This is a genomic window from Ileibacterium valens, assembly GCF_001945525.1.
Classification (GTDB): domain Bacteria; phylum Bacillota_I; class Bacilli_A; order Erysipelotrichales; family Erysipelotrichaceae; genus Ileibacterium; species Ileibacterium valens.
Genome location: NZ_MPJW01000132.1, coordinates 1 through 43,262 on the forward strand (window position 1 = coordinate 1; position 43,262 = coordinate 43,262).

Annotated in this window: 29 protein-coding genes and 1 other annotated feature; of the genes, 20 read left to right on the forward strand and 9 right to left on the reverse strand. The window is 39.8% G+C overall.

The window, feature by feature from the left end:
• Positions 1–522 precede the first annotated feature (522 nt).
• Complete coding sequence (locus BO222_RS06415) at positions 523–1,758, reverse strand: ComEC/Rec2 family competence protein (RefSeq protein WP_158024569.1); 1,236 nt, start codon at positions 1,756–1,758, stop codon at positions 523–525.
• 157 nt (positions 1,759–1,915) lie between these two features.
• Positions 1,916–2,249 (forward strand) — a binding site (T-box leader).
• A gap of 65 nt (positions 2,250–2,314) precedes the next feature.
• On the opposite strand from BO222_RS06415, the gene BO222_RS06420 reads away from it, so the two are divergent.
• The 4 genes from BO222_RS06420 to BO222_RS06435 all read left to right on the forward strand — a co-directional run bounded on the left by BO222_RS06420 (position 2,315) and on the right by BO222_RS06435 (position 7,147).
• Positions 2,315–4,933, forward strand: coding sequence for a valine--tRNA ligase (locus BO222_RS06420; protein WP_075819422.1), 2,619 nt, complete (start codon positions 2,315–2,317; stop codon positions 4,931–4,933).
• 120 nt (positions 4,934–5,053) lie between these two features.
• Entirely contained in the window at positions 5,054–5,386 is a 333-nt protein-coding gene (locus tag BO222_RS06425) for a hypothetical protein (protein ID WP_075819424.1), read from the forward strand.
• Positions 5,387–5,636: 250 nt separating this feature from the next.
• Positions 5,637–6,440 (forward strand): threonine/serine exporter family protein, encoded by an 804-nt coding sequence (locus BO222_RS06430; protein ID WP_083647709.1) that lies wholly within the window; start codon positions 5,637–5,639, stop codon positions 6,438–6,440.
• A gap of 77 nt (positions 6,441–6,517) precedes the next feature.
• Positions 6,518–7,147, forward strand: a complete 630-nt coding sequence (locus tag BO222_RS06435) for a threonine/serine exporter family protein (protein ID WP_075819426.1) — start codon at positions 6,518–6,520, stop codon at positions 7,145–7,147.
• 81 nt (positions 7,148–7,228) lie between these two features.
• On the opposite strand, the gene BO222_RS06440 is transcribed toward BO222_RS06435, so the two are convergent.
• Positions 7,229–8,545 carry a YkvI family membrane protein gene (locus tag BO222_RS06440; protein ID WP_075819428.1) on the reverse strand — a complete coding sequence of 439 codons (1,317 nt, stop codon included), beginning with the start codon at positions 8,543–8,545 and terminating at the stop codon, positions 7,229–7,231.
• Between the two features lie 484 nt (positions 8,546–9,029).
• Positions 9,030–10,868 (reverse strand): translational GTPase TypA, encoded by a 1,839-nt coding sequence (gene typA, locus BO222_RS06445; RefSeq protein ID WP_075819430.1) that lies wholly within the window; start codon positions 10,866–10,868, stop codon positions 9,030–9,032.
• Positions 10,869–11,420: 552 nt separating this feature from the next.
• Here typA and BO222_RS06450 point away from each other — a divergent pair.
• The 4 genes from BO222_RS06450 to BO222_RS06465 all read left to right on the forward strand — a co-directional run bounded on the left by BO222_RS06450 (position 11,421) and on the right by BO222_RS06465 (position 15,680).
• Positions 11,421–12,164 carry an esterase family protein gene (locus BO222_RS06450; protein ID WP_075819432.1) on the forward strand — a complete coding sequence of 248 codons (744 nt, stop codon included), beginning with the start codon at positions 11,421–11,423 and terminating at the stop codon, positions 12,162–12,164.
• Positions 12,165–12,487: 323 nt separating this feature from the next.
• Positions 12,488–13,966 (forward strand): hypothetical protein, encoded by a 1,479-nt coding sequence (locus BO222_RS06455; RefSeq protein WP_143356960.1) that lies wholly within the window; start codon positions 12,488–12,490, stop codon positions 13,964–13,966.
• A gap of 87 nt (positions 13,967–14,053) precedes the next feature.
• Entirely contained in the window at positions 14,054–14,893 is an 840-nt protein-coding gene (locus tag BO222_RS06460; protein WP_143356961.1) for a hypothetical protein, read from the forward strand.
• Between the two features lie 421 nt (positions 14,894–15,314).
• Complete coding sequence (locus tag BO222_RS06465; protein ID WP_075819438.1) at positions 15,315–15,680, forward strand: PadR family transcriptional regulator; 366 nt, start codon at positions 15,315–15,317, stop codon at positions 15,678–15,680.
• Between the two features lie 323 nt (positions 15,681–16,003).
• Here the strand turns inward: BO222_RS06465 and BO222_RS06470 are convergent, their stop codons facing one another.
• Positions 16,004–16,360 carry a NifU family protein gene (locus BO222_RS06470; protein ID WP_083647710.1) on the reverse strand — a complete coding sequence of 119 codons (357 nt, stop codon included), beginning with the start codon at positions 16,358–16,360 and terminating at the stop codon, positions 16,004–16,006.
• 81 nt (positions 16,361–16,441) lie between these two features.
• Complete coding sequence (locus BO222_RS06475; RefSeq protein WP_075819440.1) at positions 16,442–16,909, reverse strand: divergent PAP2 family protein; 468 nt, start codon at positions 16,907–16,909, stop codon at positions 16,442–16,444.
• Between the two features lie 166 nt (positions 16,910–17,075).
• Here BO222_RS06475 and BO222_RS06480 point away from each other — a divergent pair, with 166 nt between their 5' ends.
• From BO222_RS06480 to deoC, 3 genes are all read left to right on the forward strand, one after another.
• A complete protein-coding gene (locus tag BO222_RS06480) occupies positions 17,076–18,350 on the forward strand; it encodes a glucose-6-phosphate isomerase (protein WP_075819442.1) in 1,275 nt (424 codons plus the stop codon).
• 545 nt (positions 18,351–18,895) lie between these two features.
• Positions 18,896–19,684, forward strand: a complete 789-nt coding sequence (locus BO222_RS06485; RefSeq protein ID WP_075819444.1) for a DeoR/GlpR family DNA-binding transcription regulator — start codon at positions 18,896–18,898, stop codon at positions 19,682–19,684.
• 159 nt (positions 19,685–19,843) lie between these two features.
• Complete coding sequence (deoC, locus tag BO222_RS06490; RefSeq protein ID WP_075819446.1) at positions 19,844–20,560, forward strand: deoxyribose-phosphate aldolase; 717 nt, start codon at positions 19,844–19,846, stop codon at positions 20,558–20,560.
• Between the two features lie 198 nt (positions 20,561–20,758).
• Here the strand turns inward: deoC and BO222_RS06495 are convergent, their stop codons facing one another.
• Complete coding sequence (locus tag BO222_RS06495; RefSeq protein ID WP_075819448.1) at positions 20,759–21,784, reverse strand: YdcF family protein; 1,026 nt, start codon at positions 21,782–21,784, stop codon at positions 20,759–20,761.
• 546 nt (positions 21,785–22,330) lie between these two features.
• Between BO222_RS06495 and BO222_RS06500 the strand changes: the two genes are divergently transcribed.
• Together BO222_RS06500 and nifJ are read left to right on the forward strand one after the other, a co-directional pair.
• Entirely contained in the window at positions 22,331–23,050 is a 720-nt protein-coding gene (locus tag BO222_RS06500) for a zinc metallopeptidase (RefSeq protein ID WP_075819450.1), read from the forward strand.
• Positions 23,051–23,591: 541 nt separating this feature from the next.
• A complete protein-coding gene (gene nifJ, locus BO222_RS06505) occupies positions 23,592–27,125 on the forward strand; it encodes a pyruvate:ferredoxin (flavodoxin) oxidoreductase (RefSeq protein WP_075819452.1) in 3,534 nt (1,177 codons plus the stop codon).
• Positions 27,126–27,547: 422 nt separating this feature from the next.
• On the opposite strand, the gene BO222_RS06510 is transcribed toward nifJ, so the two are convergent.
• Complete coding sequence (locus BO222_RS06510; protein ID WP_075819454.1) at positions 27,548–28,834, reverse strand: serine hydrolase; 1,287 nt, start codon at positions 28,832–28,834, stop codon at positions 27,548–27,550.
• A gap of 788 nt (positions 28,835–29,622) precedes the next feature.
• Between BO222_RS06510 and BO222_RS06515 the strand changes: the two genes are divergently transcribed.
• From BO222_RS06515 to BO222_RS06540, 6 genes are all read left to right on the forward strand, one after another.
• Positions 29,623–32,667: a glycoside hydrolase family 2 gene (locus BO222_RS06515; RefSeq protein ID WP_075819457.1), complete on the forward strand. Its 3,045-nt coding sequence runs from the start codon at positions 29,623–29,625 to the stop codon at positions 32,665–32,667.
• 352 nt (positions 32,668–33,019) lie between these two features.
• Positions 33,020–33,079 (forward strand): helix-turn-helix domain-containing protein, encoded by a 60-nt coding sequence (locus BO222_RS14395; RefSeq protein WP_075819482.1) that lies wholly within the window; start codon positions 33,020–33,022, stop codon positions 33,077–33,079.
• A complete protein-coding gene (locus BO222_RS06525) occupies positions 33,069–33,809 on the forward strand; it encodes a transposase (RefSeq protein ID WP_269843621.1) in 741 nt (246 codons plus the stop codon). Before BO222_RS14395 ends, BO222_RS06525 begins: the two co-directional genes overlap by 11 nt.
• Positions 33,810–34,588: 779 nt before the next feature.
• The gene (locus BO222_RS06530) at positions 34,589–35,506 is read left to right on the forward strand and encodes a peptidase U32 family protein (protein WP_075819461.1); all 918 of its coding nucleotides are present in this window, start codon (positions 34,589–34,591) and stop codon (positions 35,504–35,506) included.
• Positions 35,503–36,810 (forward strand): peptidase U32 family protein, encoded by a 1,308-nt coding sequence (locus BO222_RS06535; protein WP_075819463.1) that lies wholly within the window; start codon positions 35,503–35,505, stop codon positions 36,808–36,810. Before BO222_RS06530 ends, BO222_RS06535 begins: the two co-directional genes overlap by 4 nt.
• 53 nt (positions 36,811–36,863) lie before the next feature.
• Positions 36,864–38,558 carry a proline--tRNA ligase gene (locus tag BO222_RS06540; protein WP_075819466.1) on the forward strand — a complete coding sequence of 565 codons (1,695 nt, stop codon included), beginning with the start codon at positions 36,864–36,866 and terminating at the stop codon, positions 38,556–38,558.
• Between the two features lie 362 nt (positions 38,559–38,920).
• On the opposite strand, the gene BO222_RS06545 is transcribed toward BO222_RS06540, so the two are convergent.
• Positions 38,921–39,163 (reverse strand): hypothetical protein, encoded by a 243-nt coding sequence (locus BO222_RS06545; RefSeq protein WP_075819468.1) that lies wholly within the window; start codon positions 39,161–39,163, stop codon positions 38,921–38,923.
• 785 nt (positions 39,164–39,948) lie between these two features.
• Here BO222_RS06545 and BO222_RS06550 point away from each other — a divergent pair.
• Positions 39,949–41,667 carry a phosphoenolpyruvate carboxykinase (ATP) gene (locus BO222_RS06550; RefSeq protein ID WP_075819471.1) on the forward strand — a complete coding sequence of 573 codons (1,719 nt, stop codon included), beginning with the start codon at positions 39,949–39,951 and terminating at the stop codon, positions 41,665–41,667.
• A gap of 716 nt (positions 41,668–42,383) precedes the next feature.
• Here BO222_RS06550 and BO222_RS06560 read toward each other — a convergent pair.
• Positions 42,384–42,752, reverse strand: coding sequence for a hypothetical protein (locus BO222_RS06560; RefSeq protein WP_143356962.1), 369 nt, complete (start codon positions 42,750–42,752; stop codon positions 42,384–42,386).
• Positions 42,753–43,262: the final 510 nt, after the last annotated feature.

The following is a 43,262-nucleotide window of genomic DNA, read 5'->3' on the forward strand; positions in this document are numbered from 1 at the left end:
TGATGTCTAATGGCCGATATTTTACCGACATCACCTGCGTTTCACCGCCCCCAGCTCTCTTTTAATATGCTCAAAATTGTACATCTTTTAATTACCCAATTTGTACATTTTCTGATTGACATTTACAAAGTTCAGTCGTTGATTACTTGTTTTAAGAAAAATGTTCGAGAACTCCAACGAAGTTTATAGTTTTTTTTGAATTCTGAATCAAAAATATTTGCGCGTTTTTAAACTGCATAATTTTAAAAGGATGTAATAGTTATTTGTTGAAAATAATCAAACTGACTCTGTTGTTCAATTTTCGTACTTCGAGAAAATGAAAAACGATCAGATCCAGACTCTAAAGAAATTCCCCGAAAAAAAACAGCCCGATTCTCTGGAATGTAAGAAATGGGCTGTTTTTGGAGATTATATGGATGTTTAAAAACAAATTGTGAATACTGAATATTATATAAATCCATTCGTTACGCAACCATTGCGAAAATGAGCGGCGGGAATTTGTCACTTTTGTTTCAAAAAAAATTAATAACCTTTCAGACAGTTCTGACAGGGGGAATATCCCTGGTTCTTTAAGGATTCAATCGAATCATTGACGGCCTGTTTGTTTTTCTCTTTCATTTTGGAAACCGATTTACAGTTTGGAACATGGATTTTATGAGAATTTGTATTCAGGATATAGTCAGCTGCAGCTGGCTGGGAATTATTTGTCGTCTGATTATGATGGACTTCATCATGATGATCCTGCTGGTGTTCCTGGTGGTGATTGCCGGTCGATTGACTCGTATTCCCACTTTGATTCTGGTAGATCGACTTGCTTCCAAGAGCATAAGGATCCGGCGCAGTCTGTTCTTTAAAAGTGATTGTATCTTCAGTCATTGTAAAGGTGATTTCACCTTGCTGGTCGGTTCGGTAAATATCCAGGTTTCTGTCTTCAAAAGCCTTCACAGTTTCCATATGCGGATGGCCATAGGAGTTATCTTTACCGCAGCTGATGATTACACTCTCTGGATCAACAGCATCAAGAAAAGCAGCACTCGACGAAGAGGATGATCCGTGATGACCAGCAACATATACATCACTTTTTAACTTGTTTCCAAAGGTTGAGACCATTTCCTGTTCAGAATCATATTCCGCATCTCCACTGATCAGCAAAGAAGAATCCCCGAGTTCAATCCGGATGGCTAGAGAATAATCATTATTTTCAGAATAGGAATGATTTTGCGGAGATAGAAAAGTGACTGTCGCCTCTTTAAATTCAAAGGTATCTTTTGGTTTTGGATGAATCAGTTCAATGTTTTGTTCAACAATTTCATTGTGAAATGAATTGCAGACTCTTGTATCACATGCATAGTCTGGAGCGTAAACCACATCGGTTGTCATCGTGTTCAAAGCACCAACCAGACCATTGAGATGATCGGCATCATAATGACTGACAATCATCTGATCGATTTCGCTGATTCCATTTTTCCTGAGCCAGCTGACAACATAACTTGAATAATCGCGGTCCCCGCCATCATACATAAGAACATCATCACCACTGATGGCTACTATTCCCAGACCCTGACCGACATCAAGAACATGGACTTCAATTTCCTGATCGGAAGATTTTGCGTTCTTCAGGACAGAAGGATCTGATTTAGCATTGACTGCGCTGCATCCCGTGATCATCAAGGCAGCAGAAATGAAGAGGGTTGTTTTAAACCATTTTGATGCAGCAAAAGTAAAATTCTGATGTTTAGAAAGATTTTTTGTTCGCATATTTTTCCCTTCTTTTTCCTTTTTCATCTGCCTCTATCATAATCGACAATGAAACATTATCGATGACAGATTTAATGATTTATGGAAAATGTTCGATAAACCGCTGGATTTAGATGGATAAAGATTTGAAAAGAGGATTTTCATGGCTATAATGGTAAAAAATGCGATGAACGGGAGGAGTATCTGATCTCCGGCACTACAGAGAGCTTTCAAAAGGTGAAAGAAGGCAGAAGGAATCAGAGAAGGTAGCCCGGGAGCTCAAAATGTGAACAAGAAGATTTGATATTTTTCCTGATGGAAAAATAAACTGACTTTATTAGCGTTTTGCGCAGGGACAGCGTTATGTCAAAGAGGCAAAAGCCAGGAAGGATACGGATTCAATTGATATTCATTTTCATTTCGCAATGAATTGAAGAGGAATGGACAAAACTTCCTGAAGAAATGGGGCTTTTGTAACGAAGGTGGTACCGCGAACTCAGTTCGTCCTTTGGACCGCTCTTTTTTTTTGCCTGTTTTTGCTCAAGATTCATCGCATAAATCAGAAAGGAACAGAAACATGAGTGAACTTTCAAAAAAGTATGATCACCATTTAGTTGAAAATCCAGAAACCTACCAGAACTGGATCGAAAAAGGATATTTCACGGCTGGCGATCAGTCAAAAATTCCATATTCAATCGTTATTCCACCTCCAAACGTAACTGGCAAACTGCACCTGGGCCATGCTCTTGATACCGCCATGCAGGATATTTTATCCCGCTATAAAAGAGCCCAGGGATTTGACGTTCTCTGGCTTTCCGGTATGGATCATGCAGGTATTGCGACTCAGGCAAAAGTTGATGCCAGACTGCAGTCAGAAGGAATTTCCCGCTATGATATTGGCCGTGAAAAATTTCTGGAACGCGCCTGGGAGTGGAAAGAAGAATACGCTTCTCATATTCGTGAACAGTGGGCTAAACTTGGACTTTCACTAGATTATTCAAGAGAGCGTTTTACTCTCGATGACGGACTCAATGATGCCGTACTGACTACCTTTGTGAATCTCTACAACGAAGGCTTGATTTATCAGGGAGAGCGAATTATTAACTGGGATCCACAGGCCAGAACCGCGCTTTCAAACATTGAAGTGATTCATGAAGAAACGCCAGGCAAAATGTACTACTTCAAATATCCTGTTCAGGAAACCGGAGATGAGCTGATTATTGCCACAACAAGACCTGAGACTATGTTTGCCGACCAGGCAGTATTTGTTCATCCGGATGATGAACGTTATAAAAAGTATGTTGGTCTGCATGTCCTGAATCCGGTAAACAATGAAGCTCTGCCAATTATGGCCGATGATTACATTGATCTTGATTTTGGAACAGCAGTGATGAAATGTACTCCAGCTCACGATCCAAATGACTTTAATCTGGCTAAAAAATACAATCTGAAGATGCCGGTTTGTATGAATCCAGATGGAACGATGAACGAACTGGCTGGAAAATACAAAGATATGGATCGCTTCGAATGTCGAAAAGCGGTAGTCGCTGATCTCGATGCCAATGGAATGGTTGATCATATCGAAGATCATCCGCATATGGTTGGTCATTCAGAACGAACAGGAGTGATTGTTGAGCCTTATCTTTCCAAGCAGTGGTTCGTTCGAATGAAACCATTAGCAGATGCGGTATTGGAAGCTCAGAAAGGGGATCAGAAGATCGACTTCATCCCACCTCGCTTTTCAAGAACATTTGAACAGTGGCTCGAAAATATTGAAGACTGGTGTATTTCCAGACAGTTATGGTGGGGTCATCGAATTCCAGCCTGGTTCCATAAGGAAACAGGAGAAATTTATGTCGGCAAACTGGCACCAGAAGACATTGAAAACTGGAAGCAGGATGAAGATGTGCTTGATACCTGGTTCTCGAGCGGATTATGGCCTTTTGCCACAATGGGCTGGCCAGAAGAAACAGATGATTATCAGCGTTACTATCCAACCGATGTCTTAGTCACCGGCTATGACATCATCTTCTTCTGGGTGGCACGTATGGCTTTCCAGGCGCGTTTTGATACGAATAACCGTCCGTTCAAGGAAGTCTTAATTCATGGACTGATCCGTGATCCGCAGGGAAGAAAGATGTCCAAGTCGCTAGGAAATGGAATTGATCCGATGGATGTTATTGAAGAAAAAGGGGCGGATGCCCTACGCTTCTTCCTGACGACAAACTCAACTCCGGGTCAGGATTTCCGCTATGATCCTTCAAAAGTTGATGCCGCATGGAACTTTATTAACAAGATCTGGAACGCCTCCCGTTATGTGCAGATGCAGATTGGCGAAGAGCTGCCGCAGCTTGATCTTGATGCCCTGCAGGATGCAGATCTTTGGATCCTCTCCCGTCTGAACGAAACGATTGAAAGTGCAACTCAGAATCTGGATCGTTATGAGTTAGCTATTGCAGCCAATGAAGTTCTTCACTTTGCCTGGGATGATTTCTGCTCCTGGTATATTGAACTTTCTAAAGCGGCATTAAACAGTAAAGATGAAAAGACAGCAGAAAATACGAAAGCGGTTCTGGCTTATGTTTTAAAACAGATTCTGATTCTGCTTTCACCGTACATGCCATTTGTAACCGAGCACATTTATCAGAATCTTCCTTATGAAAAGGAAAGCATTCAGCTAGAAAGCTGGCCTGCTGTTATGGAACTGCCTTCTTCTGAGACAACTGTTGAAAATATGACCATTCTGATCTCAGCAATTGAAGCCATTCGAGAAATAAAACGTCAGTATAATCTGAAGCCAAAAGAAATCATTGAAGTGCGGATTGAGGATGAAAATGGAAGTCCAAGAATCTTCCCGAAGACCATTGCCGACCTTTTGGAAGGAATGGCAAAAGTGCATCTGAATGAAGAACTGAGCGGTGATCTGTTAAGCCGAAACATTCATAAAGGGCTCATTCGAACTGAAATGTCTTCTCTGATCAATCTTGATGAAGAAAAAGCCAAACTTGAAAAACTGATCGAAAAGCTTGAAAAAGAAGTTGCACGTTCTGAAAAGATGCTTTCCAATCCTGGATTTACTTCCAAGGCTCCAGCTGCCAAGATTGAAGCTGAAGAAACAAAACTCAAAAACAACCAGGAACAGTTAGCACTTTCGGTTAAACAACTTGAAGAGCTGATCGCAAAGATGCAAGGTTAATCCTGGTTTGGACCGCAGCTGAGAGATTGATAATCAATAGCATGGATTCAAATTCAAAATGACATTTTACCTAAAGTCTTTGAATCTGACTTTTTAGAAAAAGTGCTTTAAAATGGGCCTATGAAAACAGTCCATATTGATGCGAAACGCATTATGCAAAGCGATCATCCTTTTGAAGCGTTATGTGCTTTGTTCAACCTGAAGAGCCGATCATTTGACGAATTCAAAACTCATCTGATGCTCGATCACGAACCCATTATTGCGGAAGTGGCCAACTGTCCAGTCCGGAACAAAACCTGGGAACAGCTCTCGGACCTTCTTGAAGGCATTCAGCAGCATTCCAATACCTTTTATCTGATCTGGGGTACTCAGGATGATATGGTCAATCCCGATGCGGTTGATCCTGAACATGAACTTGAAAATCCTTCCTGGGCACTTCCAGCTCAGTCATAACAGCAATAAAGCAATAATATATATTCTTAAGCCATTTTGCGGTTAATCGATATTTGCAGAATGGCTTTTTTCGTTCGTCATCTAAAAACCTCAAAAAAACAATATGAATTGGTTGTAATACGCTGAATTTGCATTCAAAAAAAGACTATTCTAAGATTTGAAGAATAACCGGATTCTGTTGGAAATCGCTAAGACATAGATATCCAACCAAAATAATCAATGAATCTGAAACGACCTGGAGGAAAGAGAAATGAAAGAATCGACAACCGGAATTCAACCGGTTTTTGAAGCCAGGAGGCCAATAAAATCAGAGGCAATCAAAATCGCTGAAACCATTATTCAGGCAGGCAGCATGCTTCTGACTGCTGGAGCAGAAGTCTATCGCGTTGAAGAGACGATGCAAAGAATGGGACTATCTATTGAAGGTGTCAAAGAATGCAATCCATATGTTTCGGCAACTGGAATTATGTGTACAGTCTGTACAGAAGATGAAATGGCTACCAAAGTAGCAAGGATTTATTCCTCAGAACGAAATATCAGTATTATTAATGCCATTAACTCGTTAAGCCGAAAGTGTGTTCATGACCATTTGAATGTCCTTGAGATTGATCGTGAATTAAATCAGATTAAGCATATACCGGTTTATCATGCGCAGATGAAGTCTTTGTTTGGCGCGATTGGAGCTGGTGGTTTTGCGGTCTTCTTTTATGGGAGACTGATGGATGTAGCGGCTTCATTTGTGATTGGCTGGGTTATTCGCGAATGTGGATTGTATTTTGAAAAAATTCGGCTCAATCCGTTTTTAATCATTATTGTGCAGTCTTTTGTGGCAGCGATTATAGCTCGCATTTCTCATTATCTTTCCATGGATTGTGATGTGAATACAATTATCATATCTACACTGATGCTCCTGGTTCCAGGGCTTTCCATAACCAATGGAATTCGAGATACAATGATGGGCGATTATTTATCCGGCCTGGTTCGATTTACTGAGTCATTTGTGATTGCCGCTTCGATTGCAATAGGAGCAGGGTTAGGTATCTATGCGTTCTGATTTTTTACTTCAATTTCATCGTGCGAAACTTAACCTGATCGAATTGTCCGCAAGTGGAAATAGAGGAGGCTATACTTATGCTTCTTGAAATCTTTTTAAGGGGTTTTATCGGTGCAGGACTTGCCTCATTAGGGTTTGCGGTATTGTTTAATGTCCGGAATTATTATGTCTGGTATGCCGCATTTGCGGGTGGAGTGGGTGGTTTTGTCTATCTGATCTGCTCAAAGATGTTAAACATGGATGCAGCGGTTTCAAATTTTCTGGGAGCCATCGCGCTGACGATCTGTGCAGAAATCATGGCCCGAAAACTCAAAATCACAGTAACTACGATTTTAGCCTGTGCATTGATTCCACTGGTTCCAGGAGGAGATGCGTATCGCTTTATGACCGCATTTATCGATGGCGATATTTATAAAGGGCTGTCTTATGCGTTATCGACTTTTACTATTGCTGGCATGATCTGTCTGGGAACCTTAATTGTTTCGGCTCTGACCCGTTTTTTCTTCTTTACAAGAGGGAAGATGGAAAAAGCAGTCAGCAGTGCAAAAACCAAAACTGAATCAGTAAAATCTTCAATCTATGCAAAGGCACCTAAGCGGGACAAATCAAAGTCCTGTCTGGATTCGAATTCATTCTCAAATCAAGGAAAAATCACTAAACAGAATCTCACAAAAAAACAGTCAAAAAACAGCTCAGACTCCGATTGAAAAGTCTGAGCATTTTTTGACTTTTTTGAATATTGAACCACCATATTGAATATTCAGTCCAAAAATGAATTTGAATTTGATTTAAGCAGATTCAAAGGATGAAGTTTCTTGAACTGGCAGTTCAGATTTAAGGTAATTCATAATAGCTTTTGGATGCTTGAGCTGCTCTTCAAGCTGTCTGCCATAATCTTTGATATTGCTTACAAGTTTTTCAGAAGGCGAAGCCGACAGTTTCTTCAATTTTTCAAGCTTCTTCTGATCAACGGCTGTGTAATATTCGGGCATATATTTTTTCTTTGCGAAAAGATGAACCATTGAACGTCGAATATATTTTTCCTGGACCACCCGTTTTTGATTGAGTAACCACGCACCTGCGATAATCAGGACCATAATCATTCCTAACCATCCAAGAATTGGATACAGATTTGAGATCAGATCCTTAAATCCGCCAAAACTTGCAGCATAACCTGAGGCAACCAGAATGATCATCCAGATTCTGGTTTTTCTGGTATTGCCCTTTGCAAAACGAGAAGCATCCGCATAGAACAGTGAAAAAGCTGTGTTAAAAATCAAAGCAAATATAACCAGTGCATAGAAACCGGAAAGTACTGGAGATATTTTTGCAACAAGGGATAGCATTGGCATTTCAGCTTCCTTAATTGAAATTATGTTGGCAAACATGGAAAAGGCAGCACCCATAATGACAAGACCAATCATTGAACCGCCAAGTAATCCAGCTTTTTTTGCGGTATCAATCCGGAGAATTGATCCGCCCAGAACAAATGCCATTGATACACCTGTAAGCATACAGAGCGAAAAGTAATTGATCACAGATAGAAAAATGTTTGGCATTGGCGATGCGAGCGTTGATGCAGTGGCTGAAAGAGTTGAGAAATCAAAGTCGAAATGCATCAGGGATACGCAAGAAATCAGTGCGATCATAACGATAACGATTGGAGTGAAGATTCCAAGAATTCCGGTAATTTTTTCGAAATCAAGAAAGGAAACCAGAATGATTAACGCACAACAGATGAGTGCTCCCATCCAGGTTGGAATATGAAACTGCTGCTGCAGATTGCTTCCTGCACCGGCAATCATAACAAAACCGATAATAAAGTTTGCCGCGATCAGAATGGCATCAATGATGCGGGTGATCCACGGGCTGGTGATATGTGAGAAGACTTCCTGGTGACTTTGTGCACCAAAACAGGAGCCTAAGCTAAGAATGATTTTTCCAAAGATAATGTTCAGAACTCCAAGTACTGCTGCACCAATTAATCCAGGCGTTCCGAAACTTAAAAAGTATTGGAGGATATCCTGTCCGCTTGACAGGCCGGCTCCAACAATAACCCCTACATACGCGAATGCGATTTTAAAAATTTCTTTTCTATTACTCAATACGTCTCCTCCTTTACGAAAAACATTTATCTGAGTTAAAAAATACTTCTTTATAATACATTTTGTGTTAGATACAACCAATTTATTTGACTTAGAAATTTCTTTTTCAGTTGTTTTCGGATAAAATAATTGTTCGTTTTTTCGATGTGAATTCAGAAGATTCTGGTCTGCTTTAACGGACGAGTAACTGCAAAACAATCAGTTCTTTCATGGAATGAATTGTAAAAGGAAAGGAAGATAAGAACACAAGCTGTTTTGATTAGACTCACAGATATGAATAACAGCTGTGAACATGGAAAGATTAAAAGGTATTACAGGTATGGTTGTAAGCAATGATGGATGAAGGCTGACTCTCCTGATAAATGAATGGAACAGACTGTATACAAAAAAACCGAAAAAATGAATATTCCATTTTTTCGGTTAAAGATTGTTCTTTGAATCTGATTATTTCAGGTTTCAACTTTATTAAGAATCTGCTGGATAGTTATCCTCTTGATGCAGCTGACATTTTTTCACGGTAGAGGGCGCGACGATCCTGGGCGGTTAAGCCTTTTTTACGGATTCGAATGGAATCCGGAGTGACTTCAACAAGCTCATCGTCGTTGATCCATTCAAGTGCTTCTTCAAGTGAGAACACTCTTGGAGGGGTTAAAAGCATGGCTTCATCACGTCCTGAAGAACGGATAGCAGTCAGCTTTTTGTTTTTTAGCGGGTTAACATCCATATCGATGTTTCGAGCCGATTCACCGATGATCATACCTTCATAAACTTCAGTCTGAGGTCCAATGAATAAGGCTCCGCGTTCCTGAAGGTTCCATAAGGCATAGGTCATTGCGGTTCCGGTATCTGTAGATATCATGGCTCCGAGCATTCGCTGAGGAATTTCTCCAAGATAAGGAATATATCCGCTTACACGGCGAACCAGAGTTCCTTCACCATGAGTTTCGTTGATGAACTGAGTTCTGAAACCTAAGAGTCCGCGGGTTGGGGCTTCATAAGTCAGACGGACATAGCCGTTTTCTTCTTCCATGTTAACCATGGTTCCTTTGCGAAGATTTAAGGCATTAATAATCGTTCCGGAATATTGTTCTGGCATCAGACAAACAACTTCTTCGAGCGGTTCTACCTTCACGCCATTCTCATCCTTATGAAGGATGACTTCTGGTTTTGAAACAGCTAATTCATAACCTTCACGACGCATGTTTTCAATCAGGATGGAAATATGAAGTTCGCCGCGTCCGCTGACTTTAAAACAGTCAGCGCTTTCGGTTGGTTCAACTTTCAGTCCGACATTGACTTCAAGTTCCTTTTCAAGGCGTTCCTTGATGTTTCTGGAAGTTACGTATTTGCCGCTGCGTCCAGCAAAAGGCGACTTGTTGACATTGAAGTTCATCGAAAGTGTTGGCTCTTCAATAGGGATATGAGGCATGGCTTCAACATGCATTGGATCGCAGATTGTATCTCCAATCGACAGGTCAGGCATGCCGGAAATCACAACGATGTCGCCGGAATGAGCTTCCTTGACTGGGGTTCTTGAGAGCCCCTTATACACAAACAGGTTTGAAATGGTTTCCTTGTGTTCAATACCATCTGTATTGACACGGATATAGGAGTCTCCCTGACGAAGAACACCCTGATAGATTCGTCCAATTCCTAAACGGCCAATATAATCATCATAAGCTAAAGCGGATACCTGCATTTTGACAGGTTCCTCATCCAGGTTTGGATAAGTCTTTGTATGTTCAAGAATTGTTTCAAACAAGGGCTCGATGTTTTCAGAATTGTCATCCAGTTCCCTGGAAACCTTACCTTCACGGGCTACGCCATAAAGGATCGGGAAGTCAAGCTGTTCATCGGTCGCATTCAGATCTAGGAAAAGTTCGTAAACTTCATCCACCACTTCTTCTGCTCTTTGATCCTTCTTATCGATTTTATTAATCAGTAATATTGGTTTGAGTCCGATTTCAAGGGCTTTTGATAAGACGAAACGGGTCTGAGGCATTGGACCTTCAGAGGCGTCTACAAGCAGAATTACAGTATCAACCGTACGGATGATACGTTCTACTTCACTTGAAAAATCGGCGTGGCCGGGGGTATCCACAATATTAATCTTGACTCCATCATGAATTACGGAGCAGTTTTTTGAATAAATGGTAATGCCGCGTTCGCGTTCAAGATCATTCGAATCCATGACGCAGTCAACGACTTCTTCGTTTTCACGGAATACATCACTCTGCCGCAGGAAAGCGTCTACCAGAGTGGATTTTCCGGCGTCGACATGGGCAATGACCGCAATATTAATAATATCTTCTCTGTCTGCCATAAGGTCTCACTTTCATTAAAATCCAACCTGTATTATATGCGGGTTTTTCGGAAGTTCAAATCTGGCAAACAGGTTGTGCATCTCGTTGAAAAAATGGCAGAAAAGTGCTTTCTTTTCGATCGGCTTGATACGTGATTTCAGTTTTATGAACCTGCCATTGGAAAAGAAAAGAGATCAGGAAATGATGAAATCCAGAATTGAAGCAAATATTGTATGAAGAAAGTCGAGGTCAAAGGAATATAAAGCACTGAAATATTTTTTTTCAATGAAAAAATACGGACCAAATCCCTCGCTCAAATTTCTGAACAAAAAGAGATGAGTTCTAGAAATGACAGAAAAAGGATTTTGAATACGCCAAATTAAGATTGATAATGGTCTGAGAAGAAAAAGTGCCGAAAACAGATAGGATCGTTGAAACCGATTTATTTCGTTTCAGCAATCGTTTTCATGGAAAATTTCTTTCAGAGCTTAATTCGTGGTATCTTATTAAGGACACCCAAATAGTTCCTGTTTGGGCAACGATTTTGAAGTGCTGCAAAAGGAGAAAATTGAATGAAAGTTGAATACTATAAGGAGTATTCCAATTTCCTGAATCGCGATATGGAATTTAAGATGTATGGTCATAGCGGACCGCTTTGCCTGGTCATTCCATGTCAGGATGGACGTTTTTTTGAATGGGAAGATCGCCATATGTTTAATCTGATGGGCGATCTGATCAACGATGGACGAATTCAGTTTGTTACTGTTGATTCAGTTGATCATGAAACCTGGTCTTCCTTTGGCCGATCCGACTGGCGAATGGCGCAACAGGAAAACTGGGTACAATACGTGATGAATGAACTGATTCCAAGTGCTTTAGCCAAAGCTGGCAAGGATCAGTCTGAACCCATGATGGTTATGGGAGCGAGTATGGGAGCCACACATGCTGCTAATTTGTTTTTCCGTTTCCCGGATCGGTTTAATAAGGTCCTTGCTCTAAGCGGAATCTACGATATGTCACCTTATATTTATGATGGCAATTTTGATGAGAACTTCTATAAGAATAATCCAATGTCCTATCTGCCGAATATGCCTCATGATCATGAATATATTCAGAAATACAATCAGGCGAATGCGGTATTTGTCGTCGGTCAGGGAGCCTGGGAAAATGAATGCCAGAACGACTTAAGAAAGCTGGCAGACGTGCTCTATAAAAAGGGAATTCATTCTTCAATCAATTTCTGGGGATATGATATTCCGCATGACTGGCCTAGCTGGGAAAGACAGATCTCACTGTACCTGCCTGGAATGGTATAAAAAGCAAGCGTCGAAACTCTGTCCAAACACATGTGTTCAATGGAGTCCGACGCTTTTTCTGTTTGATGAGCGGATAAAATCGAATAAAAATTCAGTACAAGATTGGTTTTGAAACAAGCAGGCCTTCTTTGGATGATTATCAGCATAGAAAAAGACACTGGACGTCTCAGTGTCTTTTAGATCAGAAAATCTCATGATTTTCCTCCATGCTTGTTTATTATCGGCGCATGGTCTGTATTGTAAATAGAAAGGAGGCGCTTGGGCTGATCCCAAGACGTCTTCATTATACCCAGATTGGATAATGGTGAAAAGGGGGGATGGAAATGGCGTTAAGTAAAGAAACGGTTTATGTGTATTTAACATGTGAATATGATACTAAAACATCTCAAACAGTTTATAGCGCTCTCTTATTCTCTGAGTCGCGCCGCAAACCCCTGTTTGCCAGGCTGGAAAGTATTCTGAAAAGTTCCTGGAAAGGAAGCCGTTTAAAAGAACTGTCCGTTTTGCAAATAGATGCTAGAAATGAAAAGATTGCGCGAGATCTTTTGCGGGCGCTTTTTTCAAGCAATCAGGCAGATGGTCTGTTTTTAGACTATACAGAAGGCAACTCGACCAAGAATAATTTTGAGTGGATGAGTTTTATTAAGCAATTGTCACAGTCTCTTCAAAACAAGAATGGAGTGATTGTTTATGATCCCCAGAATATTCGGCCATCGACAATCAACACCGGTTTAAAAAAAGGCGCTTTACACGCAGAAACTCTCAAAGAAGATTGTTCAGATTCCATTGGTCTTCAGATCTCGTCTTTTTTAGGACAGATTCAAGTCGAACAAAGAAATGAACTGAATCAGGCGATGATGGAAATGTTCAGCCGGGAGCTGAAGATCGATAAGCATTTTCACTCAATCAATGGGGATATGCTCTGGATTACGTCACAGCTTGATCAGGATCAAAGCAAACTGGTGATGCAGGCAATTTCCATGAATCCGGCTTTGGTCCACTCCGGACTGATCGAAAAGATGATTCGAAAAAAGTCTTCATATAAAGAATATCAAAATCTTCTGGAAATAATTCAGGAGGGAATTGATCCAGAAGCCCTGGCTCAATCATCAGGAAATAATATTGAATCCAAAGCCAGCAATGTAAGAAAAAAATCCATGCAGCTCGATGGTCCTCTGCAAAAGCTGACACAGAAAAGCGATGAAAAGAAAGCCAAAGAACAATTTGAAAACCTTGTCCGTTCTCTTGACTTTAAAGAGCAGGGTGACATGCAGGAAAATCAAAGGGAATGGCTTAAAAATCGTTTTGAAGAGGAATGGACAAAAATACTTACAAAAATTGATAAAGCTGATAATCCTGCGCTTGCAATTGAACAAATTAGCAGGAGTTTAAAGTCCATAAAAAAGAAGCATGCTTTCATTGGCTGCTATTGTGATCCCAAAAACCGCAAAGAACAGATCATGGCTCTGATTCCCTATCATTATTCCAAAGAAATGGTCCCGGCATTTCAGGACTGGCTGCCATCTGTTTTTGAGTCTTTTGGAACGTCCTTAGAGAACGCGGCGTCAAATGATGATTTTAAGCAATGGATCGATGATTATTTTATTCGAGTCTATCCTGATGATGGTTTATGCTACAGTGATCAGATGAAATCGTTGATTATCAAAATCGCAGAGTACTCAAAATCAACCTTTATTCACATGTCTCTTTTAACTGGGCAGGATCTCAAAGCCGTTTTAGTGGAGAACAACTGGTATTTGCCTTATCTTCTTGAAAACGAAGAAGAACAGCCCGTTTTATGACTGGCAAGACTTGCCGCTGCCATGCATGTAAGAGGGCAGACTCATTCATCTGATCAAACAGAAATCAAGACAGCAGAAAAAACTGACATGAACGAGGATACTGAAATAAAAGAGAGCGGATATGGAAATGACGGAAGTGATAACGCGTCAATCGCAGGGCAGGATGGGATCAGCGAAGGGTCCAGAGAATGTGATCTTCCTTTATTCTTTAATGATGACAGGGTGGCTGCCCATCTGAATGACTCCCATAAGAAAATCCTTTCATCACCCTGGTTGAATACAGCTTTAACCAAACGAATGGCTGCCGCTTTTGAAAACGGATTAAAACCATTCCATGCTTCATGTGTTCTCTTTGGCGAAACAGGCAAAAGCAGGCAATGGAAATTGCGAGAATTAATTATCGATTATCTGTATCCCGCCAGAATACAGTCTTTTTTAAAAACTCAGCTTTATGTACGGACTCTGGACGAATATGATTTTCTTTCTTATCCAGGTTTCTCACTAGAGAAAATGAAGACTCTTTCTCAAATTTTTGAGATGGGCCATTCTGTTGAAGAAGTCAGAAAAAGAGTGTGTCAAAAGTCGACTTTAAAATCAATTGAATCATTATTGCATGATCTTGAACAATCAAAAGCAGGAAGATATATCCATACAAGCTGCAGTGCGAAAAACGAGAAACAAAGCAAGGCAAAGAGCAAATCATCAACTCTGGGTTGTAACTCTGCAGATGATGAGAAGGACAAAGAAACCGAAATCAGAATTTTTATCCCAAATCATCTTGAGATGTATATTGCTTTAAAAATTGCTGAACAGCTCCAAAAACGAAGAATTCTCGAATCATTCGAACGTAAGGATGAAAATCTTGTTCAAATGGTGATTGATCTTGCCAGCGCTCTGAGCATTGGACTGGTTGAAACTCCGAATTAAATCTGAATTTTCATTGAACGTTTTGGATTTTTTTGAAATCGGATGCTGATGAAGGGAAGACAGATATCCCAAAGCGGCCTTTCGAATTTATAGGCTTAATCAGCTCAGATTATAGTTTCCTTGAATTATGTTTAAAAATCATACAAAAAAGGCGGATTATTTCAGAAAAAGTTATCTGATTTGAATCGCCTTTTTTCATATGGAAATAGAGGGGTATGATAATGTTCGAAATATTTCAGGATGTATAAAACCCTTGTCGCATCACGATTTTTTGTGGATAACCCTATATTATATAAACTAAGAATTATATTCTTTTCATAGCTGTTTTCCTACCTTTAAAGCATAATTTGATCTCTATTTAACCTTTTTTTGCCAAAAATATTAGGTTACACTGTCTTGGATAGCGTTAAGAGGAAAAAATATGCCTAAGAAGGACCATTCAAAAAAGAACGCTTTTTTTAAGTTAGAACTGCTTGTCCTCTCGGCACTGCGCAGACAGGATTATTATGGGTATGAAATCTCTGGTATTATCCGGGAGCATACTCACGGCATGTTTGACATTAAAGATGGTGTTCTCTATCCGCTTCTTTACCGTCTCGAACAGTCTGGATACATCAGCAGCTTCACAAGAACCGTTCGAAATCGGAAGCGCGTGTATTATCATCTTGAATCCAAGGGGATTAGCTACCTTGATCAGCTGATCGTGGAGTATCAGTCCAGAATTAGTATCATTGATGAGTTTATCCAATGGTCTAAGCAGGGAATTGAAGCTGATCAACCGAAGTAGTCTGAAGATTATGAAGCGCTATTGATTTAAATTCGCGAAGCCATAAAGCTTCGCGTTTTTCTTTTAAACAGAATTTTTTACGAGGCAGAATTCTAAAAGTGATCTAACAGTTATTTACGGAAAGCTGAAATAATCTGAAAAAAAGCATGACTTAAAAGAAAAACAGGACTTAAAAGATGGGGCCGCTAATCCATGAGAAATCCTATGATGCGATGATTCTATAAAGCAGCATCACAAAACATGAAAAAAAAACCGGAAATCTTTTTGATATCCGGTTAGAACGAACAAAATATAGAACTTAATTTTCAATATCGTTTAATAATTTATCCGACCAGAACGACTTCTTTGAGTTCTGGGAATTCATCAAGAAGCAGCAATCTGATTCCGGTTGAGAAATCTTCACCCGCCATCATACAGCCTGCACAGGCACCAAGGAATGTAACATAGGCGATGCCTTCTTCGTCAATTCCAAGCAGTTCACAATCACCGCCATCGTGCTGAATATAGGGACGAATTTTATCGAGAATCTCGTTGGCTTTTTCTTCCCATTTGGTCCGTTCAGCCCGATTCAGCAATTCCCCTTCTTTTAATGGTCTGATTTCGATATTGTCATCCTGTATTGGATCGGTATCAATCGTTACAGGTGCTTTTTCTTCAACGCTCTTATTTTCTTCCGGCATTTTATAACCTCCAGTTTACTAAGGCAGGAATTGGATGTCCCTGAATCCTTCTCTTTGTTTTTTGCATAAGATTTAAATATTTTATGCCTGTAAAAACAGGGGAGCAAGAAGGATCGGCAGAATCAGTCCCACAAAGAACCCACCGACAACTTCAATGAACTTATGCCCCAGGACGGTTTTGAGCTTTTCCTGATAGACTGGATCGCTTAATGGAACATTCATCATATCCCGCAGATCTTTGACGAGCTGCTGAGTCAGTTCAATATTTTTGCCTGTGTAATAACGAACATGACAGGCATCATACATAACAATAAAGGAAAAAATACATGTGACCGCGAACAGGGATGTGTTGAACCCATTCTGAATTCCGATCGAAAGTGTCAGAGCGGTTACGGTTGAGGAGTGAGAAGATGGAAATCCACCGCTCGCATAAACCCATCGAGGGTTCCACTCACCGGTTTTATAATAATGTGAAAATACCTTGGCGACCTGAGCAATCAGATTTGCGGTTAATGCGGTCACCAGAGGATAAAGGCACTGATCTTGCATACAATCAGTATACACCTTAGAACAATAGCTTTCTTCAGCAAAACTCAACGGGATGAACCGGTTTTCATATTCTTCGGAATCATTCAATGGAAGTAAATAAGTTTATTTCAGCAGCGCAATTCATTGCTATAATGAAAACAAGCAATAATGAAGGAGGAAATCAAACATGATTTCATTGGATTTAAGTCACGCTAAATTGAATGAAGATGTCGCTTCCTGGCAGGAAAAAGTCAATGAAGTTGACGCTTCTCTTCAGAATGGAACCTGCACTGGAAACGATTTTATCGGATGGCTCCACTGGGATGAAAATTACGACAAGGAAGAATTTGCCCGTATTCTCGAAACTGCAAAAAGAATTCAGGAGAATTCAGATGTTCTTGTAGTCTGCGGAATCGGTGGAAGTTATTTAGGTCCCCGCGCTGCGATCGAAATGGTCAATGGTCTTTACCCGGCGGATCAGAAAGTTGAAGTAATCTACACGGGAAATACATTCTCGAGCACTTACATCAACCAGGTGATGGAATACATCAAGGATAAGAGAGTTACAGTGAATGTAATCTCCAAATCCGGAACAACAACAGAAACCGCAATCGCTTTCCGCATTCTCGAACAGTTCATGTGGGATAAATATGGTGAAGAAGCGAAATCCCGTATTATCGCTACAACAGATAAGGCAAGAGGAACTTTAAAGAATCTGGCGGATACGAAAGGTTACGAAACATTTGTTATTCCAGATGATATCGGTGGACGTTTCTCTGTCATTACTCCAGTTGGATTACTCCCAATTGCGGTTGCAGGCATCTCCATTGAAGATTTGATGAAGGGCTTAAATGAAGGTATGAAAGAATATGGTATGGCAGATCTGAATCAGAACCCAGCCTATGCCTATGCGGTAGCCAGAAGAATCCTACAGAATCAGGGTTATGATGTTGAAATGTTTGTTGAATACGAGCCTCAGATGCAGAAAGTTGCTGAATGGTGGAAACAGCTGTTTGGTGAATCTGAAGGCAAAGACGGTCTGGGAATTCTTCCAGACTCTGCTGTCTTCTCAACTGATCTGCACTCTTTAGGTCAGTTCATTCAGGATGGTAAAAAAGTCCTGTTCGAAACCAATCTGTATGTTGATCAGCCCCCTGTAGATATTCCCTTTCCATCCGATGAAGCCAACATGGATAATATGAATTATCTGGCAGGAAAGAATGTGGATTGGGTCAATAAGATGGCTGCTCAGGGTACTCTTGAAGCTCATGAAGTGACTGGAAATGTACCAAATATCGTTTTAACCATGCCTGGAATGACTTCTTATGACTTTGGAAATATGTGTGCTTTCTTCTTTAAGGCCATCGCGATGACAACCTTACTCAATGGAAGCAACCCATTCAATCAGCCTGGTGTTGAAGTTTACAAGAAGAATATGTTTAAGCTTCTTGGAAAAGAATAAGGATATTTTAATCCTCAGATTCTGAAATCGAATGGCTTCATATTCGAAAAACAATCAAATGAAGAATCGAAAAAAAGAGCTGATCTGATGATCGGCTCTTTTTCTATCCGCTTGTGATCCAATGATCTGTTTTCTGTAGAAAAATATGATCATTTATGCCGGTTATATATGGAATACTTATCCATACTTTCTATTAACCATCGGTTGATGGCTTTGCCTTCTGAAAATAAATCAAATAACGGAAATTGCATCACCTGTTAGAGCCTGTAAAAGAAACATAATTTTCTATTTTGATAATCCACTGCCGAATAATTCAAGTAATATATAGACAATTGAATGTAAACAGTTGTTCTCTATAAATAAACAGAATGACAAAGAATTTAAGTATATTGATGTTCGGAAATGTCGTTATCGTCATATGAAAATAAATGGACTGAGATGGATCCTGCTGCCTGAAACTTTACGGAAAATAAAAGAAGAATAAAAACTGGCCTAATCATTGATTGTTTATTACAGAGAAAGAGTGGATTGAAGGGGTGTTTTAGATGATTGCGTCACAACGTCTTGAAAAGATTACAGAACTTGTGGAAAGAAATGGTTTTGCTTCAACCAGAGAACTCGCTCAGGAATTCAGAGTAACGGAAGTAACCATTCGTAAGGATCTTGATGAACTCGAAAGGCAAAAAAGAATTCTGAAAGTATACGGTGGAGCGAAATCTCTCTCGAAAAAGCGAATACTGACTACTGAAGCTGAAACCCTGATGGCTGATCGAACTGGGATCAATTACAGGGAAAAAGATGCATTGTGTAAATATGCCGCCAATCTGGTCAATGATGGTGACTGCATTTTCATTGACGGAGGAACGACATTTCTTCCATTCCTCAAATATTTGGAGGATAAAAAGGTAAAGATTGTCTCCCATAATCAGATGATTGTTGATCAGTTTAACTCCAAAAACGGAGAATTAATCATTCTCGGCGGGACTTATCTACCATATTACAAAATGTGTGCCGGTCCCATGACGGTCGAACAGATCAGTAAATTCAATTTTGACTATGCCTTTATCAGTTGTGCTGGAATCGATGTGGATTTGAATAAAGCCTATACAGCAGAAATGGATACAGCTGAAATTAAGAAAATGGCCATTCGGCTCGCTGAGAAATCCTTTCTGATGGTCGATTCTTCAAAATTGAATGTACGAGGCTTCTATTCTTATGCAACACTGGATGAATTTGTCGCTGTATTAGTCAGTGGGAAAGGAACTCGAAAAGAACTTCCTGACCACTTTGTTTTACTGGATGCAGATGAATGTCAATCAAAGCCAAACGATTAAAAACAGAAAGTTCATAAAATGGTAATTTAATCTAAGCGCAGCGAAAACATAAACAAAAGAAAATAGTCGAAAATATAGGAAAGTAATTAACTGAAATTCTATAATATAAGCAGAGAAAACGGAAGAATCCCGTCATTGTATTAGGAGAAAAGAAAGAAAATGAAACCTTTAAAAAAAGCTGCAGAAATGACTCAGGATGAACTGGCTGCCTATATCGACTATTCGGTTTTAAAGCCAGAATTTACAGAGCAGGAAATCATCGAACTGACAGAAGATGGTAAAAAGCTTAAATGTGCGACAATCTGTATTAATCCTAGTTATCTGGATTTGTGTGATCAGATTGTCCAGGGAAGTAAAACAGGATTATGTCCAGTTGTGGATTTTCCTTTTGGTACAAGCTCTACAGAAAGCCGTGTTGAACAAATCGCAATCGCTGCCCAGTATCCAAGTGTCAAGGAAGTGGATATTGTTGCTAATTTTGGAAAAATTCGATCTGGCAAGCTTGAGGAAGTGACAGATGATCTGAAAGCCTGTGTCAAAGAGTGTCATAAGTATGGAAAAGAGTTAAAAGTTATTCTTGAAACAGACGCCTTAACTGAAGATGAAATCCGTGCGGGAGCTAGAGCAGCTATAAAAGCTGGGGCAGATTTCTTAAAAACTTCAACCGGATTTTTAACAGGATATCCCGCTGTTGGAGCTTCACCTGAGGTCATTGAGATCCTGATGGAAGAAGCAGATGGAAAAGCAAAGATTAAGGGAAGCGGATGTATCCGCACAAGAGATCATTTCTTAAAATTAATTGATATGGGAATTGACCGAATGGGTATCGGCTACCGCTCAGTACCTGTCGTATTAGACCTTTCTCAAAACAATTAATACTAATCCGATTCATCATCAGTTTTTCCGAGCTTTAAGTACCATTCTCTAAAGGCAAAATGAAAAAAGTCTTCAAGTTTATTCGATAAACTTGAAGACTTTTTACTTCGATCATTAACTCAGTGATGCTGAAATTCAATCATGCAGTTGATGTTTTGCAGGTTACGTTTTTTGTTTGTCATTCAATCAGAGAAAGCATCAGAAAGTAAAAAGGATGAGTGCAGTCAGAAGCAGCGGTGCCAGAAAAATGGCCAGAACGGTTAAATGAGTTTTCCAGGTTAATGAAAGATATCCAATAAACTCTCTTAGCATGGCATTTACAGAAAAATACCATTTCGTTTTTGAGCCATATCCTTTACAGTTCAGGTTCATGCGTCTGGCCAGAATCAAAGCTCGAAAAACATGATAGCGGGTCGTCACAATGGCGATGCGTCTGGATTCTGGTCGAAACAGTTTTCGGGAATACATCAGGTTTTCATGGGTATTTTTGGATTCCTGTTCCATAACAATCAGTTTTGGATCAACTCCCTGAACAATGGCATATTGAGCCATAGCCTGGCTTTCTGGAATATCTTCACCTGGTCCCTGACCTCCGGAAAGAATCAGTTTTGCATCTTTTTGTTTATTGAGCAGCCGTATTCCTTCATCAACTCTGGCCTTAAGCAAAGGTGTCATTTTGTCTTTCAGGATTCCACTGCCTAAAACTACGATTTCATCTATATTGTTTTTTGAAAAAGGATGAATCGTATTGAGCATGGCAGACAGGCAATAGATCGATAGAATCATCAAAAAATAGCCCACTGCAATGGATACGATCAAATATAGAAGGCTGATGGTTTCTGAATGAACCAGAATCATCGGGCTGATAAAGAAATAGGCAATCAGAAATAATCCAAAACCAAGGCTCAGCAGATTAGGGATTCTGAATCCTTCATGTCTGACGTTTTTAATCCCTTCGACAATTAAAAAGAGAATCAGCATGATAGGGAAAAATCCAAGGATCAGCATGGCAATGACTGCCAGGATCGCAATGACGATATAAGCCCCGGGAATCTGTGCAATCTGTTCTGAAAACTGGATTAATACAAGAAGAGCACAAACAAGCAGACAGATCAGCATGAGTACAAACGAAAATCCTGACAATAGCGAGCGGGGCTTCAGGATCATAACTAATGTAAAAAATCCGATAGATATAAATAAAATTGTAAAAATAATAGAGATCATAAGTTTCCTCAAGCACAAGAATAATCTCTGTCCAGTGAAAATCAATTGTAGTGAAAATACATGGTCTTATCTTACAGGAATGACAGATGAAATGATCTTAATCGATTGATTTTCAATTAAAACAGATGAACAAATAAACCAGGCTGCCAGGATCAGACTTCAGTAAAAAGATCAAAATCTGAAGTATGAAAATTCCAGCTGACAGCAAATGATAAAGTCAGATACATAGCTGAATTCTAAACGGGAATCGTCATAACGAGCATGAAAACAGCTGTGAATATTCATGTATAAAAATCAGAATCTGCTCAGAGTTCAATGCTTTGATTTGCCTGTGAAATATGTCAATCTGTACTTGTGATCAAAGAAAAGCAGGCTTTGCAGCTGATCGTTAAAATCGAAATATTGAGAAATTGAAGAATTTGGACTGAGGGAAATCAATATTAATCAATATAAAGAAAAATGAAATAAATAAGAATATTGAAATCAATGAGATTGAAATTGAATGAAACTTTATGAGATTTAAGATGATCGAAAGGAAGGAAGAAAATGTTTTCACCATATGGATATGGCTTTGGCTATGGAGGGTATCGGTTTGATTCCGGATATCTTTGGGTATTGATCGCCCTGGGTTTATCCCTGCTAGCTTCAATGTGGGTGAAATCCACTTTTAATAAATACTCGCATGTTCGTTCTACGATGACTGGAGCCCAGGCGGCCCGATATATTCTGGATAAGAATGGATTAAATCATGTTCGTATTGAACGGACACCAGGATCTCTTTCAGACCATTATGACCCTGCCGCCAATGTAGTCAGATTATCGGAATCTACTTTTGATTCACGATCGGCAGCAGCCGTTGGTGTGGCCGCTCATGAGGTAGGTCATGCCATTCAATATGCCAGACACTATGTGCCAATCAAACTGAGAAGTGCTCTGGTTCCAGTGGTCAATCTGGCCAGCAATGCAGCAGTTCCATTGTTTTTATTGGGGTTGATTTTTGATTTTACAGGTTTGATGTGGCTTGGAATCATTTGTTTTGGAGCTTCGTTGATTTTTGGATTAGTCACTTTACCTGTAGAGATTAATGCAAGCCATAGAGCACTTTCAACCATTCAATCCGATCCACACTTTTCAAAATCAGATGCGGTTGGAGCTAAGCATGTCCTGACAGCTGCTGCAAGTACCTATCTTGCGAGCGTATTTGTTTCATTAACACAGCTTTTGAGATATATAGGTATGGCAAATAACTCCCGCGATCGGCGCTGATTCAGAAATTTTGAGGATAACGCATGAAGTGATCCTTGCAGATTGAAAACATCAATAGAAATTGTTTGAATATCTGCTCAAAACAAAACCGTGATTAGAATTGGTCAGCCAAATGAAATAAATTGAAAAGTAGAAGCGAAGTCAGAAAAACAGGATGGTTTGATGACGGAATGATTAAAAGAACTTTTTTACTTAAGTAAAAAAGAATTCAGAATTTTTCCAGAGCGAATCATTTAATGGTTTCAAATGATCAGATAAAATAACTGCTCACATTTAATGCAAATTTAAAAGACGGAAAACTCCGTCTTTTTTGTTTATCGAAATTTAGGCAGATCCAATGGGATTATCCCGAATAAACAAGAAATTATCTCAATATATTCATTTTTTGGAATATAGCATTCTATATTTTAGTTCAGTTTGGAAATCTGAAAGCTTGTCCGGACTAACTTTCAGACCGAAAAATCCCTTTCAAAACCTTTTTGAAGACACTATAATAGTATCTGTATGTAGAAATTACAGATCGAAGGAGGAATTATTCTACATGGCAGAAAAAGCTAAGACTTTCCAGTCCATGGATGGAAATACCGCTGCCGCTCATAACGCATATGCGCTTACTGAACTCAGCTGTATTTATCCTATTACTCCATCTTCTCCAATGGCTGAGCAGATGGATGCTTGGGCTTCTCAGGGCCGCAAGAATGCCTTTGATGAAGTTGTAAAAATTGCTGAACTTCAGTCCGAAGCCGGTGCTTCTGGGGCTGTACACGGTGCCGCACAGGCAGGTGTTTTACCAACAACATTTACTGCTTCTCAGGGTCTTTTGTTAATGATCCCGAACATTTACAAATGGGTTGGTGAAAACCTTCCAGTTGTTCTTCACGTAGCCGCTCGTTCACTCGCCAGCCGTTCTCTGAACATTTTTGGTGACCATTCTGACGTTTATGCAATCCGTCAGACGGGTGTTCCAATGCTTGCAAGCCATTCCGTACAGGAAGTTATGGACCTTGCTGGTGTTGCTCACCTTTCCGCTATCAAAGCTCATACACCATTCGTGCATTTCTTTGATGGTTTCCGTACTTCTCACGAAGTAGACAAGATCGAAGTATTCGATGTTGATAAATACAAAGATCTGATTGACTATGAAGCTCTTGCTGAATTCAAGAAAAATGCAATGCAGCCTCATACCAACCCTGTAACTCGTGGTGCCAACGAAAACGATGACATCTTCTTCCAGGGTGTTGAAGCCAGAAATGCTCACTACGACAATGTTCCAGATATCGTTGCTGATTACATGAAGAAAATCAGTGAAATCACTGGCCGTCATTATGCTCCATTCACTTATTATGGTGATCCAGAAGCTGAAGACGTAATCGTAGCTATGGGTTCTGTAACTGAAACTGCTCAGGAAGCAATTGACAGACTGAATGCAGAAGGCAAGAAAGTCGGAATGGTAAAAGTTCACCTGTTCCGTCCATTCTCTACAAAATACCTGCTTGACGTTCTTCCAGAAACAGTGAAGAAAGTCGCTGTTCTTGACCGTTCTAAAGAAGGCGGAAGCTTAGGCGAACCTCTGTACCTCGATGTACTGACTGCTTTAAAAGACAAAGACATCAAAGTTGTTGGCGGCCGTTATGGTCTTGGAAGCCACGATACAGCTCCAAAACACATCAAAGCCGTATTTGACAACCTTGAACTCGAAGAACCGAAAAACGGATTCACCATTGGTATTGTTGATGATGTAACCAACACTTCCTTACCATTTGATGATTCCTTCGTTATCGATGATGGCAAGACTACGGAATGTCTGTTCTGGGGTCTTGGATCTGACGGAACTGTATCCGCCAACAAATCTTCTATCAAGATTATCGGTGACAACACAGATATGTATGCTCAGGGTTACTATGCTTATGACTCCAAAAAAGCTGGTGGTGTAACTCGTTCTCACCTGCGTTTTGGATCCAACCCAATTCACAAAACATACTATATCAACAACGCTGACTTTATTTCCGTATCCCTGGACAGCTACATGTTCAAATACGATCTGGCTAACAACCTGAAAAAAGGCGGAACATTCCTGCTGAACACTTCATTTGATAAGGATGAAATCGTTAAGCACATGCCTAACCGTCTGAAAAAAGAACTTGCTGACAAAGAAGCAAAATTCTACATCATCGATGCAAACAAGATTGCTTCTGAAATCGGTATGGGTCGTCGTACCAACACCATCCTTCAGTCTGCATTCTTCGCTCTGAACCCTCAGATTCTTCCTTATGAAGAAGCTGTAGATCTGATGAAGAAAGCCGCTAAGAAATCCTATGGCAAAAAAGGTGATGAAGTTGTACAGCTCAACTACAAAGCCATCGACATGGGTAAAGATGGTCTGGTAGAAGTTGAAGTTGATAAAAACTGGTCCAACCTGCCAGTATCTGAACTGCGCAAACCGACTGGGGATGCTTACTGGGATGAATATGCTGCAAGAATCAATGGTCTTGATGGCTATAACATGCCTGTATCTTCATTCGTTAAGAACGGCGTTCTTGATGGAACCATGCAGAATAACATTGCATTCAAGGAAAAACGTACAATTGCCGTTAATGTTCCTGAATGGAATCCGGACAACTGTATCCAGTGTGGATTCTGCTCCTTCGTTTGCCCGCATGCTACAATCCGTATCTTTGCGCTGACTGAAGAAGAAATCAAAGACGCTCCAATGGAATTCAAGACACTGCCATTAATGGGCGACAAGTCCGGCAAGAACCTGCGCTTCCGCGTTCAGGTATCTCCAAGCAACTGTGTTGGATGCGGACTGTGTGCTTCTGAATGTCCAGGTAAGAAGGGCAACAAGGCTCTTAAGATGGTTGATGTTAACTCTCAGCTCTATCTTGACCCACTTGCTGATTACCTCTACAAGGAAACTGAATACAAGACTGGTCTGTTCCCTAAGACAACTGTTAAGGGATCTCAGTTCCAGATGCCATATTTTGAAGTTCCTGGATCCTGCCCAGGATGCGGTGAAACTCCTTACTACCGTTTAGCTTCTCAGCTGTTCGGTAAAGATATGCAGATTGCCAACGCTACTGGATGCTCTTCCATCTACTGTGGTGCTAACCCATCTTCTCCATTCGTTAAAGATAAAGATGGAAACGGAACTGCATGGGCTAACTCTCTGTTTGAAGACAACGCCGAATTCGGTTATGGTATGGCATTAGCCAACAACCTGTCTCAGGCTAAGATTTACCGTATTATGGAAGACAACCTCGATAAGGTGATTCCAGAACTGAAAGCTAAATTCGAAGAATATCTTGCAGCTGGCAACGATCGTGAAAAACAGCGCGCTCTTGAACCAGAAATCAAGAAGCTCGTTGCTGAAGCAGATGTAAACGAAGACGTTAAGACTCTGCTCCAGGAAGACCTTGTTTCTAAATCCAACTGGATCATTGGTGGTGACGGATGGGCTTACGATATCGGTTACGGCGGACTTGACCATGTACTGGCCAACAACGTAAACGTAAACGTACTCGTACTGGATACTGAAGTTTACTCCAACACTGGTGGACAGGCTTCTAAATCTACTCCACGTTCTTCTGTAGCTAAATTTGCTGCTGGCGGTAAATCCACTGCGAAGAAAGATCTTGGACAGATCGCTATGACTTATGGTCATGTATATGTTGCTTCTGTCTGCATGGGTGCTGATAAAGCTCAGACTCTGAAAGCATTCCAGGAAGCTGAAGCTTATGATGGACCATCCTTAATCATCGCTTACTCTCCATGTGCTGAACACGGAATTAAGGGCGGATTAGGAAACCATCAGCAGGTTCAGAGAGATGCCGTAGCTTGTGGTTATGTTGATCTGTATCGCTATAACCCAGACAACAAGGAACACCCTCTGACTATCGACAGCAAGAAGGAACCTGATTACTCCAAGATGAAAGACTTCATGCTTAAAGAAGCTCGCTACGCTCAGCTTGCAAAACTGAAAGGCGAAGAAGAGGCCGAAGCTATGTTTGCTAAGGCAGCTGCTGATGCCAAGAAACGTCGCGACAGACTGAAAGCAATCGAAAAAGAAGGTCTTTAATCGACAAATAAATGAACGGTTAGAATGATTTAGGTTGTTCTAAACTTTCAAGATCATAGATGATCAATTGCACTCTCATAGAAATTATGAGAGTGCTTTTTTATGTTTTAAGCAATGCTGTTTGTGACAAACAAAAAAGGTCTCCGAGTAGAGACCTTTTTGCGCGTACAAGTTCCGTAGAATCCTTGTCGCTCTTGGTAAACAGATAATAACCTACCCAAATAAAATATTCAATGAGTGGATTGAGTATGTATGGTTTCGTTAGTTGTTGGAGAGACAAATTAAATTCAAAATAACAAAAGATTTTCTATTAAAAAGGGCATTCTCAGATCGAGAATGCCTTTCGTGGTCTAACTATCTTTCAATTGATAAAGGGAGCTGTTTTCCTGCTGAACAGTGATTGTTTTATGGACTCTGATCAGTCAGGCAGGAGCGGCTTGATTATCAGATTGCTGGTTGTTGTTCTGAGAATCGGATTGGTTTTCATCCTTTTTCTCGTCTTTCTGGAATGCATCATAAACACTGCCGCCCGTCCAGCTCGAAGTTGCATAAGGCGCTAACGCAGATTCTTTATAAGCCATATTGGATTTTTCCAGATTGCCTTCAAGCTGAGCTGGATCATAGAATCCGCTGTTGTATTTATTCAAAAAGTAGTTGTAGCAGATCAGACCGATGTCTCCGATGACTTCTTCACCTTTTTTAGCATCTATTGATGAATAAACTGACACAGAGTAGGGGAATTCACCAGGCATCAGACCAATCGCATTACGGACTTCTTCGATATTCCCGATTTTCTGGATATAGCCCAGCTGTGCAGATCGATTCAGGAAATTACCTTGAATAGCACAATAAAGCCAGTACTTGAGCTCATCAAATGTTCCTGGATGATTCCACATATAGTTCACAAGATTCATTGTGTAATGAGGATTCAAAACATTCTGAGAGCTTGTAAATTCCTTATCCTGCAAGGTATCAGAATATTTCAGAGCCTGTGTTTTATATGCTGTATAGCCGCCCAGGTTTTCGAACAGGATATGTCCGGCAATATTATCTGAATACAAAGCGGCTCCTTCCAGAAGTTCAGATAATGGGATTCGATCTCCCAGACGATATTTACGTCCGATTGGCTGATCCGGATTTTCGGTATCTTCCTTTTCGAGCATTCGTTCTGTCAGTTCAAAGGTATCATCCATTTTTGCGGATCCATCCTGAACTTTTTCATACCAGAGCATAGAGAGTGGAAGTTTATACGTTGAAGCGGCAGTATAATTCTGATGAGCATTGTCGCTTTCGGTATATGCATTAGTTGTCAGGTCCTGAACTGCCCATGCAATTTTAGAAGAATCAATCTGGTTTTCAGTCAGATAGGCATTGATTTGATCCTTCAGATCACTGAGCTGGTTGTTAAACATGAAAGTCTGAATATCAGAACGCAGATGCTTCAAGTTCTTCATAGTCATCACATCCTGAATCTCTGCTCTCAGCGAATAGAGATCAATGAATGGAAGCTCTTCACCCGATTCAAGAACAATGGGTTTGCGGCCATTGAGCTTATAGTCGACAAAAGAATAGGCCTTATAGCCACCATATACGAGTGCTCCTGCAAGAGTTAAAGCGCAAACTCCGACAACCGCAAGTCTTTTATAATTAATGCGCCTGGAACGTTTTCGTTTAGATCCGGTGCTGTTTTTGCTGTGTTTCGTACCCATAAAGTTAATACTAAAATATATTTTTTAAAATGCAATTCAATGCGGCAAAGTTCCAAAAACATAATGAAATTTGCAAAATGTTATCGTGATTGATTAAAATACACCGTTTATGAAACTTTATTGTGATGTTTCAAGGAAGTACACATAATGATGCTCTGTTTGAAAAAAAAGTTCTTTAAATTTCGATGTATTATCGTGATTGATCCATTTGGGTGTATTTTTTCAATGAATGATCAAAGGAAGATTTTGAAAGATTACATCCATTTCTTTTGGACGAAACTTGATCTGAATAGCTAAATTAACGATTGACATATAAAACGAAAAATAAACTTTGACAGGAAAGTTCACTACCGATCCATAAATAAATCGTTGTATCCTTTGAACCGTATTTGACTTTCGTCATATGTTCGCTTCTTTTTATCTGAGAATGAACGGCCATCCTCTTTTCATCTGGTTCACAAGAATAGTCTTCAACGGTAAACTATAGATTAGTACGACGCTTTTTTGACTGAAGCATTATAAATACTTTGATTTGTTGTCAAAGAAAAATCTTCAACGATTACTATAGGATTGAATGTTCGAACCGTCATATTTCATTTTAAGATCCGGGCTGATATTTCAAATTTGCTTCGGTCAATGGATAAATCAGGCACTTCAAACGAAATGAAAAAGAACTTTGAATATTATTTGGATCACAGAAAACTTAAACTTTGAACTAATGCAACTCATTCTCGAACTGTGATAGTTCATGTTCATAAGGGGATTCACAAACATGGAGGGGAAAATTTATGAGAGCAGAAAAATTTGATACAGGTTGGATTGACAACCCAGAAGTTTTTGAAGTCAATCGACTGGAAGCTGTCAGCGATCATATCTCTTTGATTGACGGAAGACCATTGGTTCAGTCATTGAATGGAGATTGGTTTTATAGCTATGCCTCTTCACCAGATCAGGCTGATCCAGAATTTTATCGATTAGATGCAGACTATCATGGCAAACCAACTATTCATGTTCCTGGTCATATTCAGATGCAGAATCTCGGACAAATCCAGTATCTGAATACAAGGTATCCTTGGGAAGGTAAGGAAAAACTCAAATTAGGTAAGGTTCCTAAGAAATACAACCCGACAATCAGCTATGTCCGTTACTTCACTTTGGATCCAGATCTAGCTGGAAGAGAAATTCATCTGAAGTTTGACGGGGCGGAAAGTGCTATGGCTTGCTGGATTAATGGAGCATTTGTTGGATATTCAGAAGATTCCTTTACTCCAGCTGTGTTTGATGTCACCAACTACATTACGCCTGGAGAAAACAAATTAGCTGTTCAGGTTTACCAGTACTCCACTGGGTCATGGCTTGAAGATCAGGACTTCTTTCGTTTTTCCGGACTCTTTAGAGATGTCTCGTTAGTTGGATATCCAAAGCTTTATATTAAAGATCTAAAGATTGAAACGCAGTTAAATCCAACGTTCAATCAGGCACGCGTTCTTTTACGGATGAAACCCAATAAAGAGGGAGCTCATTATCAGGTTCGTCTGTTTAATCCAAAGCACCAGAAAATTATTGAATTCAATACGAGGGAAACATATCTTGCAATGGATCTGACAGATATCGAACTCTGGTCGGCTGAACACCCGAATCTGTACAAGCTTGAAATTGATGTACTAGATGAGAATGAAAAATTGATGGAACGCGTAGTCAACAGAGTTGGACTGCGGCAGGTTGAAATCATTGACGGCGTTTTAATGCTCAATGGAGAACGGCTCATTTTACGTGGAGTCAACCGTCATGAATTCTCTGCTAAAAACGGACGGGCGATCACGAAGGAAGAAATGGAAGAGGATATCAAAATCCTTAAGGCGAATAACATTAATGCCGTAAGAACCTCTCATTATCCAAACCATTTTTACTGGTATGATCTGGCTGATCAATATGGTTTGTATCTGATTGATGAAGCCAACCTTGAAACGCATGGAACATGGGCACAAAAAGACGTGAACAATCTTCAGACCACTTTACCTGGAAATCATAGAGAATGGAGAATGGCGGTTTCTGATCGAGCCAATTCAATGGTTCAAAGAGATAAGAATCATCCATCCATCCTGATCTGGTCATTAGGAAATGAAAGTGGTTATGGCGATGTTCTTCTTGAAGAGGCGGATCTGATTCGCACAGAAGATCCAACCAGGCCCGTTCACTATGAAGGCTGCTGGATGGCTCCTAAGGCCTACAACGTTTCTGATTTTTATTCAAGAATGTATCTGCCAGCCAATGAATGCGAAGAATACTTATTAAATAATCCAGATAAGCCATTGCTTCTATGTGAATATTCTCATGCCATGGGAAATTCCTTAGGGGGAATGAGCAAATATACGGATCTCGAAGTCTATCCAAATTATGCGGGTGGATTTATCTGGGACTATATCGATCAGGCTTTGAATTTACGCCGTCATGGCAAAACATATCTTGGTGTAGGCGGAGATTTTAAAGATCGAATCAATGATGGAAATTTCAGTACAGATGGCATTGTTTATGCTGATCGAACTCTCTCTCCAAAAATGCAGGAAGTACGCTATCTGTACCAGCCTTTTGAAATTGTTCCAGATCGTCATGGAGTTAAGATTACCAATAAGCTTGCTTTCAGTAATGCTTCTGAATACGAATTCAGATACATAGAAAAGAACGAGAAGGGTGATGTGATTCTTGATGGAGTTCTTGAACTGGATTTAGAACCAGGGGCTTCCAGAAAGTCATTCATTCAATGGAAACGGGACGAAGGAGAAACCATTCGAGAAGTCCAGGCTTGCTATAAACAGGACACTCCATTTGCCAGGGCAGGAGATGTTGCAGCTTTTGGTCAGTCGGTTGAAGGCCGTTATCGTTCAATGAATGCTGATTTAGGCTATATGGAAATTGTGGATGATCAGGGAGTGATCGGCTTTCATCAGGATGGCTTCCAGGCACTGTTTACAGAAAAAGGCATGGTTTCCCTGAAATACGATGGAACGGAATACATTGAAAAGCCGGCTTCTCCAATCTTTATGCATGCAGTTACAGATAATGAAATTGGAGCAGGGCATGATTATGAATTTGCGATGTGGCATGCGGCCAGTGTGTTTGCCAAACCGGTAGATATGCAGGTTCGTCTTGACTACGAAAACCATCTCGGTCAGATCCGTTATGAATATAAAGTTCCTTCAACACCGGAAACCAGATGCTATATCAGCTATTCTATTGCTTCACCAGGATTAATTGGAGTGGATGTTTCGTTCCATGGAAAACCGCAGTTTGAGTTCATTCCGGTTTTTGCTACACAATTCAAATTACCGGGATTCCTGAACCGGGTTCATTACTATGGAAATGGTCCACAGGAAAACTATATTGACCGAATGGAAGGGGCCAGGCTGGATCACTACACCATGAAGGTGCGGGAGAATGTTTCTCACTATCTCAGACCTCAGGAGATGGGCAACAGAACTGGAATCCGGTACGTCGATGTAACCAACCGTCATGGAAAAGGATTGAAATTCTCGATGGTCAGAAAACCACTCGAAGTTTCTGTTCTTCCATATTCGTATGAACAGCTGCAGGCAGCTGACCATGTATGGGAACTTCCATCTTCTTCTTATACCTATGTTCGAATTGCTGGAGTTCATATGGGTGTTGGCGGCGATGACAGCTGGCAGGCAAGAGTACATGATGAATTTATGGTAGATGCTTCAAGAAATATTTCCTATTCCTTTATCATTTCAAAGGTTGATCCACAGGGAATTCTCGAAGTTGGAACTGAAGAAAGTACAGAAAATTCAGATGAGAAAACTGACAGTATTTAGGAAGCTCAATGTTTCTTGGTGCAGGTAAGAATTGAGCAAAAGGAAGCTTTTTTGATTATTTGTCTTCAGAATAAAAAACGAGGTTTGAGGCTAATAGCTACTGACAACTAAGTGATTCATTGTTAAATCGAATTTGTTCGAATTAATTGTCCGTATAGCTTGGGCTATTCATATTCAAATTACAGGATCAGGGCTGAACAATCTCTGATCCTCTCTTTTTATCCTGTTCTCTGCAAGAAGACCCAGCTTTTGAGCACAGCGAAAGCGGGGGACGAATTGCCTAGTTGGTCTATAAAATCACATGTGAGTTTAGTATTATGTTTGAGGGGATATCTAACCAGGGCAAAGGATAATGAACAAAGCTTATAAATTTAGGATCTATCCAGATAAAGAACAAAAAAATTCTCTTTGAGAAAACTTTCGGCTGTGTGAGGTTCGTTTACAACTATTACCTCGATATAAAGATTCCGCAGTATCAAATGGATCAATCCAGCTTGAACTATACTTGGTATGCTGATGATTTAGCGAAATTATTGAAAACTGAAGATTATGCCTTTCTTAAAGAAGTTGACTGCATTGCGCTCAAGCAGTCACTTTACCATTTGGATAATGACTTTCAGGATTTTTTCAGAAATCCAGCAATCGGTTTTCCAAAATTTAAATCAAAGAAAGCTAACCTGAAAAGTTGTACAACTCTATGGATCAATGGCAATGTTGCAATCAAAGACGATGTCATCAGGCTTGCTAAAGTAGGTCTTGTTAAAATCGAGCTGCATTGCCCAATTCCTTCGGATAAACTGAAATCTGTCACGATTAGCCAGAGTCCAAGTGAAGAATATTATGCAAGTATTTTGTTCGAGTATGAAAATCAAGCACACCAGCAGACGTCTCAAAAATCCATCAATTTGGTTCATTCAATGCCTGAACTATCTAAGGATCCTGATGGCAAGGAACCAAAATATCCAAGTTATTACTACGAGACTGAAAAGAAACTCAAACGAGAAAAACGGAAACTTTCCCGCATGGTGAAAGGCTCAAACAACTGGAATAAGCAGCGAATTAAAGTCGATCAAATTCATGAAAAAATGGAAAATCAACGAAAGGATTTTCTGTATAAACAGCCAAGGACTGATAGCCAATGACAATGATTGAGGCTGTAAAGAAAATCAGAATAAGAATATTCTGGTTCAGTCTTTGTATTTTGGTCAATCTTTATCAGATAAGAATAGGCAAACATTCAGATCTGTTATAGCTGCGGCAATGAGAATAGGGAAAAAATCGTATTTATAAGAGCCTGAGATTGTCCAGAGTATGGTGCTTTCCATAATTGAGACATCAAAGCCGGATTCAACATCAGAAACAAAGAGATACGCTAACTCAGTACGCCATTAAGGCAAAATCATAAAACTATGACACATGGAGTTATCCTTTTTTTTCCATAGGTAAAGAAGTTAGGCATTTACACGATTGTGTATGAGTGTAAACGATTTCTTAAAGAGTTTTTTGCTAAATAATCCTTTCATCGTTCACCTCACTCTTTTCTTGAAGTTTCACTTTGATACACTGTTAACGGAACTTTTTAATTGAAAAGCATCCACTTGGGTCGTGCAATCCATTCGGTCTGACTGACTGAAGAAGGAGTAATCCAGCACCGGGAATATAAGTTTTCTCTTTTTTTCTTCTCTTACCTACTCTACCTTCGCTTATATTCCTGATTTTGAAGACCAGCATCTAACCAATGCTTACCATATAATGAATGGGAAACCATTCTTTTTTTTTATTTAAGACAATGGATTGCCAAGTGTGATGACAATCCGTCATGATAAATCAGGTTCGCCAGAAACACTGAATTGGAAGAATCATGTCTTCTGATTTTTTGCTGTTTAAATTAGAGATAAGAGACGAACCAGAAAGGAGCCAGATGTTTAGAGTCAGTGCAAATTCAAAACAGGAACTCGAAAATCTGATAAATGCAAAAAGTGATGGGATAATCCTGGCTCTGCCTGAATTTTCCATCCGTCAAATCAGTTTTCTCGATCCAGAAGATTTAGAAAATACGGTTCAGAAGATTCATGAACATTCTCTTCTGGCTGCGGTTAATGCGATGAAAATGCTTGAAGAAGATGAAATCGAAGAAGCCGAAGAATTTTTAAAACTTTGCCAGTCTGCTGGTGTGGATGAAATCTATATTGCAGATGAAGGCTGGATTCAGCTTGCGCGCAAAATGGATCTGATTGATCGATTAATCTTTCAGCCGGAGACATTAATGGTCAATAGCTATGATGCAAAGTTTTATCTTGATCAGGGATTGAAATCCGTCAGCATGGCCCATGAACTCACATTGGATGAAATCCTCTCCTGCGCCAGTGTTGCCGGTCCGATTGAGATTTTAATTCAGGGTTATTATTCCTGGATGTCTTCGAGAAGACCACTGTTGAGCAATTATTTTGAAGAAATCAAAAGCATGAATGAATCCGATCAGAGTGATCCTGAAGATTTAAAAAACAAGCTTTATGAAAACGAATCTTCAGATAATCAGCTGTACTGGATTCAGGAGCAAAAGCGGGCTGGAAAGCTTCCTGTTATTGAAGATTCAAGTGGAACAACCGTATACAGTGATGAACCCATTTGTTCCTATGATGAAATTTCTTTGTTAAAGGAACATAGAATTAACCGATTTAGGATTGATACTCTCTTTGAAGATGATGAGTATGGTGTCAGACAGCTTGCCTTATATCGAAATATTCTGAATCAAAAGCCGATAGAAGAATCGCATAAAAAGGGAAGCGATCATCTGTATTCGATGAAGACTGTGACACGAAAGGATCAGATGGTATGACAAGGAAAAATGTTTATTCATGCCAGTTGAATACCGGTAAACAAGGTACAAGAAAAATCGAGTTGCTGGCCCCGGCGGGAAATCTGGAGAAGGCTAAAACGGCCATTCGTTATGGAGCGGATGCAGTCTATATCGGAGGAAACCGTTTTTCACTTCGGTCGAGAGCTTCGAATTTTTCTATGGAAGATATTCAGGAACTCTGTCAGTTTGCAAAAGAATTTGGTGCAAAAGTCCATGTCACGGTCAACATGCTCCCACACCCTGATGATTTTGAAGGATTGAAAGAATATCTTCTTGAACTGGATGAAGCAGGAATTGATGCAATTATCGCGGCCAGTCCGGCTGTTTTGTCCCTGGCCAGGTCATTGGATGTCGGTTATGAACTTCATGTTTCTACACAGCATTCAACCACAAATTCCAAATCGATTGAATTCTGGAAAGACCAGAAGATGGATCGCGTCGTACTAGCCAGAGAATGCACTTTAGAACAGGTCAGTGCAATTGCAAAGAAGCAAATCCTTCCAATTGAAGCATTCATTCATGGAGGAATGTGCATATCTTATTCAGGACGATGCGTATTAAGCAATCATATGACCTTACGTGATGCAAACCGTGGAGGCTGTGCCCAAAGCTGCCGCTGGAAATACAGAGTCTTTGATGATCCCAAAAGTGAAACACCAATCTCTCCTGAACACCGTCTGTTCAGTATGTCCAGCAGGGATCTGCAGGCAGTGGATTTTGTCGAAGAGATGATAAATAGCGGAGTTTCTTCATTAAAAATTGAAGGACGAATGAAATCCGCATATTATATTGCTACTGTGGTTTCTGCCTATCGAAGATTGATTGATGAAATCTATGAAAAAGGATTCGCTTCTGATGAATTCAGAAAAGAAATCAAAATGGAAATCGCAAAAGCGGAAAACAGACCAACCGGTCCAGGATTCTTTAAAGGAATTCCGGATCGAAAGGTTCAGCTGTACCGGGATCATGATGAAACAGTAACACAGGAGTATGTTGCTGAAATCATAGAGCGAATAGATGATGAAAAAGTTTTGCTGAGGGTACGAAACAAATTCACACCTTTCAGTCATGCTGAGGTCTTTGGACCAAATATTAAACCGGCAAGCATATTCATCGAAGAAGTCTATGATGAACAGGGAAATCCAATGGAAGCCTGTTCGCATCCCATGCAGATGGTCATGGCCAGATATGATGGTCCGGCGCCTGCTTTTGGAATGATCCGCAAACGCTTAGGCGATGATACAACAACAGGCAGAAATTCTGATTCTAAAGAATCAGATTAAAATGAAAAACAGGAATCTGTAGAAAGGAAGAAGCCAGAAGGCTTAAATTGAATATGAAATTATCCAATAGCTTTTTCTATACTCTGCGAGAAAACGCAAAGGACGAAGACAGCATTTCAAGCAACCTGCTCGTAAGAGCCGGTATGATCAAAAAATCTTCGAATGGAGTTTACATGATCATGCCGATGGGTAAAAAAGTACTTGCTAAGATTGAAGATATTGTTCGGGAAGAAATGGACAGCCATCATGCACAGGAACTGCTGATGCCTGCTTTGATTCCGGAGGATGTTTATGTGGCCAGCGGACGCCGCGAATCCTTTGGAGACAATATGTTCTCCTTAAAGGACCGCTATCAGAAAAAATACGTTTTAGGACCAACCCATGAAGAACTATTTGCCGCAGCGGCAATGATGGATGGAAAATCGTATAAGGATTTTCCTTACAATCTTTATCAGATTCAGACTAAATACAGAGATGAAACCAGACCTCGTTATGGACTGATCCGAGTTCGCGAATTCATTATGAAAGATGCCTATACCTTTGATATTGATGAAGCTGGACTCGATGTGGCTTACGATAATATGTATGATGCCTACTGCAAGATTTTCGATCGTCTTGGTCTCAACTATAAAATTGTTCGTGCCGATACCGGATTGATGGGTGGTCTGCTTTCAGAGGAATATCAGGCTATTTCAAGTATCGGAGAAGATACAGTGGTTGGATGCGAAGGCTGCGATTTTTCAAGCAACCTGGAAATCACTGAAGTTGTTGATACGACTCAACCTGAAGAAGGCGAAGAGCTTGAACTTGAAACAATTCTGACTCCAAATGCCGGAACGATTGAAGAGGTTTCTGAATTCCTGAATCAGGATCCATCCACTTTCCTGAAGACTCTGATCTACATGGCTGATGACAAACCTGTCGCTTTTTTGATTCCTGGAGATCGTGATCTTAACGAAACCAAGGCTTCTAAACTATTGAAGGCGACCAATCTGGAAATGGCTTCAGCTGACGTCGTTGAAAAAGTCACTCATGCCAAAGTGGGCTTTGCCGGACCAGTAGGACTTGAAATTCCAGTCTATGCAGATCGTCAGGTTCTGAAAAAGAAAAACTTTACAGTTGGTGCAAATAAAACCGATCATCACCATATTCATGTCAATCTGAAGGATTTCGATATCGCTGAAGTGGCTGACCTTTGTCAGGTGCGACCAGGGGATATCTGTCCTAAATGCGGCAAACCTCTGACTTTTGATCATGGTATCGAAGTTGGAAACCTGTTCAAATTAGGCACCAAGTATTCTAAGGCGATGGGACTTAATTATCTGGATGCCAACAACCAGCTGCAGCCCGTATGGATGGGAAGTTATGGTATCGGTTTAGAACGATGCATGGCTGCAGTAGCTGATCAGTATAATGATGAGCATGGATTGAAATGGCCAGAAAACATTGCTCCATTTAAGGCGGCTTTAGTCATTGTTTCCATGAAAGATGAAAAGCAGAAAGAAGCGGCTTTAGAACTGTATGAGTATGCGAAAGAAAAAGGCTATGATGTTCTTCTCGATGATCGTACAGAACGTCCGGGCGTTAAATTCAAAGATATGGAACTGATTGGTATTCCTCATAGAATTACGTTCGGAAAAGGTGTTTCTGAAGGCAAGGCTGAATATGTTTTGAGAAGTACTTCAGAAAAACAGGAAGTCGCTTTGGAAGATTTAAAATCACTGCTTGATCAGATTTACACCAAGTAGAAAAACGGATCCATCGATAAAAAATCCTCTACAAGAAGTAAAGAATTTGTATAAGTGTTATTAGGATCTATAAGGAATAGACGAATTCTGTAAACGATTTGAAACCAAAAGCTTTTGAAATAATAGGCAGATTTCCATATTCATGGATTACAAATTAGGACATTTCCAACAAGAGTAAATTATGAAAAAACTTCGAATCCCTCAATGGGATCGAAGTTTTTTTTGAATTCAGAAGCTGAATTCGCATCTTCTCGCGATCTCGAAATCTTTTATGTTTCATTTTTTTTGATGCAGTAGTAGATGAAATAAAGGCACAGCCAACAAGGGGACGGGCTGTGCCTTTATTTCAGGTAAACGAATTATTATGGGAGCAGACCTAGTTTAATCAGAGAGATGCAGAGGAGGGCTCCTGCTCCAATAATCGTGCAAATTTCAAGTTTAGTTACGGTTCCTTCCATCATTCGATTCTCAAAGTCGATCAGCCACTTAATGATTCGAACCAGGATTAACCGCAGCATCTGCCCGGCAAGATATTTTTTTCTAGCCCGAGCCTCTTTGAGATAAACGTTGAAGCTGACTGGTTGTCTTTGTTGGATTGCCTGCATGAATTTCACCTGTTTCCTTGATAAAGGACCTTTCTAATCGAAAATATGAATGGATGCGCTGCTGCAGCGGACTCGAAACGAAACTGTCTCAAGAGCATTTATGCAACAAACGCTCAAACAGATTAAACGAATTACCTGTCTGTTGCTAATAAAGTTATACCATCGATGCATAAAGTTTGCAACATAAAAATCGAATATGCACATATATATTTATTAATCCAAAAATTATTTCCTTTTATGATGAATATGATTCGATTGAAGGATGTATGTGTTTAGTAGAAAAAGATGATATATGCACGAGGAACTTCAACAAATTGCGATAAAAATCCATTGAAGGCAGATTTTGAAAAAGAGGAGCTGGTAAAATAGCCCGACTGAGACTTTACAGGATACATTTCCACTTTCTTTCAGATAGGAATTGAATGATTTTTGAGCATTAAACTTGAAATTGATTTTTGAGATTTAACTGATTGTAAATTGAGAAGTGAAAAAGTGTTGCTTTTTTGCAATAAAATGGGAAATTATCAGAAATTAAGTTGTAAGAATTGAAATAAAATCGAATTAGTGGTTTAGAATTGAACTGTTTGAGCCGCTTTGTCGGCTTCAAGAGCGAATCTTGGCAAAATCACAAAAACGCTTTCAATCGATTAAAGAGCCATGATGTAAGCGTTATGTTTAGAGAATAGATACATATGTCTTTTGTTCATGTACTATTTTCGTTTACAGCCTGATTAGATTCGGTTATTATTCAACCATTGAATTAGAAAGGATCGACAGAACGATTTATGGAAAAGAAGATCAGTATTGCTAACCGGCAGGTTATCCTGAACTATAACAAAGCTTACCCAAAGAACAGGGAGACACTGCTGAAAAGCAAAACATTTGAAAAGTTTATTACTTACTTTATCAATATTGAAAAAGACATGGATGTCAATATCTATGATTATCTGACAAACGATGGAGAGCTGACTCCTGAAGAAGCAGGAAGACAGTTTTGTACATTCCTTCGTCTGCTCGCAGTATTTGATATCGACGAAATGGAACCAACGCATTTCCTGAAAGACAATGATACTCTCAATAATGTGATTGAAGAAATTTATCGCGGATGGAGAAGTTTGCAGCGCTTTGGTTTTATGAATTCTCTGGATACTCCAGATTTTGGAATTAATACGCTTGTAGAACGTGATTCGAAAATGAACGATCTGATCCTCAGAACCTATCGTTTATTCTCTGAGAAAATCGCAAATCGTCCTAATCTTGTTTATCGTCAGGTACAGGCCGGTACCAACTCCTGCTTCTCAGTTCATGATTCTGAAGAACATTGGAATGAAGATTATATCGGTCTAAAAGATGTTCCAATCATTGACTGTGTTATGTTAAGAACCCCAATGATTCTTCATCCGAAGTCTTCCAAACGTACCGGAATGTTTGTCAAAGCAGAAGAAAATCCAATGAACTATCTGAGCATTGATCCAAATGAATGGTTCTGTCTCCCTATTAAAGTCGGAAAACTGCTTTGCTTTGTGTACTTCAATACAAAATACACAGCCTCTGCATTGAGTATGGCAAACCTATTTGAACTGGCACCGATCGATGAGTCCAATAAGCGTCCAGACCTGCTGATGATTTTCGGAAATGAAGATGGAAAGAATGAAACTGTATACTGGCATGATGAAAAGAATGGTATCTGGGTTGGATGCATTTCCGATCATCCAAGAATCGAATATTTTGGTTATCTGAAAAAGATGGCTTTGACTTTGCACAACTTGGCTATGATGGAAAAAGGCTGGCTGCCAATTCACGGTGCTATGGTTAACATCAAGTTAAAGGATGGCCGTCAGAAAGGCATCATCCTGATGGGAGATTCTGGGGCAGGAAAATCTGAATCCATTGAAGCATTAAAGCATGTGGGTAAGGACAAGATCAAATCCGTTGAAGTAGTCTTCGATGACATGGGTACTATTCATCTTGAAGATGGAGTGCCTTATGGACAGGGTACTGAAATTGGAGCCTTTATCCGTCTTGATGACCTGGATCCAGGAACCCCATACCGCGATATGGACCGTTCGATTTTCTTCGCGCCAGAAAATCCGAACTCCCGTATGGTTGTTCCTACTGAACCTTATTCGTTCATTACCCGCAACCATCCAATTGATCTGTTCTGCTATGCCAACAACTACACTGATTCCAAAGGTATGAAAGAACTCACTTTTGATGAGATCAAGCAGACCTGTAAAGATGGAACACGTATGGCATTGGGAACAACCCAGGAAGTTGGTCTTTCCAAAACTTACTTTGCCAATCCATTTGGTCCAATGCAGGAACAGGAAATCTGCGAACCTTTGATTGATGAAATGTTTACTGCAATGAAGGACCAGGGAATCTATATGGGTGAAATTTATACTCACTTAGGATTTGACAAATCCAATCGTCAGGGTATTGAAGATGCAGCTGAAGAACTGCTGAAATTCATTACTGATGATCCAAAACCTGAAGCTGAATAGCATCCCGTACAACTGATGAATAAACGTTAAACAAGCTGCTTTATAAGGCGGATAGTTTACTGTTCGATCAAATGGCACAAATTTAAATTTTAAAAATGAAAAGTCGATTCTTTACCTGTTTGTTCTGGTATGAATCGACTTTTTTGTACGAATTTTAGCTTAAAAAACTGCATTGATGATCAATTGTGTGGATATTTAATTATTGTTGGCATAAAAACTCAATCAATTCAGATTGACATCGACAAAGAGAAGGCAGGTCTTCTTGATTGGTATAGTACTCGATCAATAACTGATAGATAAATAGATCTAATTCGAGATCTCTCCATTTTTTAAGACGCGGCAATAATTGAAGAGCATCACGTTCAAAAGTTTTTTTCCGTCCAAGCAGATAGCATTCAAGGATCTCCAGGAATTTTGAGATGACTTTAGATCGATCATCTTGTAAATCCTGCTCTAAACACAGCAATGAATTGACAGGATTTATCTTTTTGTCCTAATTTGTAATAACTATAGGCAATTGTTACATAGGTATCAACAATACTAGTATTGAGAAAAATGGCTTTTAAAGCCAGATGAACAGCTTCAGAATAGTTTTTCATGAGCAGCTTTGTCCAGGAATAATTGCTATAAACCATAGCTAAAAAGCGTTCAGTGTCTACTTGATCATAGGTTTGAATCAGATTAAGAAAAACCTGCTCAGCTTCCTCAAATAAGCGCTACATTCCGAGACAACGAGCCTGACTAAAACGTAAATCCAGAATTCGACGATGAGCTCCAGCTTCCTGAAAATCATGTCCGCATTCATCGAAGAGCATTAATGCTTTTGCCGGCTGCATAAAACGTAAATAGGAGATGATCAAATGATAATCAATTAGTTCTAACCAGCCAGGGATGTTTAATATGACGGCTAATGATTTAGCATTTTGAAGAATCTCAATTGCAGACTCATCGTATTTTCTTAACTTACTCAGTCCAAGTAAATCATAAAGGAAAGAAAGTTCATTTTTATCATACAGTTCTTGGTGCTCCAATAGAAATGGAAGATGAATTTCAAACGAAAGGTCCGCAAAGTATTCATAAATCATTTCAAGAAGTTTGGTTTTAAAAAAGGCGAAACTATTCCAATTTTCAGAATCATCTAAATAATTTTTAAGCTTTGGAAGCACAGATTTTGGTTACGATAGATAAACGAAGTTATGCTCTGAAGAATGAGAGAATCAGCATCATCCTTTTTTGTTACATCAAAATTAAATCTAAAACCCTTAATTTTTGATTCATAAAAACAAATTATTGATTTAAAATCCTCTTCTCGAATATTTTTTTACCTTGTTCTATTTATGTATATGTTCGAATAGAGATGTTTGTTCGTGGTTTTATAAAAGTACCCAAAACGGGTGATTTAATACTTAACACTTTTGGTTAAGTATTCGCTCGTTTCGGGTACTTTTTTGTCTCGTTATGGGCCCAGAATTATCGTCGACAATATTCAATTCAAGTTCTTTATGGAGCAAAAATGGAAAAAAATTCTATGTTCAAAAAACTGGCTGAATTCATGCAGAGTGAAAGTCTGACCTGTCAGGATCTGGAAGCATTTA

Coding starts and splice junctions, on each gene's coding strand:
- BO222_RS06530 (WP_075819461.1), top strand. CDS start 34,589: ATGTTTAGAGTCAGTGCAAATTCAAAACAGGAACTCGAAAATCTGATA.
- BO222_RS06465 (WP_075819438.1), top strand. CDS start 15,315: ATGCCTAAGAAGGACCATTCAAAAAAGAACGCTTTTTTTAAGTTAGAA.
- BO222_RS06435 (WP_075819426.1), top strand. CDS start 6,518: ATGCTTCTTGAAATCTTTTTAAGGGGTTTTATCGGTGCAGGACTTGCC.
- BO222_RS06430 (WP_083647709.1), top strand. CDS start 5,637: ATGAAAGAATCGACAACCGGAATTCAACCGGTTTTTGAAGCCAGGAGG.
- BO222_RS06485 (WP_075819444.1), top strand. CDS start 18,896: ATGATTGCGTCACAACGTCTTGAAAAGATTACAGAACTTGTGGAAAGA.
- BO222_RS06420 (WP_075819422.1), top strand. CDS start 2,315: ATGAGTGAACTTTCAAAAAAGTATGATCACCATTTAGTTGAAAATCCA.
- BO222_RS06515 (WP_075819457.1), top strand. CDS start 29,623: ATGAGAGCAGAAAAATTTGATACAGGTTGGATTGACAACCCAGAAGTT.
- deoC (WP_075819446.1), top strand. CDS start 19,844: ATGAAACCTTTAAAAAAAGCTGCAGAAATGACTCAGGATGAACTGGCT.
- BO222_RS06450 (WP_075819432.1), top strand. CDS start 11,421: ATGAAAGTTGAATACTATAAGGAGTATTCCAATTTCCTGAATCGCGAT.
- BO222_RS06495 (WP_075819448.1), bottom strand. CDS start 21,784: ATGATCTCTATTATTTTTACAATTTTATTTATATCTATCGGATTTTTT.
- BO222_RS06470 (WP_083647710.1), bottom strand. CDS start 16,360: ATGCCGGAAGAAAATAAGAGCGTTGAAGAAAAAGCACCTGTAACGATT.
- BO222_RS06480 (WP_075819442.1), top strand. CDS start 17,076: ATGATTTCATTGGATTTAAGTCACGCTAAATTGAATGAAGATGTCGCT.
- BO222_RS06500 (WP_075819450.1), top strand. CDS start 22,331: ATGTTTTCACCATATGGATATGGCTTTGGCTATGGAGGGTATCGGTTT.
- BO222_RS06540 (WP_075819466.1), top strand. CDS start 36,864: ATGAAATTATCCAATAGCTTTTTCTATACTCTGCGAGAAAACGCAAAG.
- BO222_RS06415 (WP_158024569.1), bottom strand. CDS start 1,758: ATGCGAACAAAAAATCTTTCTAAACATCAGAATTTTACTTTTGCTGCA.
- typA (WP_075819430.1), bottom strand. CDS start 10,868: ATGGCAGACAGAGAAGATATTATTAATATTGCGGTCATTGCCCATGTC.
- BO222_RS06545 (WP_075819468.1), bottom strand. CDS start 39,163: ATGCAGGCAATCCAACAAAGACAACCAGTCAGCTTCAACGTTTATCTC.
- BO222_RS06550 (WP_075819471.1), top strand. CDS start 39,949: ATGGAAAAGAAGATCAGTATTGCTAACCGGCAGGTTATCCTGAACTAT.
- BO222_RS06425 (WP_075819424.1), top strand. CDS start 5,054: ATGAAAACAGTCCATATTGATGCGAAACGCATTATGCAAAGCGATCAT.
- nifJ (WP_075819452.1), top strand. CDS start 23,592: ATGGCAGAAAAAGCTAAGACTTTCCAGTCCATGGATGGAAATACCGCT.
- BO222_RS06460 (WP_143356961.1), top strand. CDS start 14,054: ATGAACGAGGATACTGAAATAAAAGAGAGCGGATATGGAAATGACGGA.
- BO222_RS06560 (WP_143356962.1), bottom strand. CDS start 42,752: ATGATTTATGAATACTTTGCGGACCTTTCGTTTGAAATTCATCTTCCA.
- BO222_RS06455 (WP_143356960.1), top strand. CDS start 12,488: ATGGCGTTAAGTAAAGAAACGGTTTATGTGTATTTAACATGTGAATAT.
- BO222_RS06510 (WP_075819454.1), bottom strand. CDS start 28,834: ATGGGTACGAAACACAGCAAAAACAGCACCGGATCTAAACGAAAACGT.
- BO222_RS06535 (WP_075819463.1), top strand. CDS start 35,503: ATGACAAGGAAAAATGTTTATTCATGCCAGTTGAATACCGGTAAACAA.
- BO222_RS06475 (WP_075819440.1), bottom strand. CDS start 16,909: ATGCAAGATCAGTGCCTTTATCCTCTGGTGACCGCATTAACCGCAAAT.